This is a genomic window from Diaphorobacter sp. (assembly GCF_050251835.1).
GTDB lineage: Bacteria > Pseudomonadota > Gammaproteobacteria > Burkholderiales > Burkholderiaceae_C > JBFXIE01.
Genome location: NZ_JBFWLZ010000003.1, coordinates 1 through 57,153, shown reverse-complemented (window position 1 = coordinate 57,153; position 57,153 = coordinate 1). Strand labels below are relative to the sequence as shown.

The following is a 57,153-nucleotide window of genomic DNA, read 5'->3' as shown; positions in this document are numbered from 1 at the left end:
GTGCCGGGACAAACCGCTGCATCGCCAGCCCCTGTGCTGGGCGTGACCACCTCTCTTAACGCGCTCGTCACATTCCCCACCTAACATGCACTACTGCACGCAGTAGGCTGCTCAATATCGCCAAGTGGTCTGCTTTTTTTCATTACCAAGAGAAATCGTTTCAACATGTCCAACACGACGATGCCCTCCCGCCGTAAAGCACTTCAATTCCTGGCCGGCATTCCCATGCTCCCCCTCGGCGCCGGCGCCACAGCCTCGTTGCTGTCCGCTTGTGGCGGCAATGACGATGCCAGCTTCGTGTCTGCCAGCTTCACTTCTATGGCGGCCCCCACGCTTGCCAACCCCGCGGCGATGGCAACGACGACCGTAGGCTCCAGCCTCAAGGTCAAGCTGAGCGACAACTCTGAGCAGACTTACCAACTGGCTTACCAGCCTTTCTTCGTGACCGGCGATATGGTCGACGACGGCAAGGGTGGCAAGGTTCTGGCTGGTGGCTATTTCGATATCAACAACAAGCCCATCATCGACAAGACCGTTGCCGGCAAGGAGCGCCAATTCTTCTCTGACTGCCCCGATGGTGCTTCGCTGATCAAGATCGACGGCGCCAAGGTGGCAGGCGTCAAGGGCAACACGCTGTTCGCCGTAGTGCAGTTCGAGTACACCACTTGGGCGCAAGACGGCAAAACCGACATGTACGGCAAGCTGCCTTCGCCCATCGCCGTGCTGACGTTGGATCAAGACCCTGCCACCGGCAAGCTCAGCCTGGTCAAGTACCACAACGTGGACACCAGCAGCGTCAATGGCCTGTGGATCACCTGCGGCGCCAGCCTGTCGCCTTGGGGCACGCACCTGTCGAGCGAAGAGTACGAGCCCGACGCATTCGCCGCCCGCGACAAGAACAACATGGATGCCTACAGCCTGAACCTGTACGGGGACGCTGCCAAGGCCAATCCGTACCTCTACGGCCACCTGCCCGAAGTGACCGTGAATCCCGACGGCACCGGCACCATCAAGAAGCACTACTGCACTGGCCGCATTTCCAAAGAACTCGTGCAAATCATGCCCGACAACCGCACGGCTCTGTGTGGTGACGACTGGACGAACGGTGGCCTGTTCATGTTCGTGGCCGACAAAGAGCGCGACTTGTCCTCTGGTTCGCTGTATGTGGCCCAGTGGGAGCAAACATCGTCGGCTGGTGCTGGCTCGGGCAAGCTGACCTGGATCAAGCTCGGCAGCGCCACTAGCGCCGAGATCGAAACGCTGGCCAAGACGCTGAAGCCGACTGACATCATGGATGTCAAGACAGCCGACCCCCAGGATCCCACCTACACCAAGATCAATTACAGCGGCAAGTTCAACTGGGTCAAGCTCAAGCCCGGTATGGAGAAGGCCGCCGCCTTCCTCGAAACCCACCGTTACGCCGCATTGATGGGCGCCAGCATGGGCTTTACCAAGATGGAAGGCACCGCCGTGAATATCAAGGACAAGGTCGCCTACTCGGCCATGTCGCGCCTGGAATCTTCGATGATCAAGGGCAACGCTGCTGCGCAGGCAGGCGGCATTGCACTCGACAAGCAGATCCGTGCTGGCGCAGTGTACGCGCTGAATCTCAAGGGTGGCATCAAGGACACCAAGGGCGCTGCCATCAACAGTGATTGGGTGGCCGTGGACATGGCGGCTCCCGCAGCCCTGGTCGGCGAAGATCTGGCAACGCCCGACGCCTTGGGCAACACCGCCAACCCCGACAAGATCTCTAACCCTGACAACCTGAAGTTCTCAGAAAAGATGCGTACGCTGTTCATCGGTGAAGACAGCGGCCAGCACGTCAACAACTTCCTGTGGGCCTACAACGTGGACACCAAGACGCTGTCGCGCGTGATGTCGGTTCCCGCAGGCGGCGAATCCACTGGCCTGCAAGCCGTGGACGAGATCAACGGCTGGACCTACATCATGAGCAACTTCCAGCACGCTGGCGACTGGGGCAGCATTCACGATGTGGTCAAGGGCACGCTGGATCCGCTGATCAACGCCAACTACAAGAACAAGTTCGGCGCCGCTGTAGGTTACCTCACCAGCACACCGACACAGCCGAAGCTGGGCTGAGCCCTGTAATGGTGGGATTGAGGTTGGGTAAAAACTGCCTAACCTCGACATACAAGCTACAAGCGGGGCAGATGCCCCGCTTTTTTTATATGCAGCGGTCGCAATGCCGCAGAAGCGCCACTAGAGAGCACGAGGATAAGGGCGTACCCAAGACCCCCATCCCACTCTTTGACGGTGTCAGCGTCTTGACTCGGTAAACATCAATCCATTGATATTTCAACTAATCTTGAAGTGTAAAATCATATCAAGGAGTTGAACATGAACATGGGTATCAACGGCATGGGCCGCATCGGCCGTCTGGCGCTGCGCGCCGCACTGGGTGCAGCCGAGCGCCCCGGCGACGACCCGCGGGCGGGCAATCGGCTGAACGTGGTGCACCTCAACGAGATCAAGGGCGGCCCCGAGGCCACCGCGCACCTGCTGGCCTTTGACAGCGTGCAGGGTCGCTGGCGTGCCGACATCGCCACAGAGGGCGATGCCGCCATTCGTATCGACGACCAGCGCCTGTCCTTCAGCAGCCACGCCACTGCGGCAGAAATTCCCTGGGGCGACCTGGGTGTGGACGTGGTGCTGGAGTGCACCGGCAAGTTTCTGACGCCCGAAACGCTACAAGGCCACCTGGACCGGGGTGCCAAGCGGGTGATCGTGGCGGCGCCGGTCAAGGTAGGCAATGTGCTGAACATCGTGGTCGGCGTCAACCACGCGCAGTACGACCCTGCGCGCGACCGCATCGTGACGGCAGCGTCGTGCACCACCAACTGCCTGGCGCCGGTAGTCAAGGTGATCCACGAAAACCTGGGCATTCGCCACGGCCAGATCACCACTTTGCACGACCCGACCAACACCAATCTGGTGGTGGATGCGCCGCACAAGGATTTGCGCCGCGCCCGCAGCGCCCTATTGAGCCTGGCGCCCACCACCACCGGCAGCGCCACTGCCATTGCGCTGATCTACCCCGAGCTCAAGGGCAAACTCAACGGCCATGCGGTGCGCGTGCCGGTGCTCAATGCTTCGCTGACCGACTGCGTGTTCGAGCTGCAGCGCGCCACCACGGCCGAAGAGGTCAACGCGCTGTTTGCCGCCGCCGCTCAGGGCCTGCTGGCCGGCATCCTGGGTTTTGAGACCCGCCCGCTGGTCAGCGCCGACTACGCCCGCGACACGCGCAGCAGCATCGTCGATGGCCCCTCCACGCTGGTGACCGACGGCACGCTGCTCAAGGTGTATGCCTGGTACGACAACGAGATGGGCTACGCCTGCCGCATGGTCGATCTGGCCTGCCACATGCAAGCTGTCGGAATCTGATCTGCCATGCCGCAATCCGCACCCTCCTCGTCGCCCGGCGCTACCCAGGCCGTGCGCAACTACGCCATCGTCACCGCTGCTTACTGGTGTTTCACGCTGACCGACGGCGCTCTGCGCATGCTGGTGCTGTTGCACTTTTACCGACTGGGCTATTCGCCGTTCACCCTGGCTTTTTTGTTCCTGCTCTACGAGGCTGCGGGCATCGTGGCCAACCTGGTGGGCGGCTGGCTGGCTACGCGCTACGGCATCACGCGCATGCTGGGTGTGGGGCTGGTGACGCAAATCATCGGCTTCACACTGCTGTCCATGCTGCAGCCCGACTGGGGCCCCACGCTGTCGGTGGCCTGGGTGGTGCTGGCGCAGGGCGTGTGCGGGGTCGCCAAGGACTTGACCAAGACTGCCAGCAAGTCAGCCATCAAGGTCACGCAGGCGCAGGCCAAGGACCAGGGCGCAAGCCAATTGTTCAAGTGGGTGGCCTGGTTCACCGGCAGCAAGAACGCGATGAAAGGCGTGGGCTTTTTCCTGGGCGGGCTGCTGCTGCAGACGCTGGGCTTTCAAGCGTCGCTGTGGGCCATGGCCGGTTTGCTGACGCTGGTGCTGCTGGCCGTGGCCACCGCGCTGCCCCGCATGATGGGCAAGAGCAAGGCATCTAAAAGCGCCAAGGAACTGTTTGCCAAGAACGCCGGCATCAACCTGCTGGCAGCTGCACGGGTGGGCCTGTTTGGCGCGCGCGATGTGTGGTTTGTCGTCGGCGTGCCAGTGTTTCTGTACTCGGTGGGCTGGAGCTTCACCATGGTTGGCGGCTTTCTGGCAGCCTGGACCATCGGATACGGCCTGGTGCAAGCTTTGGCGCCGCAGATCGTGCGCCGCAGCGCGGACGGCCTGAGCCGCGAAGTGCCCGCAGCGCGCCACTGGTCCGCAGCGCTGGCCCTGGTGCCGCTGGCCCTGGCACTGGCCGTGGCGCTGCAGGCCCCGGCGCTCGAATGGGTGGTGGTCGGCGGCCTGGCGGTGTTCGGGTTTGCGTTTGCGGTCAACTCTTCGGTGCACTCGTATCTGGTGCTGGCCTATGCCGGGTCGGAAAAAGCCGCCGAGGACGTGGGCTTTTACTACGCAGCCAATGCCCTGGGGCGCTTTCTGGGCACGCTGCTGTCGGGTCTGCTGTACCAATGGGGTGGGCTGCTGGCCGCGCTGCTGGGCTCTGCCGCCATGCTGGCGCTGTGCTGGCTGGTGACCCTGGGGCTGCCCACCACCCGGCCCGTCTCAACGAGAGCCGCATGAGAGCCGCCGACCTGACCGACGCCCAGGCCGTGCAGGCCCTGGCCGCGCTGGCCCAGGAATCACGCCTGCGCGTGTTCCGCCTGCTGGTGGTGGCCGGCCCCGAGGGCGCCACCCCCAGCCAGATCGCCGAACAGCTGGGCCTGTCGCCCACCTCGCTGTCGTTTCATCTCAAAGAGCTGATGCACGCGCGTTTGGTGACGCAACAGCGCCAGGGCCGCAACCTGCGCTACCGCGCCCACATCGCTGCGATGAACGCACTGCTGGACTTTCTGACCGCCAACTGCTGCCAGGGCCAGCCCTGCCTGGATACGCCTGACAGCCGCTGCGCCGCCGATTTCCCCCAACCTGGAGAAACCATGACCACTCCGATCTACAACGTTCTGTTTTTGTGCACCGGCAACTCTGCCCGCAGCATCATGGCCGAGGCCCTGCTCAACCAGCTGGGCCGGGGCAAGTTCCGCGCCTACAGCGCCGGCAGCCACCCCCGGGGCACCGTGCACCCCCAGGCACTGGACGCGCTCACCCGCAACCAGGTCAGCACCGAGGGCCTGCACAGCAAGTCGTGGGACGAGTTCGCCAAGCCAGACGCCCCGGTCATGCACTTTGTGCTGACGGTGTGCGACAAGGCCGCCGGCGAAACCTGCCCCCTGTTGCCGGGCCAGCCCATGTCCGCCCACTGGGGCGTGCCCGACCCGGTGGGAGCCGTCGGCAGCGAAGAAGAAATCCGCAAGGCCTATTCAGACGCCTTTCTGATCCTGCACCGCCGCATCAGCCTGTTTCTGAGCCTGCCCATCGAAAAGCTGGATCACCTGTCGCTGCAAAGCGAAATGAGCCAGATCGGCCGCCAGCCGGCCTGAACGCCTGCCCCGCCTGCAGTACCGCAGCCCATTTTTTGCCGGAGCCCCCAGTATGGGATTGTTTGAACGCTTTTTGACCGTCTGGGTGGCCCTGGGCATTGCCGCAGGCGTGGGCCTGGGCCTGTGGGCGCCTGCGGCCTTCCAGGCGATTGCCGCGCTGGAGATTGCCCATGTGAACCTGGTCGTGGCCGTGTTCATCTGGGTGATGATCTACCCGATGATGATCCAGATCGACTGGGGCGCCGTGAAGGAAGTGGGCCAAAAGCCCCGCGGCCTGCTGCTGACCCTGGCGGTCAACTGGCTGATCAAGCCCTTCACCATGGCAGCCCTGGGCGTGCTGTTCTTCCAGCACCTGTTTGCCCCCTGGGTGGACCCGCAATCGGCCCAGGAATACATCGCCGGCATGATCTTGCTGGGCGTGGCGCCCTGCACGGCGATGGTGTTCGTCTGGAGCCAGCTGGTGAAGGGCGACGCCAGCTACACGCTGGTGCAGGTATCGGTCAACGACCTGATCATGGTGGTGGCCTTTGCGCCGATTGCCGCCTTTTTGCTGGGCGTGACCGACGTGGCCGTGCCCTGGCAAACCCTGGTGCTGTCCACCGTGCTGTACGTGGTGCTGCCGCTGGCGGCAGGCATGGCTACCCGCCATGCGCTGCAGCGGCGATCAAGCCATGCCGTGGCCGACTTCGTCGCCCGGCTCAAGCCCTGGTCGGTGGCCGGGCTGATTGCCACCGTGGTGCTGCTGTTCGGCTTTCAGGCAGAAACCATCGTGGCCCAGCCGGGCGTGATTGGCCTGATTGCAGTGCCGCTGGTGCTGCAAACCTACGGCATCTTCTTTTTGAGCTGGTGGGCCGCCAAATGGCTGCGTCTGCCGCACGACGTCGCCGGGCCTGCCTGTTTGATCGGCACCTCCAACTTTTTTGAGCTGGCAGTGGCCGTGGCGATTTCGCTGTTCGGCCTGAACTCCGGCGCCGCGCTGGCCACCGTGGTGGGCGTGCTGGTCGAGGTGCCGGTGATGCTGTCGCTGGTGGCCATGGTCAACGCCTGGCGCCCGGCGGGCGAAGCTTGAATCTGAAGTTGCCCGGCTCAGCCTCTTAATCCACCACCGTCAGCTTGGCCACGCTCAGCGCCAGCCACTTGGTGCCGTGGCGTGCAAAGCTGACCTGGGCACGCGCATCGTCGCCGGCGCCCTCAATGGCCAGCACCTTGCCTTCGCCAAACTTGGTGTGAAACACGGCAATGCCGGCGCGCAGACCATGCGCCGGGGCGGCTTTCTGGGGCGGCACCGGCGGGCTGGCAAAGGTTTCAGACTTGAAGCCAAATGGGCCTCTGGCGCTTGATCCATAAGCGCCACCAGCTCCTGTATTAGGAGCAAAAGTACCAAACCCCTGCTGCTTTGGCGTGATCCACTTGAGTGCGCCCTCGGGCAGCTCGTCAAAGAAGCGGCTCTTGACGTTGTAGCGCGTCTGGCCATGCAGCATGCGCGTTTGCGAGTGGCTCAGGTACAGGCGCTTGCGCGCGCGCGTGATGGCCACGTACATCAGGCGGCGCTCTTCCTCCAGACCGCCCTGGTCGCTCAGGGCGTTTTCGTGCGGGAACAGGCCTTCCTCGATGCCGCCGATGAACACGGCATCAAACTCCAGCCCCTTGGAGGCGTGCACGGTCATCAATTGCACGGCGTCCTGCCCGGCCTGGGCCTGGTTGTCACCGGCTTCGAGCGCGGCGTGGGTCAAAAAGGCAGCCAGGGGCGAGAGGGTTTCACCAGTGTCGGCATCCACCACGCCGGGCACGGTCGGCCTCAAGGGTTCGCCCAGCAGCGGCGCATTTACATCCAGCCCCTGGCTGGCGGGGCTTTGCGTGAGCGGGCTGCCGTGCTCGTCCAGCGGCAGGGCCACGGCGTCACGGCCAAAGCCTTCTTGCGTGACAAAGCTCTCGGCGGCGTTGACCAGTTCTTCCAGATTCTCGATGCGGTCCGCGCCTTCTTTTTCGCTGCGAAAGTGCTCGATCAGGCCGGTGGCGTCCAGCATGCGCTCGATGATGCTGCGCAGGTTCTGCCCCTGGGTCTGCTCGCGCAGCACATCAATCATGGCCACAAACGCGCCCAGGTTGGCGCCTGCCTTGCCGGGCACGGCGCTCACGGCGTCGTGCAGCGAGCAGCCCGCGCTGCGCGCCGCGTCCTGCAGCACCTCGATGCTGCGCGCGCCAATGCCGCGCGGCGGAAAGTTGACCACGCGCGCAAAGCTGGTGTCGTCATGCGGGTTCTCCAGCAGGCGCAGGTAGGCCAGCGCGTGCTTGATTTCGGCGCGCTCGAAAAAGCGCAGGCCGCCGTACACGCGGTACGGCACGGCAGCATTGAACAGCGCGGTTTCAATCACGCGGCTTTGCGCGTTGCTGCGGTAGAGCACGGCGATCTCGCGGCGCTCAAAGCCGTCGTTCTTCACCAGTTGCTTGATCTCGTCCACCATCCACTGCGCCTCGGCCAGGTCGCTGGTGGCCTCGTACACGCGCACGGGCTCGCCCGCGCCCTGCGTGGTGCGCAGGTTTTTGCCCAGGCGGCGGCTGTTGTGGCTGATCAGCGCATTGGCCGAGTCCAGAATGTTGCTGTAACTGCGGTAGTTCTGCTCCAGCTTGATCTGGTGCCGGACGTTGAACTCCCGCACAAAGTCCTGCATGTTGCCCACACGCGCGCCGCGAAAGGCGTAGATGCTCTGGTCATCGTCGCCCACGGCAATCACGCTGCCGTGGGCCTCGAAGCGGCCGTTCACCTCGTCGCCGGCCAGCTGCTTGAGCCACAGGTACTGCAGGCGGTTGGTGTCCTGAAACTCGTCCACCAGAATGTGCGCAAAACGCCGCTGGTAATGCGCGCGGATGGGGTCGTTGTCGCGCAAAAGCTCGTAACTGCGCAGCATCAGTTCGCCAAAATCGACCACGCCTTCGCGCTGGCATTGGTCCTCGTACAGCTGGTAAAGCTCGACCTTTTTGCGCGTATCCGGGTCAGAGGCGACCACGTCGCGCGGGCGCCGGCCCTCTTCCTTGCAGCCGGCAATGAAGTACTGCAGTTGCTTGGGCGGAAAGCGCTCGTCATCCACGTTGTGCTGCTTGCACAGCCGCTTGATGGCCGAGAGCTGATCCTGCGTGTCCAGGATCTGGAAGGTCTGCGCCAGGCCCGCCGCCTTGTGGTGCGCGCGCAGCAGGCGGTTGCACAGGCCGTGAAAGGTGCCGATCCACATGCCGCGCACGTTCACCGGCAGCATGGCTGTCAGGCGCGCCACCATCTCCTTGGCGGCCTTGTTGGTGAAGGTGACGGCCAGAATGCCGCCGGGCGTGGCCTGGCCGTTTTGCAGCAGCCAGGCAATGCGCGTGGTGAGCACGCGCGTCTTGCCCGAACCTGCGCCCGCCAGAATGAGGGCATGGCCGGCGGGCAGCGTGACGGCAGCAAGCTGCTCGGGGTTGAGGTGGGCCAGCAGGGGCGAAGCGGCGGCGGCACCGGTGTTCGGGGCGCCCAGAAACGGGTCTTGTGGGGACATGGGGCCATTGTAGAAAGCGCCCCGGCCCCGCGACGACCCCAGTGACGAAGGCCGGCCGCCCCCCAGAGCCAGCCAGGTCAAATCCCATCAAAACTGATAGCTGTCAGCGCTTGCCTATAAAGGGCTAAAGGCATTTTTTGCACAAATCGTCGCAAATGAACCGGACTGGCCCCGGCGTTGCCCGCAGTTTTGACAAGCCGCCCGGTGGCGCCGGATACTTGGCGAAGTGCGCCCCTCTCTCACCACCGCCTGACCCGCATCATGGGTGTTTCAGCCGTTACTCCAGCACCAGGCGACTTTGCTGCCCCCCACCTGACAACCCGGGCGGTTCGGCGCGTGCCGGCTGCAGCCGATGCGCCCCAGAACGCTCCTGGCAGCGCCCCCCGGTCCCGGACGGACGACAGCATTGACGCCGCGACCTCACGGAACAACGCCAAGCTCAGAACCCGCGACAGGCAGGTGCGGCAACATGAGGCGGCGCAACAGCCAGCGCAATGCACTCAGCGTGTTTGCGTAAATCATTAGGACACCGGGTAAACACATGGAAATCTTCGACTACGACCACATCCTTTTGCTGCCACGCAAATGCCGCGTGAACAGCCGATCGGAATGCGACACCAGCGTCGAGCTGGGCGGGCGGCGCTTTCGCATCCCGGTAGTGCCCGCCAACATGAAGACGGTGGTGGACGAGAACATCTGCACCTGGCTGGCGCACAACGGCTACTTCTACGTCATGCACCGCTTCGACCTGGACAACCTGCAGTTTGTGCGCAGCATGCGCGCCAAGGGGTGCTACGCCTCGATCTCGCTGGGCGTCAAACAGCCGGACTACGACACCGTGGACCAGTTGGTGGCCGAAGGCCTGTGCCCCGAATACATCACCATCGACATTGCCCACGGCCATGCCGACAGCGTCAAGGCGATGGTCGGCTATCTGAAGGACAAACTGCCCCAGGCCTTCGTGATTGCCGGGAACGTGGCCACGCCCGAGGCCGTGATCGACCTGGAAAACTGGGGGGCAGACGCCACCAAGGTCGGCGTGGGCCCGGGCAAGGTGTGCATCACCAAGCTGAAAACAGGCTTTGGCACGGGCGGCTGGCAACTATCCGCCCTGAAGTGGTGCGCACGCGTGGCCACCAAACCCATCATTGCCGACGGCGGCATCCGCAGCCATGGTGACATTGCCAAGAGCGTGCGCTTTGGCGCCACCATGGTGATGGCAGGCGCCCTGTTCGCAGGCCATGAGGAATCGCCGGGCCGCACCGTGGAGGTGAACGGCGAACTGTTCAAGGAATACTATGGCTCGGCCAGCGACTTCAACAAGGGCGAGTACCGGCATGTTGAAGGCAAGCGCATCCTGGAGCCCCTCAAAGGCCCGCTGGCCGACACACTCATCGAGATGGAGCAGGACGTGCAAAGCTCCATCAGCTATTCGGGCGGCAAGAAGCTGATGGACATCCGCAAGGTGAACTACGTGATCCTGGGCGGCGACAACGCGGGTGAGCATTTGCTGATGTAATTTTTTTGCCAAATTTGCCAAGTGCACAAAAAAGTTGATGCATAATCCTTGGCTGTGCTGCAACGCGGCACCCTAAAAATAGGGCTCTTAGCTCAGTTGGTAGAGCAGCGGACTCTTAATCCGTTGGTCGAAGGTTCGAATCCTTCAGGGCCCACCAAGACCTGCCTCTCGGCACACAAAACCCCGCTGTCACAAACGCAGCGGGGTTTTTTCTTTTCTCTACCGGGGATCGATCGTTGCCACAATTGCAGCCTCCGATGCGCGCCCCTTTTTCGAGAGACTGCAACTGCACCGCCGCCGCCACTGCGGGTTTGGCGAGACCCGCGCCCACGAATACCCCGGCCACCTGCGCGTGGCCATTGAGAACATGCCTTGCGCGCCGGGGGTGTATATCTTTCACGGTGCCGATGGGGACTTGCCGCTGCACATCGGCAAGAGCGTCAATTCGCGCAGCCACCTGCTGGCCCTACCCGGGCGCCACTGGTCTGGTGGAGCGCGATGGCGGCTGGCAGCAGATCCACGTCATCCGCCACTGGCACCACCTGGGCAGCGCCGCTGATGTGCATGCAGCCCGGCGACTGGATACGGTGGCGCCGGGCTTTGATGCGCACGGCTACAAGATCCTGTGCAAGCCCATCCTGAATGGCCGTGCCGAGATCATCCTGCTGTAGCGACTCCCCCGCGCTAAGAGCCAGCAAGCACCCCCGCCAATGCCGCCCTGCCCGGCAGGCGTGGAGTCCGTCTGCCCGTCGATAATGCGTGCACCATGCATGTTCTGCGCAATGCTCCACGCCTGGCGCGCCTGTTGCTGGCGTGCTTTGTCCTGTCGCTGGGTGTGGCGATGGCGTCACCCTGGGTACAGGCAGGGCCGCTGAACGGCGGCTGGGAACGTGTCTGCAGCGCATCGGGCGAGGAGCGCTGGGTGGCGGTCAGCGGCAATACTGCGACGGACACCGACAGCACTGCCCATCGCGCGCACACGCTGGACTGCGCATTGTGTCTGCCATTCCTGCTGCCCCCGCCAGACGGTGCTGCGCTGCACGGCTTAGGGCAGCCGGCTCACATGTTTGCGCGGTCTGCCTTGCGCCAGACGCATGTGCCGGCACTCAGCCGCGCACCTTTGCCTGCGCGCGGGCCGCCCGGCGCCTCTTCGACACCCCCCTTCCTCGGCTGACCGCGGCTCGCAGCGTGCATCTGCGCAGCCCTTGCTGCGGCCTGCCTGGGCGGCGCCATCGCGCCAGCCCGTCGATTTTTGATTCAAGGATTTTTCATGTTCGCAAAACTCTCCGTATTTCGCATTGCAACCGCCGCTGCCTTGTTGTTGGCCGGCGCGGCCCACGCACAGGTCAGCGTGCAAGAGCCCTGGGTGCGCGCCACCGTGCCGCAGCAAAAGGCCACGGGGGCCTTCATGCGGCTGCAGGCTGCGCAGGACGCACGCCTGGTCGGCGCCAGCAGCCCAGTGGCCGGAGTGACCGAGGTGCACGAGATGAAACTGGTGGACGACGTGATGAAGATGCGCCCCATCACCGCCCTGGAGTTGCCCGCGGGCCAGGCCGTGGAGCTCAGGCCCGGCGGCTACCACATCATGCTGATGGATCTGAAGCAGCCTGTGCCCCAGGGCGCCACCGTGCCGCTGACTCTGGTGTTTGAAGACAAGGATGGCCAGCGCACCACGCAGCAGGTACAAGCCAGCGTGCGCGCAGTCAATGCCGCGGCCACACCAGCAATGGGTCATGGCAAACCGCATGGCGGTCATTGAGCAGCTACTTCTCTCTGTAGCCTTTTAAGGCGCCAGCGCTTGCAGGACAAGCGCTGGCAGCTACTAATAAAGTAGCAAATACACCCAATTGCCGACTGCGCTGCTGCGGTGCGTGGCCGATAATGCGCCGCCGCGCGCCGCGCTGGGCAATGCCTTGCAAAGTGCCCTTCTTGACATCCGCATCGGTATGTGCGTTCGTAGCCACTGCGCCGCATCACCTCTTTCACCACCTGCCCCCGCCTCACCCGCCCCATGCATCCTGACGCAGAACACCTATGGCGCGCGCCGCGCTGGGCTCTTGCCATTTTGTTGGCCCTGCTGGGCATGGTGGGGCCTTTTGCCATCGACACCTACCTGCCCGCGTTCTCGGCCATCGCCGGTGCGCTGGGCGCCTCGCCGGTGCAGATGCAGCAGACGCTGTCGGTCTATCTGTTCGCGTTTGCGTTCATGACGCTGTTCCACGGCTCGCTGTCCGACAGCTTTGGGCGCCGGCCCGTGGTGCTGTGGGGCCTGGCGGTGTTCACGCTGGCATCGATGGGCTGCGCGCTGTCGCAGAACATCGGCCAGCTGGTGCTGTTTCGGGCGTTGCAGGGTTTGTCGGCGGGCGCGGGCATCGTGGTGTCGCGCGCAGTGATCCGCGACATGTTCCCGCCCATGCAGGCGCAGCGGGTAATGGCCCAGGTGACCCTCTTTTTTGGCGCGGCGCCCGCCATTGCCCCCATCGTTGGCGGCTGGCTGTCGGTGCACCTGGGCTGGCACAGCGTGTTCTGGTTTCTGACCGGCGTGGGCCTGCTGCTGTGGCTGGCCAACTGGCGGCTGCTGCCCGAATCCCTGCCGCCCAAAGACCGCCAGCCGCTGCACATGGGCCACCTGCTGCGCGGCTACTGGGAGCTGGGCACCAGCCCGCGCTTCATGCTGCTGGCGCTGGCCAGCGGCGTGCCGTTCAACGGCATGTTTTTGTATGTGCTGTCGGCCCCGGCTTTCCTGGGTGAGCTGCTGGAGCTGGGCCCCACGCAGTTCTTCTGGCTGTTTCTGGTCACCATCACCGGCATCATGGGCGGCGCCTGGTGCAGCGGTCGGCTGGCGGGGCGCATACCGCCAAAGCGCCAGATTCGCCACGGCTTCGTGATCATGCTGGCGATGGCGCTGCTCAACCTGGGTGCCAACCTGGTGCTGGCGCCGCACGTGTCCTGGGCGCTGTGGCCCATAGGCATCTTCTCTTTTGGCTGGGCGCTGATGGTGCCCGTGGTCACGCTGCTGGTGCTGGACTTGTTCCCGCAGCGCCGGGGCATGGCGTCATCGCTGCAGGCTTTTGTGGGCGCCACGGCCAACGGGCTGGTGGCTGGCGTGGTGGCGCCGCTGGTGATGCACTCTGGCGTGGCTCTGGCAGCCACGTCGCTGGCGCTGATGCTGGTGGGACTGGTGTCGTGGATCTACCTGCACCACCGCTGGCCGGACATCGGGCGCACCGCATCGCACGCCTGATCGCGCCAGCCAGCCGCCGCGCTGGCGCTATTGCTGCCAGGTGACTACGCCACTCCAGGCGGTGGCCAGCACCACCACCCCGAAGACGATGCGATACCAGGCAAACGGCACGAAGCTGTGCGTGCTGATGTAGCGCAGCAGCCAGCGCACGCACAGCCAGGCGCTGATGAACGAAAACACCAGACCCACGCCAAACATCGGAATGTCTGCCGCCGACAACAGCGCGCGCTCTTTGTACAGGCTGTAGGCACCGGCGCCAATCAGCGTGGGAATGGCAAGAAAGAACGAATAGTCGGTCGCCGCCTTGCGCGACAGGCCCAGCAGCATGCCGCCGATGATGGTGGCGCCGCTGCGGCTGGTGCCGGGCACCATGGCCAGGCACTGCACCAGGCCCACCTTCAGCGCGTCCAGCGGCGTCATGTCATCGACGGACTGGATGCGCACGGCCACCTGCTGTCGGCGCTCGGCCCACAAAATGATCAGCCCGCCCAGAATGAAGGTGCTCGCCACCACCACGGGAGTGAACAGATGCGCCTTGATGGCCTTGCCCAGCAGCAGCCCCAGCAACACGGCGGGGAAAAAGCCGATCAACACATTCAAGGTGAAACGCTGGGCCTGCCGCTGGCTGGGCAGCGCCACCAGGGTGTCGCGGATGCGCTGCCAGTACACCAGAATGACCGCGAAGATGGCGCCCGTCTGGATGGCAATGTCAAACACCTTGGCCTTGGCATCGTCAAACCCCAGCAGGGACCCCGCAAGAATCAGATGGCCGGTGGAAGAAATGGGCAGAAATTCGGTCAGCCCTTCGACCACGCCCATGATGGCGGCCTTGAGCAGCAAGAGGGTATCCACGCAAACGTCCTGACAAAAAACCAAAGCGCAGATTATCGGCCCCGCGCAGACTGCCCCCGCTACTGCGCCGGCAGCTATCAAAAACAAAGCGCCACAGCGCCACCGCCCTCTGCGACCAGGCTTTTCACAGCGAGCTGGCGCTGGAGCCGTCGCCGCGGTACAGCCACGGCACGTCCAGCAGGCGCTCGCCCAGCAGGCGCAAGGCCAGGTCGCGCCCCCAGCGCACGGGGCCAGTGGCGTGGAAGATGCGGCCGTTGCGGCGCGCGCGCTCTTGCACGCGGGCGTTGCGCTGCCAGCGGTTGAGCGCGTAGCGGCGCAGGCGCAGGGTCACCTCCAGGTCGTGCATGGACAGGGCGCGCTGCAGCTCGGCCGCGTCTTCAATGGCCATGCCCGCGCCCTGCGCCAGATAGGGGCGCATGGGGTGGGCCGCGTCGCCCACCAGGGCCACCAGGCCGCGTGCCATCTCGTGCGGACCGGCGACGGGCGGGCGGTCCAGCAGCGGCCACAGGCGCCAGCCGCCGCCGGCCTGGGGCACGGCTTTGATCAAGTCTTGCAGTGGCGCGCAGGTGCGGGCCAGCGCGGCCTCCAGGTCGGCGGCGTTGGCGCTGTGGTCCCAGCCATCCAGATCGGCGGGCGGCTGGCCGTGGCGTATGGCCACCACGTTGAGCAGTTCGCCGCGGCGCAGCGGGTACTGCACGACATGCAGGCGTGGCCCCAGCCAGACGGTCACGTCGCCGCTGCGCAGCGGCTGCGGCAGCGCGTCCTGGCGCACCACGGCGCGGTAGGCCAGATGGCCCGACACGCGCGTGGGCGTCCGGCCCAGCAGGCAGGCGCGGGTGGCGCTGCGCAGACCGTCGGCGCCAATCAGCGCGTCGCCCTCCACATCAATCTGCCGGCCGTCGGCGTAGGCAAGCCGCACGGTGACGGCGCTGCCGTCGTCCACATGCTGCTGCACGGTCAGTCCCAGATTCAGGTGCACCTGGGGCAAGTCGCGCACCGCCTCCAGCAGCAGGGCGTGCAGATCAGCCCGGTGGATGGTGGCGTAGGCCGCGCCGTAGCGCTCTATGGCACGGGCGCCCAGGCGCAGCGCGGCCAGCTGGGCGCCGCTGCGGGCGCTGCGCACCTGCAGCCGATCGGGAAACGACGCCACCGCCTGCAGCGCACCCTGCAGGCCCCACGCCTGCAGCCGCCGCACCACGTTGGGGCCGATCTGCACGCCCGCGCCCACTTCTGAAAAAGCGTCGGCGCGCTCGAACAGGCGCACCTCCCAACCCGCACGGGCGCTGCCCAGTGCCGCAGCCAGCCCGCCGATGCCGCCGCCGGCAATCAAGACTTGTTTTTGCATGCCCCGATTGTCGGCCCGCTTCAGCGCCGGTCAGGCCGTCAGCAACTGGCGCAGCACATAGGGCAGGATGCCGCCGGCGCGATAGTAGTCCACCTCGATGGGGGTGTCGATGCGCAGCGTGACCGTGACCTCCTGGCGCGTGCCATCGGCGCGGTGGATGACCAGGCGGGCATCGCTTTGCGGCGTGAGCGCGGCGTCGGGCAACACGTCGATCACCTCGCTGCCCGTCAGGCCCAGCGACTCCCAGGTGTCGCCTGCCTTGAACTGCAGCGGCAGCACCCCCATGCCCACCAGGTTGGAGCGGTGGATGCGCTCGAAGCTGCGCGCCACCACGGCCTTGATGCCCAGTAGCTGCGTGCCCTTGGCCGCCCAATCGCGGCTGGAGCCTGTGCCGTATTCCTCGCCCGCAAAGACCACGGTCGGCGTTTTGCTGGCGATGTACTGCATGGCGGCATCAAAGATGGGCATCTTCTGGCCCTGCATCGGTCCGTCGCCCTGGAACAGGGTCACGCCGCCCTCCTCGCGCGAGCCGCCGGGCAGCGGCGGGATCATCAGGTTTTTGATGCGCACGTTGGCAAAGGTGCCGCGCATCATGACGTCGTGGTTGCCGCGGCGCGCGCCGTAGCTGTTGAAGTCGGCCTTTTGCACGCCGTGCTGCAGCAGCCACTGGCCTGCGGGCGAGCTTTCTTTGATCGAGCCTGCGGGCGAGATGTGGTCGGTGGTGATGGAGTCGCCAAACAGCGCCATGATGCGTGCGCCCAGTACCGAATCAGCAGAATTTTCGCCTGAAGCACCCGTAGATTCTGCGCCAGCCGCTACGGAATCAAGAGCAAAACCGGCAAAGAACGGCGGTTCTGCGATGTAGGTGCTGGCGGGCCATGAATACACGTCGCCGGTCACGCCGTTGATCTTTTTCCAGAGCGCGCCGGGCTCCTTGTGCACTTTGGCGTAGTTTTCCTTGAAAGCCTTGCGGTTCATCGCGTGCTTCATCAAGGCGTGGATCTCGTCGCTGCTGGGCCACACATCGCCAAGATACACGTCGCGCCCGCCCTTGCCCCGGCCCAGGGGCTCGGTCATCAAGTCCTTGAGCACCGTGCCCGCGATCGCGTAGGCCACCACCAGCGGCGGGCTGGCCAGAAAATTGGCCTTCAGGTTGGGGTGGATGCGCGCCTCGAAGTTGCGATTGCCCGACAGCACGGCGGCGCACACCAGGTCGTTGGCGGTGATGGCCTCGTTGATCTCGGGTGCCAGGTCGCCCGCGTTGCCAATGCAGGTGGTGCAGCCGTAGCCCGCCACGGCAAAGCCGAGCTTTTCGAGGTAGGGCAGCAGCTCGGTCTTTTGCAGGTATTCAGTCACGATGCGCGAGCCGGGCGCGAGCGAAGTCTTGATGTGCGGCGCCACCCGCAGCCCCGCCTTCACGGCCTTCTTGGCCAGCAGGCCCGCGGCCAGCAGCACGCTGGGGTTGCTGGTGTTGGTGCAGCTGGTGATGGCGGCAATCAGCACGTCGCCGTTGCCGATCTTGAGCACCTGGGCCTCATCCTTCGGCAGCTCGCACACCGTGGCCGTGGCGGCGGGTGCGTGCGCGGTTTCCAGCGTCGGGCGGTTGCTCACCATCTCGACCACCGGCCGCGCGGCGCCCGGCCGGGGCTGCGGCGCCTCGGCTGCCGGGCCGCCCTCGCCGCAGCCAACGCGGTGGCGCAGCGTCAGACGCTCGGGTGGCTGGTTGAAGCCGGACTCGGCCACGGGTTTGCTGAACAACGCAGCGAACTGCCGACTCACCTGGCCCAGTTCGATGCGGTCTTGCGGGCGCTTGGGGCCTGCCAGGCTGGGCGTGACATCGCCCAGATCCAGACGCACCACCTGCGAGTAATCGATGTCTCCGGCGCGCGGCACACCGAACAGGCCCTGCGCCTTGAAGTAGGCCTCGAAGGCCTCGATCTCGCCCTTGGTGCGGCCCGTGCCCTTGAAATACTCGATGGTCTTCTCATCCACCGGAAAGAAGCCCATGGTGGCGCCGTATTCGGGCGCCATGTTGCCGATGGTGGCGCGATCAGGCAGCGCCAGAGTGCGCGTGCCCTCGCCAAAGAACTCGACAAACTTGCCCACCACCTTGTGCCGGCGCAGCAACTCAGTCACGGTGAGCACCAGATCGGTGGCGGTGACGCCCTCGCGCAGTCGCCCGGTGAGTTCAAAGCCCACCACGTCGGGCGTCAGCAAGTACACCGGCTGGCCCAGCATGGCGGCCTCGGCCTCGATGCCGCCCACACCCCAGCCCACCACGCCAATGCCATTGATCATGGTGGTGTGGCTGTCGGTGCCCACCAGCGTGTCGGGGTAATAGACCTTGCCCGCCTTGTGCACGCCGCGCGCCAGGTATTCCAGGTTGACCTGGTGCACGATGCCAAAGCCAGGGGGCACCACACCAAAGGTGTCAAAGGCCTGCATGCCCCACTTCATGAACTCGTAGCGCTCGCGGTTGCGCTGAAATTCGAGCTTCATGTTCAAGTCCAGCGCTTTTTTGGTGCCGTAGTGGTCCACCATGATGGAGTGGTCCACCACCAGATCCACGGGCACCAGCGGCTCGATTTTCTGGGGGTTCTTGCCCAGGCGCTGCGCCGCGCTGCGCATGGCGGCCAGGTCGGCCAGCAGGGGCACGCCGGTAAAGTCCTGCAGCACCACGCGCGAGACGACGAACGGGATCTCGTCCTTGCGCGGCGCATCGGGGCCCCAGTTGGCCAGTTGCTCCACATGCGCGGGCGTCACCTTGCGCCCATCGCAATTACGCAGTACCGATTCGAGCACGATGCGAATCGACACCGGCAGGCGGCTCACGCCTGGGAATTTGCGCGCCAGCGCGGGCAGCGAGTAAAACCGGCCCTCTTTGCCCGACGCCGTGGTGAAAGTCTTGAGCGTGCCGGCAAAAGCGTGGTCTGGGGTGTTGGAAGCAGCCATGGGGTACTCCAGTTGTGGGCGAAGAAGACCCATTCTGGCAGCGCACCGCCCCAAAGCCAATGCGGCAATGCAATATCGCCCATCTGGCTGACGGCGGCAAAATCTCCACCGCCAGTCTCCATCAGCCACGTCCGTGAAACAACAGCGTTTTGGATGACCTGCATAACCCTGATGTTTCTGTGGTGATGCAGGTCAGGACGGGGCGCAAGGAGTGGTGCGATTCATCCCCCCGGATTCACTGGTGAGATCTGAGATGACGACCCATTTACAGCAAATGCCAGCAATATGAAGTCTGTGCGCTGTTCATGCACTGACGGCACAAAAGCCTTCTTCATAGCTATTTTGAATGCAAGGAAAGGCTTGATGACCAAGGAGCATAGTGCGGCATAGCACAAGAGGCTTTTCCCTCGCCGGGACTCTTGAAAAAACGCGTTGCACAATACGCAGCAACCGCCCAAGACCAGGGCTGCACGCCACTCCCCGTCACCCTGTACGCTGGCACGACAATGTGCCAAAAGAAAACCCGCCCAAGATTAGCCTGGGCGGGTCTTGTCGGCATTTGCTCATTGAAACATCGGCAATGTCTGCGTGGTTGTCAGCCGCGAGCGGCAGTCCCGCCAGAGCAAATCATCTCAAATGGCGAACTTTTCGCGGTCTTCGTTTTGAATCCACTTGGGCGCCTTGCCGCGCCCGGTCCAGGTCTGGCCGGTAACGGGGTCGCGGTATTTAGGAGCCACCTTGACGCCACCAGCGGCAGCGACACGGCCGGCCCGGCCTGCCGGGAATACATCCTGCTGCGTCAATCCATACTCGGCCACCAAATCGCGTACCTGAGCGATGGCGGATGTCAACTCGCGGCGCCGTGCTTCGTTGATTTGCTGCTCAAGGGCTTCGCGTTGCTTCAACAATTCTTTGTAGCTGGTGGTCATAGCGGTATTTACTGGCGTTAGGAATTAATAACGCGCCAATTATAGAGATGCGAATCTAGCCGTGTTACCGATTCACGAAAATTCCTTAAAAATTCGGGCTGCCTTCAATCAACACGCCAAATCCCACAGCCTGGACCCTCTTCCTTTGGTTCGGCGGACAGCCATTCAAAGAACCTTTAGCAGGTTGCACACCGCCACGAACGTGGCGCCCTGGGGCACCCGATCACCGTCTCTGCGCAGCGGTGCTTTTTGTGTCAGTGGTCGATTCAATCAGTTACTAACGCAATAACCCGCCCTGACACGATTGATCCCGCAGGCAAGCAACGCAAAAAACAGCGCCACAAGTGCTCTCTGCCAATGAAGCAGACGCCACAATAAGCCGCGATTTCCCTTCCGGGCCTGGAATCTCAGCCGGCGCGGTACAGGGCAAGCGTATCCTGAAGCAGGCTCTCATCGTCATGGGATTGCATGATCCGAAGTACACAAATAACCACAAAGGCGCCGCCGTTACCCGGTCGCTTCCCGGAAAGCACCCCGGGGCTGCGCCTGACGAGAAATTCGGCATACGTACTTTCAACAACACTGGCACAAAACCAATATGGCTCTTTATTGCGTAGGCGACATTCAAGGATGTGACGATGCCTTCGAGCGGCTGCTGTCCGCGATCGGTTTTTCTCCCAGCCGCGACACGGTGTATCTGCTGGGCGATCTGGTCAACCGTGGCCCCGGCTCGGCAACCGTGCTGCGCCGCTGCATGCAACTGGGCGACAGCGCGCGCACGGTGCTGGGCAACCATGATCTGCACCTGCTGGCCACGGCCCATGGCGTGCGCAAGCCCTCTCGGCGCGACACGCTGCAAGGCGTTTTGCAGGCCTCCGACCGGGATGCACTGCTGGACTGGGTACGCCATCAACCACTGGCACGGCGCGTGGAGCATGGCGGCCAAAGCCTGCTGATGGTGCATGCCGGCGTGCTGCCGCAATGGTCCGCGGATGACGTGCTGTGCCTGGCTGCCGAGGTGCAATCCATGCTGCAGAGCGCCGGACTGGCAGACTTTCTGCAGCAGATGTACGGCAACAGTCCCAACCATTGGGATGCCAGTCTGCAAGGCGCGGATCGGCTGCGCATCATCGTGAATGCGTTCACGCGCCTGCGGTTTTGCACGCCCGAGGGCCGCATGGATTTTGAAAGCACCGAAAGCGCCAGCCACGCGCCCGAAGGGCTGGTGCCGTGGTTTGACGCACCAGACAGGCGCACACAGGGCACGCTGATTGCGTTCGGCCACTGGTCCACGCTGGGCTGGATGAACCGCCCCGACCTGCTGGCGCTGGATACAGGCTGCGTCTGGGGCGGCTGCCTGAGCGCAGTGCGGTTTGGCACGACGCTGGCCGAGCGCGAACACTGCAAGGTGCAATGCCCGCAAGCGCAGCAGCCCGGGTAGCGATGCCCCTTCACCGCAGCGACAAGACGTTGGCTGGTTGGCCCACCATGCAAGACCGCGGCAACGGTGGCCCTGGGGCAGGATTCAAGACGTCGTCAGCTGATCGACGACTCGGACGCCGCTGACTGGGGTGCCTTGAACAAGGCAGCTACCTTGCGTTTGGGCTTGATGTTGGCAGACACGCCCGGGCGCGCTGGCGAGGCCCTGGGCGTCACCTCCCAGCTGGCCGATGCCCCCGCGGCTGCGCTGGCTTCGTAGGGTTTGTCAAAGAACGGGTCGCGCGAGGCGTGCGGCGCAGGCCGGTAAGCGCTGCGCTCTCGGCCTCGGGGCGCGGCGGTGCCCTCGTCTGCGTCGCTGCCACCCCAGGCGCGGCGCCCATCGCCCAGGCGCCCCTGCTGCCGGGCGCCGGGGCGCTCATGCCGCAGCGGCAGCAGCTCCAGATCGATCTTTTTCTTGATGAGCTTTTCAATGTCCGCCACCAGGCGGGTGTCGCTGCTGGCCACCAGCGTCACGGCCAGCCCCGATGCGCCCGCGCGGCCCGTGCGGCCAATGCGGTGCACGTAATCCTCGGCATTGAAAGGCACGTCAAAGTTGAACACCGCAGGCACGTCCTTGATGTCCAGTCCCCGCGCGGCCACGTCGGTGCAGACCAGCAAGTCCACTTCGCCATTCTTGAAGGCGTCCAGGGCCTTCAGGCGTTCGTCCTGGCTCTTGTCGCCGTGCAGGGCAGCCGTCTTGAGACCATCACGCTCCAGGCTGCGCGCCAGGCGGGCGCAGCCCAGCTTGCTGTTGACAAAGATGAAGGCCTGTTTAAGCCCACGCTCATCGAGCACATGCTGAATGGCGCGGCGCTTGTCGTCGCCATCCACGCTGAAAAAGCGCTGCTCGACGGTGGAGGCGGTCTCGTTGGGGCGGGCGACCTCGATGGTGACCGGGTCTTGCAGATAGCTGCCGGCCAGGCGTTTGATCTCGGGCGAGAACGTGGCAGAGAACAGCAGCGTGGTGCGCTGCTTGGGCAGGTAGCTGAGGATGCGCTGCAGGTCGGGCAGAAAGCCAATGTCCAGCATGCGGTCGGCTTCGTCCAGCACCACGTACTCGACCTGGTTGAGCACCGCGCTCTTGGCCTCGATGTGATCCAGCAGGCGGCCGGGCGTGGCCACCAGCACCTCGACGCCTTTTTTCAGCTCGGCGGTCTGCGGCTTCATGTCCATGCCGCCAAACACCACGGTGCTGCGCAGCTTGGTGTACTTGGCATACATCGCAATCTGCTGCGCCACCTGGTCGGCCAGCTCGCGCGTGGGCAGCAGCACCAGCGCGCGCACGGGGTGGCGGGCCGGAGAGGCAGAGCTGTTTTCGTGCTTGAGCAGGCGCTGCAGCAGCGGCAGCGAGAAAGCCGCGGTCTTGCCGGTGCCCGTTTGGGCAGCGCCCATCACGTCTTTGCCGGTCAGCACGACAGGGATCGCCTGCGCCTGGATCGGGGTCATGTTCTCGTAGCCCATGTCGGCTACGGCGCGCTTGAGCGGTTCGGCCAGCGCAAGAGTGGAGTAGGGTTGTGTCATCAAGGCGCTATTGTCGCATTGCGGCGCCGGCAAGGGTCAGGGCCAGGAAGTGGCTTCAGCCAGGGCAAGCCGCCACGGCCGCGCCAGCATTGCCCCCCAACAGACCGCTGGCTGTGCTGCACGCCTACAGCGCCTGTGCCTTGAAGGTATCGCAGGCCTGCACATTGCCCGTCTTGAAGCCCTGCGTGAACCAGCGCACGCGCTGGGCGCTGGAGCCGTGGGTGAAACTGTCGGGGCGCACCGTGCCTGTGGCTTCGCGCTGTAGCTTGTCGTCGCCAATCTGTTCGGCTGCGTTCACGGCGGATTCGATGTCGCCCCGCTCCAGCCAGTTCTTGGCCTGCTGCGAATGGTGGGCCCAGATGCCTGCGTAGCAATCGGCCTGCAACTCCAGCCGTACCGACAGGGCGTTCTGATCGCGCTGGCTGATGCGCCCGCGCATGCCGTCCACCTTGGCGGTAGTGCCCACCAGCGTCTGTATGTGGTGGCCGACCTCGTGGGCGATCACGTAGGCACGGGCAAATTCGCCGGGGGCGCCCAGTTGGCGGCTCATGGTGTCGAAAAAGTCCAGATCCAGGTACACCTTGTGGTCACCCGGGCAGTAAAACGGACCCATGGCGCTTTGCCCCGTGCCGCAGGCCGTGGGCGTGGCGCCGCGAAACAAAACCAGCTTGGGCATGGGGTACTGCGCGCCACCGCGCTGAAACAAGTCCGCCCATACGTCTTCGGTGGATGCCAGCACGGTGGATACAAAAACGGCCTGGCGATCATCACCGGACGGGCGCTGCGCAGGTGCCTGTTGCGCTGGCGGCGCCGAGCCGTCGGACAGCAAGCCGATGGTGGTGAGCGGGTTGATGCCGAACACGCCCCAGCCAATCAGCGCCACGATGATCGTGCCGATGCCGATGGAACGGCCACCCCTGAAGCCGCCGCCTGCGCTGCGGCGGTCTTCCACGTTGTCTGACTGCCGGTTGCCTTCCCATCTCATAGTGCGCCTCCTGGCGCGCCCAGCCCTGTGGGCGCAAGAAGGCGCAGTTTACGCGCGCCCCTTGCGTCCGCAAGGCTGGCAGGCCAGCGGCATCAGTTCAAATTGAGCTTGCCCAGGTTGAAGAGCCAGGTTTCGCCATTGTTCTCGTCCACGCCGTCGTTGTCGTTGACCAGCAGCGCATCGCCATTGGCCAGCACGGCAAAGCCTTCGATCTTCTCGACCACCAGGCCATTGGTCTTGCGCAGGTCGGGCAGCACGTCGCGCATCAGGGTCTTGGTCAGCGTGGCGCCGTTGGCCACGCCGGTCAGGTCGATGCGGTAGAGCTTCTTGACGCGGGCATCGGGGCCGCCCTGGTTGTCGCGCTCGATCACTACAAAGCGGTTGTTGCCCAGTGCGGTGATTTCCGACAGGCCCACCCAGCCCTTGTTGGGCGAGGTGACGGCGTCGAGCGGATAGAACATGAACTGCCAGGTCTTTGCCGCCAGGTCATAGACGCCGATGCGCGGCTGTGTCTCGCCCGCCCAGGCGCGCTGGAAGGCCACCACCAGCTTGCCGTTAGATTCAGCAATGCCCTCAAAGCCAAAGCGCTGCTGCTTGGCATTGACCTCGGCCGGCAGCTGGATGATTTCTTCGATGACGCCGCTGGCCGAGAGTTTGAACACCAGGTTGGCCGACAGCACCGGACGCGCCGCGTCGCCCACCGTGCCGGCACCTTCGGAGGCAATCCAGAAGCCACCAGCCGAGGCCAGCGAAATGCCTTCGGGGTCGAGGTTGACGCTGCCGTCGGCGTTCACCAGTGCGGCCAGGTCGGTGGCGTCAAAGGCGTTGGCATCCTTGGCAGCGGGCAGCGTGGCGGCCAGGGCGGCAATCTTGCCGTTCGGGTCGGTGATGCGGATTTCGCGCTTGAGGCTGGCAGGCTTGGTGCTGGTGTCGATCTCGAAAATGCGGTTGCCGCGGAAGAAGCTGTCGTCAATGCCATAGACGATAGAACCCGTAGGCGCCGCCGCCAGGCCCGACAGCGCCGACCAGGGGATCGGCGTGCCGTCGGCGGCGCGGTTGACCGACTGGATGGTCGGGTAGGCTGCAGGCGCGCTTTGGTACTGGTAGATGTTGAGGGCGGAGCGCAGCGTCGAGTTGGTGGCGCGGTCGTCGTTCTCGCTGGCGGCAATCAGCAGGTTGCGCGACGGAATCGCCAGCACGCCTTCGGGTGCCAGCGCTGCGGGCAGCACTTGTTTGAAGACCGGCTGGTTTTTCTGGCCCATGTCGTACACGGCCAGCACGCTAGAGCGCTCGGAGGCGACAAACAGGTAGTCGGTGCCATCAAAACGGCCAAAAGCGACGTTTTCGGGCTCGTTGCCCTTGGCGTCAGAGCGCTTGTCATTGGTGTGGCCGATGCGCGCCACCAGGTGCTCCAGGGTGTTGCCGGCGTCGTAAGCCACCGTGCCGTCGGTGTTGAAGATGGTGAAGCCACGGCTGCCGCCGTTCAGGTCACCTTCGTTAGCGGTGGCGAACTGGGCTTTGGAGAGCCAGGTCACGCCATCGGGCTCGCGCAGGCGGTTGGCCTGGGTCTCGGTCAGGTTGACGCTGTTGGGGCGCGGGGCGTCGGTCAAGTCCACCTGGGTCAGGGTGACCGCACCGGCGCTGAAGTGCCTGGTGACCTTGCCCGTGGGCAGATCGACCAGCGCAATGTGGTTGTTCTCTTGCAGCGTGACCACGGCCACGTTGTCGTCGTTGATGGAGACGTACTCGGGCTCGGCGTCCTCGGGGTAGAGCGTGGCCAGGCCCTTGAGCTCGACGTTGCGCGTCTTCCAGGTGGCGGGGGCGCCCACGGTGTCAACAATGGTCAGGTAGCCCGAGGGCGCCTGGGGCAGCGCGCCCTTGTTCACGCTCTCGTCGCGCTCGTTTTCGATCACCACGGCCACGTACTTGCCGTCCTTGCTGCGCGCCACCGAGTCGGGCTGACCGCCGAGCTGGATTTCAGTGACCACCGAGCGCTTGGCGATGTCCACCACCACCAGCTTGCCCGAGGCGTTGATGAAGTTGGCCGACGTGTTCACCGCCACCAGTGCATGGCTACCCAGCACGGTGACCGAGGTGGGCTCGCCACCCATGGCGAGCTTGCCCAGGGCCTTGGGCGCGGCTGGATCCACGATGTCGACGAAGCCGACTTCACCCTTGAGGCTGTTGGTATAGACCAGCGTCATGCCGTCTTCGCTGGCGGCAACGATCTCTGCTGCCGTCGGCGTGCTGTCTTCGCACGAGGAACCCACCTGCGCGCACACCGCAAAGGTGGCGGTGCGGTTGAAGAACTTGTTCGGATTGCTGACCGAGGGCACATCCGCCGGGCCATCGTCACTACCGCCACAGGCCGCCAAAAGCCCCGACAAGGCCACACCCACCGCCAACGCAATCGCTGATTTCTTCATTAAATTCCCCAGTTGAAAGAGGGGCTAATCTATGAAACGATTGTGTCAATCTGTTGACGACGGACGGCGCGCGCCGCCGCACGGTGCGGCTCCCGGGATCATCAGGCGCGCGGCAGCGTCACGCCGTGCTGGCCTTGGTATTTGCCGTTGCGGTCTTTGTAGCTGGTCTCACACTGCTCGTCGCCCTGGAAGAACAGCACCTGGGCGCAGCCCTCGCCAGCGTAGATTTTGGCGGGCAGCGGCGTGGTGTTGGAAAACTCCAGCGTCACATAGCCCTCCCACTCGGGCTCGAACGGGGTGACGTTGACGATGATGCCGCAGCGCGCGTAGGTGCTCTTGCCCAGGCAGATGGTGAGCACGTCGCGCGGGATGCGAAAGTATTCCATCGTGCGCGCCAGCGCAAAACTGTTGGGCGGGATGATGCAGTGGTCGCCCTCAAAATCGACAAAGCTCTTTTCGTCGAAGTTCTTGGGATCCACCACGGTGCTGTGGATGTTGGTGAAAACCTTGAATTCACGGGCGCAGCGGATGTCGTAACCGTAGCTGCTGGTGCCGTAGCTGATGATCTTGTGACCGCCGCTCTCGCGGATCTGGCCGGGCTCGAAGGGCTCGATCATGCCGTGCTGCTCGGCCATGCGGCGGATCCATTTGTCGCTCTTGATGCTCATGGGGTACTCCTGGCGGATATTCTAAGTAATCAGACTTTGCTCTTTAGCTATTTTAATGATAGCTGTCAGCGCTTGAATTACAAAGGCTCAAGGCGTTTTTACACAAAATCAACCCAGCCCACACCCAACCGCTGCCGCACAGCCCCAACCACCATGCCCCAGCACCCCCACGACGCACCCGACCGCACGCCACCTGCCTCAGGCAATACGGCACGCCAGACCGCACGCCCGTCCTGGCTGCCCGCCAGCCTGATGGCGCTGGTGGCCGCCATCGTCGCCGCATGCAAATCCGCCCCCGACGTCCCCCGGCCGCAGGACTCGGCCACACCGGGCGCCGTCGATGAAGCAGCCCGGGGCCAGGTACGCGCGTCGGCCGCCACCACGCCGCGCGCCTACCGCCACGATGCGGCCAGCCACATCTACGGCCTGAACACGCAACGCATCTACAAGGGCAAGCTGCCCCCACTGCTGCATGCCATTGGCGTGCTGGAGGTGGACGTTGACCGGGGCGGCCGCGTGACAGCCCTGCGCTGGATGCGCGCACCGCGCCACGCGCCCGACGTGATCGCCGAGATCGAGCGCACGGTGCGCGCTGCGGCGCCCTTTCCCGTGCCCGCGCGCATGCAGCGCGTGACCTATACCGACACCTGGCTGTGGGACAAGTCGGGGCGTTTTCAGCTCGACACGCTGACCGAAGGCCAGCTCTGACGCTGGCGCTGACTGCGGCGCAACACCAGCCAAAAAAGCCTCCAGCGCTTATTTAACAAGCGTCAATAGCTACAAAATAAGTAGCACCCGAAAGTCGTTCACATTGGTGTGCGTGGGGCCGGTGATGACCAGATCGCCCAGCGCCTCAAAGTAGCCATAGGCGTCGTTGCGATCCAGGTGGTCGCCAATGCGCAGGCCCAGCGCCGCGGCGCGCGCCAGAGTGTCGGGCGCCACGCGCGCGCCGGCGTTGTTCAGCATGCCATCGATGCCATCGGTGTCGGCCGCCAGCGCCCACACCCCCGGTTGCCCCTGAAGCGCCTGCGCCAGTCCCAGGCAGAACTCGCCGGCGCGCCCGCCCCGGCCCGGGGCGCCCCCCGGCTGCTGCTGCGGGCGCACGGTGACCGTGGTCTCGCCGCCCGACAAAATCACGCAGGGCCGCGCAAACGGCTGGCCGTGGCGCGCCACGGCGCGGGCCAGTGCGGCATGCACCTTGCCCACTTCGCGCGACTCGCCCTCGATCTCGTCCGACAGAATGTGCGCCGCCACGCCCGCGGCGCGCGCGGCCTCGGCGGCAGCCTGCAGCGACTGCTGCGGCGTGGCGATCAGGTGCACCTGGTGGCCGGCAAAGCGCGCGTCGCCGGGCTTGGGGGTTTCCAGCGTGCCGGCCTGCAGCGCGGCGCGCACGGTATCGGGGATGTCGATGCGCAGGCGCGCCAGGATGTCCAGCGCGTCGGCGCAGGTGGTTTCGTCGGGCACCGTGGGGCCGCTGGCGATGACGCCGGGGTCGTCGCCCGGCACGTCGCTGATGGCCAGCGTCACCACCCGGGCCGGGTGGCAGGCCGCGGCCAGGCGCCCGCCCTTGATGCGCGACAGGTGCTTGCGCACGCAGTTCATCTCGCCAATGGCGGCGCCGCTGTCCAGCAGCGCGCGGTTGATGCGCTGCTTGTCGGCCAGCGTCAGTCCGGCGGCGGGCAGCGTGAGCAGCGCCGAGCCACCGCCCGAGATGAGGCACAGCACCAGGTCGTCAGCGTCAAGACCTTGTGCCAGTGCCAGCATGCGCTCGGCCGCGTTCAACCCGGCGGCGTCCGGCACGGGGTGCGCCGCCTCCACCACCTCGATACGCTGCGCCAGGCCCGCCGGCCGCGGCGGCACATGGCCGTAGCGCGTGGCCACCAGCCCCGACAGCGGCGCGTGCGGCGGCCATAGCGCCTCCAGCGCCTGGGCCATGGAGCCGGCCGCCTTGCCTGCGCCCAGCACCACGGTGCGGCCCCTGCCCGCCGGCGGCGCCGGCAGGTGCTGCGCCATGCCGTGCAGAGGCTGGGCGCGCCAGACGGCGTGGCGAAACAGCTGCAGCAAAAAATCCGGCGGCGGCAAACCGGCCGGGGTGCCTGGGTGTTGCATGATTTAGGCCTGTCGGTGACTGTCGTGCCCCGGCATTTTGACGAGGCCCGGCCACCGTCTGCGGCATCAGCATGCAGTAAGCTGGCAGGCCTCTTTCCAGATTGTCGCGTCGGCGTGCCCGCTGCGCGCTCTGCGCGTCCACCCATTTTTTGCTCGCTCCTTTCTGCTGTCCACTGCCATGACCCAGCCCCTGTCCGCCGCCGAAGCGGCATTGCGCGAAGCCGCGCTTGAGTACCACCGCAACATGACGCGCGGCAAGATCGCCGTCACGCCCACCAAGCCCCTGTCCAACCAGCGCGACCTGTCGCTGGCCTATTCGCCCGGCGTGGCCTATCCCTGCCTGGACATCCAGGCCGACCCGGCCAAGGCGTTCGACTACACCTCGCGCGGCAATCTGGTGGGCGTGATCACCAACGGCACGGCCGTGCTGGGCCTGGGCGACATCGGCCCGCTGGCCGGCAAGCCGGTGATGGAGGGCAAGGGGTGCCTGTTCAAGAAGTTCGCCGGCGTGGATGTGTTCGACATCGAACTGGACGCGCGCGACCCCGACAAGATCATCGAGATCGTGGCCGCGCTCGAGCCCACGCTGGGCGGCATCAACCTCGAGGACATCAAGGCGCCCGAGTGCTTCTACATCGAGCGTGAGCTGTCCAGGCGCATGAACATCCCGGTGTTCCACGACGACCAGCACGGCACGGCCATCATCAGCAGCGCCGCGCTGCTCAACGGCCTGGAGCTGGTAGGCAAGGACATAGCCGCGGTGAAGGTGGCCGTCTCCGGCGCCGGCGCCGCCGCCATCGCCTGCCTGGACGTGATGGTGGGCCTGGGCGTGAAGCGCGAGAACATCTTCGTGGTGGACTCCAAGGGCGTGATCTACGAAGGCCGCGGCCCGCTGGACGAATCCAAGGCCCGCTACGCTCAAAAGACCGACGCGCGCACCCTGGCCGACGTGGTCAACGGCGCCGACGTGTTCCTGGGCTGCTCGGCACCCGGCGTGCTGACGGCCGAGATGGTCAAGACCATGGCCGGCAAGCCCATCATCCTGGCGCTGGCCAACCCCGAGCCCGAGATCCGCCCCGAGCTGGCCAAGGCCGTGCGCCCGGACTGCATCATCGCCACCGGCCGCTCGGACTACCCCAACCAGGTCAACAACGTTCTGTGCTTTCCCTACATCTTCCGCGGCGCGCTGGACTGCGGCGCCACCAAGATCACCGAGGCCATGAAGCTGGCCTGCGTGCGCCAGATCGCCGCGCTGGCCAAGGAGAACGTCAGCGAGGAAGTGGCCGCCGCCTACGCGGGCAAGGAGCTGACCTTCGGCCCCGACTATCTGATTCCCACCCCGTTTGACTCGCGCCTGATCCTGAAGATTGCGCCCGCCGTGGCGCAGGCGGCCTTTGAATCGGGCGTGGCCACGCGCCCCATCGAAGACATGGAGGCGTACAAGGAAAGCCTGTCGCGCTTCGTCTATCAGACCGGCATGCTGATGCGCCCCGTGATCAATGCGGCCAAGGCTCTGCCCGACGCGCAAAAACGCGTGGCCTATGCCGACGGCGAGGACGAGCGCGCCCTGCGCGCCGCGCAGATCGCCATTGACGACCACATCGCGCGTCCCATCCTCATCGGCCGCCCCGCCGTGATTGCGGCGCGCATCGCCAAGGCGGGGCTGCGCATGCAGCCGGGCAAGGACGTGGAGGTGTGCGACCCGTCCGACGACCCGCGGTTTCGCCAGTACTGGGAGCACTACCACCAGCTGATGCGCCGCGATGGCGCGACGCCCGAAGTGGCCAAGGCGGCGGTGCGCCGCTCCAACACCATCATCGCCTCGCTGATGGTCAAGCTGGGCGACGCCGACGCGATGATCTGCGGCCTGGTGGGCACCTACGAGACGCACCTGGAGCGCATCCACAACATCCTGGGCCACGCCCCGGGCGAGCAGCAGTACGCGGCCCTGAACGCCCTGATGACCGCCAACAACGGCACGCTGTTCATCGCCGACACCTACGTCAACGAAGACCCCACGGCCGAAGAACTGGCCGACATCGCCTGGGCGTCGGTGCAGGAGGTGCGGCGCTTTGGCATTCCGCCCAAGGTGGCGTTTCTGTCGCACTCCAGCTTTGGCTCGTCCAAGCGGGCGTCGGCACGCAAGATGCGTGCCGCACGCGACATCTTCGTGGCCCGCCACCCCGAGATCGAGTGCGACGGCGAACTGCACGGCGACGCGGCCCTGGAGCCCAAGATCCGCAACACCTATCTGCCGGACTCCACGCTGACCGGCTCGGCCAATGTGCTGATCTGCCCGAACATCGACTCGGCCAACATCCTGTACAACGTGCTCAAGACCACCACCAGCGGCGGCGTGACCGTGGGGCCCATTTTGATGGGCACCTCGGCCACGGCCTACATCCTGACGCCCGCGGCCACCATGCGCCGTGTGCTCAACATGACGGCACTGGCCGTGGTCAGCGCCGCCACGCGCCGCGGCTAGGACGGCGGGATCTTGACCGCCGCACGACCATGCATCGCAAGCACCAAACGCCGCCCCCCGCATCGCTGACCCAGTCGCTGCGCCACCTGGCTTCGCCCGCGCGGCTGCGCGAGAGCCTGACCATCCAGCGCCCCCCGTCGGTACGCAACGCCACCATCGCGGGCATCCAGGTGGCGCTGGCTGTGCTTGCGGTGGCGGCGGGTCTGCACTATTCGCCCTGGGAACATTTGGCGGGCTTTGGCGGACTGGGGGCTTTGGCTGCGCTGTTCGGGCGTTTTGCGCCCATCGCCCGCCGTCGCTACGTCGTGCTGACGGCCGGCGCGTTGCTGGTCATGCCCGTAGCGCTGCTGTCGGGGCTGACGCTGGCGGGGCTGCCACCGGTGGTCATGCTGCTGGCGCTGGCCGCCCTGGCGGGGGTGCTGGCATCGCTGGCCCATCGCACACAGGTGGGTGCGCCGGGTGCGGTGATCTTCATCTTTGCTGCCAGCGCCGCCCTGGGCCCCATTGGTGGCCCGCTGGCCCTGGCAGAACGCACGGCAGCCACAGCCTTGGGAGCGGCTGCGGCATGGCTGGTGTGTTTGCTGACCGACCACCTGCGCGACCTGAATGTCATGGTGCCGGCCCCTGCAGCGGCCACTGCTGCAGCACCGACTCCCGTTGCCACTGCTGCGCCAACTGCCCCACCGGCCATCGGCCCGGGTTATGCGACCCTGTATTCCCTTCGCGTGTCGCTGTGTGCCGCGCTGGCGGCCGTTCTGGCGCACATGGCCGGCTGGTCGCATCCCGCGTGGGCCGGGATTGGCGCTGTGGCCGTCCTGCAGGGCGCGCATTTGCCGGGCACCGTGCACCGGGCCTGGCAGCGCACGCTGGGCACCATTGCCGGGGCGGCCATTGCGTGGGCCATCTTGTCGCTGTCGCCTTCGTTCTGGACGCTGTTGCTGGCGGTGGTCGTGCTGCAGGTGCTGACCGAAGTGGTGATCGGCTTCAATTACGCGCTGGGCCAGGTGTTCGTCACCCCGATGGCGCTGCTGATGACGACCCTGGCCAGCCACGGCGAGGCGGCGGAAATGGCCATCTCGCGCATCTATGACACCACGCTGGGCGCCGTCGTCGGCACGGTGCTGGCGTTGGCACTGTCGTCCATGGACGAGCGCATCCATCTGGCCCGTCACCACCGGTCAGGCCGGTGAAGACAAGTGCAGTGGGCGTGCAGTGGGCGCGCAGCGTGATAACAAGTCAAATCGGCAGCAAGGCCATAAGCAACAAGCGCTGATAGCTCATGTATCAATAGCAAACGCCGACCCTCGGGTCGGCGTTTGCTATTTCGTCCCACGAAAGCAGACCGCGGGCACTACAGCGACGCAATTACTGCTTCACAGCCTCGATCTGGGCGACGATGCGAACCTTCTTGGGGAAGCCGTATTCCACGCCGTAGTTCACGCCGAACGCGGTACGGTCAATGGTGGTCTCGAAGTCGCCGCCGCACACTTCGCGCTTGAGCATGGGGTTGTCGTAGCAGGTGAACTGGTTGGCTTTGAGGGTCACGGGCTGCGTCTTGCCCTTGATGGTCAGGCTGCCGGCCACTGCCGTCAGTTTGTCGCCCTTGAAGGTGAACTTGTCGCCCACGAACTTGGCAGTGGGGAACTGGCCTGCGTCAAAAATCTCGGCGCTGGTCAGGTGCTTGTCGAACATCTCCGTGCCGGTGTCGATGGAGTCGATGTGCAGCGTCAGCTCCACCTTGCCGGTCTTGGCGGCCTTGTCGAACTGCACCGTGCCTTCTTTCTTGTTGAAGCGGCCGCGATTGACGCTGGCGCCAAAGTGGTCGATCTCGAACGTGGCAAAGGTATGCGTGGGATCCACGGCATAGGTGGCGGGCTCGGCGTGCACGGCACCGGCGGTCAGGGCAGCTGCGGCGGCAATGGCGAAAAAGGTGGAACGCATGTAGGGATACTCCTAGGGGTTGGATGAAAACAAAAGGGACACGAAAAACAGAGAAAAAACCATCAGAACTTGGGCACGCCGGCCAGGGCCAGCTTGAACTTGACCTGCACGTCGTCAGCCACCATGGAAGTGTCAGCCCACTCGTTCTCGCCAATCTTGAACGCCAGGCGCTTGATGACAAAGCTGCCGGCGGCGACGGTGGTGGCACCGTTCTGCGTGAGAGTGACTGGCACCGTCACATCCTGCGTGGCGCCCTTGATGGCGAGCTTGCCGACCACCTCGTATTTGCCGGCGCCCACCGCCTTGATGGCGCTGGACTGGAAGGTGGCCTGCGCAAACCTGGGAACGTTGAACCACACGGCCTTGGGCAGTTCGGCATCGGTTTCGCGCACACCCAGCGTCGCGCTACCAGTGTCCACCGAGAAGGCCACCTTGCTGGTCGCGGGCTTGGCAGGATCTAACGCCACCTGTGCATCGAACTTCTTGAACCGGCCTTCAACGGGCACACCCATTTGCTTGCTGACGAAGACGATCTCGCTTTGGTCAAGCAGCAGTTTTTGTTGCGCATGCGCCGCGCCACCGGCCAAAAGGAAGGCACCAGCCAGCCACAGGGCCACGCGGCGTCGGAGAGTCAATTGAGTCATCGTGAACGGCTCCAGATAGTTGTTCAGGAAAGGAAAAACCGGCACTGCGGGGCAAGTCGCCCGCTGTGCATGCCGGTCACGCGTCAGGGCCGGGCAGGCAGCATCCGGCCGATCAGGCCGTCGCGGTCCACAAAGTGGTGTTTGAGGGCTGCCGCCACGTGCAAGGCAACCAGACCTGCCAGCGCATAGGCGGTCCACGCATGCCAGGGCTTGAGGGTCTCAGCCAGCGCGGGGCTCGCGGGCACGAAATCGGGCAGCGGGATCAATCCAAGAAACACTATCGGGAACCCCGCCGCCGAGCTGTAGGCCCAGCCCACCAGGGGCACGACGAAAAACAACGCATACAGCAAATGGTGCACTCCATGATGGGCCAGTTGCTGCCAGCGCGGCATGGCGGATTGCACTTCGGCCGGCAAAGCCGGTGGCCGGTTGGCCAGACGCCATGCCAGGCGCATGGCAGACAACCCCAGAATGGCCACACCCGCCCATTTATGCCAGTTGTAGAGCTTCAGACGTTGGGGCGAGAACGGCAGCCCGGTCATGTACCAGCCCACGCCAAAGAGTGCCACGATGGCCAGCCCCAACACCCAGTGCAAGGCAATGGCGGTGGCGCCATAGCGGGCGGTGGCTGGTACGGCGGAAGTGTTCATGGGCGGTGCAGTCAGGTGATTGGTGATTCGCTGCAGAACAGCTCTGCGTGCGCGGTGCAAAGTCCTTTGGCGCCATAGCCGTTAGCCGACGGGGCCAGGGGAATCAAAGAAGTCAACAGTTTAGGCAGCCAATCATGCGCCGGGTTTCAACTGGATTGACGTTTGAATTCAAAATTAATGAACAGCGCAGCAAACGCCTTGATCTTCCAACGGTCGCCCAGGCATGTGCAGATACGCCATGTCATGATGGATGCCAAGAATTGGCAAAGCCCTATCCCCATCTTCTCAACCGACATGACCTCTGCGACCACCACCGCCGTCTATGGCACTGAAGACGTGCTCATCTCTTTGTGTAATTCCGTGACGCGCGTGCTGTCCATGGCAACGCAGGGGCCGGTGCATTACTCAGGGATGGTGCAACGCATCACGAAGACCTGCCTGAAGCCGGACATCGGCTGCTTTGTCTTGTTTGATGGCGGCTTCTGCGGGTTGATGATCCTCAACTTCTCCGCCCCCGCAGCGATGGAAATCTATGAACGCTACATGGTCAGCATGGGCATGTCCGCCGCTGATCTGGCCGGCTCGTTCACGTCTGACGAAGTGAGCAACGTCATGGGGGAACTGATGAACCAGGTGGCGGGCGACTTCACCAGCAAAGTGCGGCGCGAACTGCAAACCCACATCACGCAAAACCAGCCCAAGATGCTGGTGCTGAATCAGCAGGTGATGCTGAGCGTGGACGCCAACCTGGATCAGCCCGAGGCGCGCCGCGTGACTTTCTACACCGGCAACAACAATATTTTTTACCTGGAGCTGGCCATCGACCGTACGCAGTTCATCAAGCTCTACGACTTCGAGCCACAAACAGCGCCCGACCCGGATGCCCTTATGGCTCAGTCCGCAGCCGCGACACCCATGCCAGCTCCAGCACCCACAGCGGACGAAGACACTGAAGCGCTGCTCAAATCCCTTGGTATGTAAGCACGTACCGCGCCGAGTGGGCTGCACTGGCCGGTGCGCGCCTGCTGGCGCAAGCCCGGTACGGCGCCAGCGTGCCCAGCTTACTGGAGTGGTTCTTTGGCCGCCAGTGGCAAGGGCAGCGGCAATACGGCAATGCCTTCGTTGAGCAAGTCGGCCGTTTCTTGCGGCGTGGCCTGGCCGCGTATGCCGCGCGGTTGCGCTTCGCCATGGTGCATGCGCCGCGCCAGCGACGCAAACTGCGAACCGACGTCTTCGGTATTCGCGACAATCTCGCGCGCCAGGGCCAACCATGCGGCCTGAAGCGCCTGCGGGGGTGTATCTGCTGCAAAGCCGGCGGGCTCCGCGCCCTGGCGATCGCCAGCATCAGGAAGAGCGGACCGCAAATTCAGGCGCGGAGCACTCAGCCCCTTGCGCACCTGGGCGCTACCGCACATCGGGCATTGGATCAGGCCGCGCGCGAGCTGGTCGTGGAAGTCCTCTTCACTCGCAAACCAGCCCTCGAATGCGTGATCCAAGGGGCACAGAAGATCAAGAACCTTCAATGCAAAAACCCCGTCAATCCTGCGCGTCGGTAGGCGCGCCGCGGCGCATCAGGTAGCGATAGACAAAGCCGGGAAAAGCCAACGTCACAAACAAGGCACCCGTGACGGCATAAAACTCCCAACCCTGGGGCGCTATCTGCCCAGCGCGCTTTTCAAGCGCCAGGGCAAATGTGCCCACGACAAAGTACAACGCCAGCAACTCCAAGGCACGCGCAAAGAGCGGCTTGCGCCCCTGCGCACTCGCACCCACAAGCAACCAGCGGTCATTGACAAAGGGCAGATTGGCGGCGACCAGCGCCAGCACAATCACAAGCCAGATGGACCCGGTCTGGGTCATGACAATCGCCCTTTCGTCAGGTGGCCAGAGCGCGCACTATGGCGTCCGCGCACAACGCCATCAAGCCACCGGGCAGCAGGCCCAGAATCAAGACCAGCGCACCATTGATGGTCAGCACGACACGCACATCCAGCGGCGCGGACACGCTGGTGGCCGTCAACGGCGCGTCAAAGTACATGACTTTCACCACGCGCAGGTAATAGAACGCCCCGATGAGCGACATGATCACGGCAAACACCGCCAGCGCAATGTGCAACGCCTGGCCAGACGCGACCAGCGCCTGCAGCACCGACATCTTGGCGTAGAAACCCACCAGCGGAGGAATGCCGGCCATGGAGAACAGGCACACCGCCATCACGCCCGCGTAGAGCGGACTGCGCTGATTCAGGCCGGACAGGTCGGAAATTTCTTCACTTTCGAAACCCTCGCGAGCCAGTAGCAGGATCACGCCAAAGGCCGCCAATGTGGTCAGCACATAGGTCACCATGTAGAACATGGCTGAGCTGTAGGCGTTTTCCACCGCGGTGGCGTCCACGTTGCCATGCACGACACCCGACATCAGGCCCAGCAGCACGAAGCCCATCTGCGAGATGGTGGAGTACGCCAGCATGCGCTTGAGGTTGGCCTGCATGATCGCAGCCAGGTTGCCCACCAGCAGCGACCCGATGGCCAGCACTGCGAGCATCTGCTGCCAGTCAATCGCCAGCGGCAGCAGCCCATCCACCAGCAGGCGCATCACCATGGCAAAGGCTGCCAGCTTGGGTGCGCTGCCGATGAAAAGCGTCACGGCAGTGGGAGCGCCTTGGTAAACGTCAGGCACCCACATGTGGAAAGGAACGGCCCCCAGCTTGAATGCCAGGCCGGCCACGACGAAAACCAGCCCGAAAACCAGTACCTGATGGCGAATCTGACCGGCGTTGATGGCCTTGAAAACCTGGCCGATGTCCAGGGAACCGGTGGCGCCATAAAGCATCGACAAACCGTACAGCAGGAAGCCGCTGGCCATCGCACCCAGCACGAAGTACTTCATTGCGGCTTCAGTCGCCGTGGCGTTGTCGCGACGCATGGCCACCAGCGCGTAGCTGGAAAGCGTCATCAACTCCAGTCCCAGATAAATCAACAGGAAGTTGTTGGCCGAAATCAGCACGAACATCCCCAGCAGGGCAAGCATGGTCAACGTGAACAGTTCACCGCCGCGCAGCATGTCGCGATCGGCCGCGTAGGGGCGCCCATAGACAAGCACGACCATCACAGCCACGGTGGCAAAGCACTTGAGCCAGTTGCCCATGGCGTCGCTGACCACCATGTTGCCCCAAGCGTAGAAGGTGTTGCCGCTGGTCGCGTACATGGCCTGCAACGCAGCCACCACCGCGAGGGTCAGCATGGTGAGCACGTAAGTTCCGGTGCGGCGGGTGCTGGTTACGCCAAGGTCCACCAGTGCGATCACGCAAGCCATGACCAGCAGCACGATCTCGGGGTAAATCGCCAGCCAGCTGATGTTGTCAATCATCTCGTTTCTCTCAGTTCAGTCTGGTCAGTTGAGCTTGGATTGCGCCACATGCCTGAGCAGGTCGGCCACGGAGGCGTCCATCACATCCGTGAAGGGCTTGGGATAGATGCCCATGTACAGCACGGCAATAGCCAGCAGCGCCAGGACGAGGAACTCGCGCCCGTTGATGTCCACGAGGCCGCGCACGTTGTCATTGGTCACTGGCCCCAGGTACACGCGCTTGTACATCCACAAGGTGTAGCTTGCGCCCAGGATCAGGCTGGAGGCTGCGCCCAGGCCCACCCAGAAGTCAAACTTCACGGCGCCGATGATCACCATCCACTCCCCGACAAAGCCAGCCGTGGCGGGCAAGCCGCAGTTGGCCATCGAAAACAGCAAGGCAAAAGCTGCAAACTTGGGCATGGTGTTGACCACACCTCCGTAAGCCGCGATTTCGCGCGAGTGCACGCGGTCATACAAAACGCCGATGCACAGGAACATGGCGCCGGACACGAAACCGTGGGCAATCATCTGCACCAGTCCGCCGGAGACCCCGACGTCATTGAAGATGAAGAAACCCAGGGTGACCAGCCCCATGTGGGCAACGGACGAATAAGCCACCAGCTTCTTCATATCCTTTTGCACCATCGCCACCAAGCCCACGTAAATGACAGCCACCAGCGACAAGGCGATCATCAGCCAGGCCCACTCGTGAGATGCATCTGGCGCGATCGGCAAGGAAAAGCGCAGGAAACCATACGCGCCCAGCTTCAGCATGATGGCAGCCAGAACGGCGGAGCCGCCTGTCGGCGCCTCGACGTGCACATCAGGCAGCCAGGTGTGCACCGGCCACATGGGCACCTTCACGGCGAAAGCGGCAAAGAAGGCGAAGAACAGCAAGGTCTGCGCAGTGGCGGACAGGGGCAGTTTGTGCCATGCCGCAATATCGAAGCTGCCGCCCGACTGGTTGTACAGATAGATGAAGGCCACCAGCATCAGCAGGGAACCCAGCAGCGTGTACAGGAAAAACTTGAAGGCCGCGTAAATCTTGTTCGGCCCACCCCAGATACCGATGATCAGGTACATGGGGATGAGCGTGGCCTCGAAGAACACATAGAACAGCATCCCGTCGAGCGCGCTGAACACACCAATCATCAGGCCCGAGAGAATCAGGAACGCGCCCATGTACTGGTTGACGCGCTCGGTGATCGCCTCCCAGGAGGCGATCACCACAATCACCGTGATGAAAGCGGTGAGCGGGACAAACCAGAAGGCGATTCCATCAACCCCCAGGTGGTAGTGGACGTTGAAACGTTCGATCCACATGGTCTTCTCGACAAACTGCGCCACAGCGCTGCCGTTGTCAAAACCAGAGATCAGAGGAACGGTGACGGCAAGACCAAGCAAGGCACCCACCAGCGCCAGCCAGCGCACCGCCCGCGCATGCTCATCACGCCCCAGGGCCAGCAATACGGCACCGAATGCGATGGGCACCCAGATGGCAAGACTCAACAAACCCATTTTTCTTTTCCCTCTACTTGTTGAGCCAGACGAAGTACGTCATGAGTGCGAACACACCCAGGATCATGACCAGCGCATAGTGGTAGATGTAACCCGACTGGAACCAGCGCACCAGCCCAGCGATGCGACCCACAAGCTTCCAGGAGCCATTGACGATGACACCGTCGATGATGCCCTGGTCGCCGCCCTTCCAGAGGCCAACACCCAGCGCCCGTGCGCCGCGGGCGAGGACTGCCTCGTTGAACCAGTCCAGGTAGTACTTGTTTTCGAGCAAGGTATGCACTGGCTGGAAAGTGCGCTTGATAGCGGCAGGCAGCGCCGGGTTGACCATGTACATGTAGTAGGACAGAGCAACCCCGGCCAGACCCAGCCAGAAAGGCGCCGTCTGCAGACCGTGGATGGCCATCGCCAAGGGGCCGTGGAAAATTTCGTCCAACTTGGTCATCGCCGAATGCTTCGCCGCATCCACGAAGATCACACCTTCGAAGAAGTTGCCAAACAACATCGGCTGGATGGTCATGAATCCGATCACCACCGAGGGTATCGCCAGCAACACCAACGGCAAGGTCACCACCCACGGCGACTCCTTTGGATGGTCCTGGTCGTCATGGCCATGATGGTCGTGGTGGTGAGCATCCGGGTTCTGGTCATAGCGTTCCTTGCCGTGGAACACCAGGAAGTACATGCGGAACGAGTAGAAAGCCGTCACGAACACGCCCGCCAGCACGGCAAAGTGTGCAAAGCCTGCAGCAGGCAACGTGCTGGCATGCACCGCCTCGATGATGCTGTCCTTGGAATAAAAGCCCGAAAACAGCGGCGTGCCAATCAGGGCCAGCGAACCGAGCAAAGACGTGATCCAGGTGATGGGCATGTACTTGCGCACACCACCCATCCAGCGGATATCCTGGTTGTGGTGCATTCCCATGATGACCGAGCCAGCACCAAGGAACAGCAGCGCCTTGAAGAACGCGTGTGTCATCAGGTGGAACACAGCCACGGAATAAGCCGATGCACCCAAAGCCACCGTCATGTAGCCCAGCTGGGATAGTGTGGAGTACGCTACAACGCGCTTGATGTCGTTCTGGATGATGCCGAGAAAGCCCATGAACAGCGCAGTGATGGCGCCAATCACCAGGATGAAGTTCAGGGCCGCATCGGACAACTCAAACAGCGGCGACATGCGCGACACCATGAAGATACCGGCCGTCACCATCGTGGCGGCATGGATCAGGGCCGAGATCGGCGTGGGGCCTTCCATCGAGTCCGGCAACCAGACATGCAAAGGAAACTGGGCCGACTTGCCCATGGCGCCGATAAACAAGCAAATACAGATCACCGTGACCAGCATCCAGTCGGTACCCGGGAAGAGCATGGCTTCGATGTCAGGCGCCTTGCTGAAAATCTCGGCGTAATTGAAGGTGCCTGTGTAAGCAGCAATCAGCCCGATCCCCAGGATGAAGCCGAAGTCACCCACCCGGTTGACCAGGAAGGCCTTCATGTTCGCGAAGATGGCGGTTTCCTTCTTGAACCAGAAGCCGATCAGCAGGTACGACACCAGTCCCACCGCCTCCCAGCCGAAGAACAACTGCAGCAGGTTGTTGCTCATCACCAGCATGAGCATGGAGAAGGTGAACAGCGAGATGTACGAGAAGAAGCGGTTGTAGCCTTCATCTTCCTCCATGTAGCCAATGGTGTAGATGTGCACCATCAACGACACGAACGTCACCACGCACATCATCATGGCTGTCAGGCTGTCGATGAGAAAGCCCACCTCCATCCTCAGACCGCCCACCACCATCCAGGTATAGATGGTTTGGTCGAAGCGTGCCCCGTCCGATACAACACTCGTAAGCGTCATCGCCGAAAGCACGAAGGCGATCAACACGCCCAGGATGGTCAGGGAGTGCGAGAGACCGCGACCAATCCGGTTACCACCAAACGCCGTACCAAAGATACCGGCAAGCGCGGAGCCGACCAGAGGCGCCAGAGGCACCGCCAGCAGCATCGAAGCAGAAAGGGTTTGACTCATTCTTGAGAACCTTGCAAGTACTGGTGACCCGTCAACCCTTGAGGGTGTTGAGGTCTTCCGCGTCAATGCTGGACTTGTTACGGAACAGAAGCACCAGGATGGCCAGACCGATGGCAGACTCGGCCGCCGCCACCGTGAGGATGAAGAACACGAACACTTGACCGTGCATGTCGCCCAGGTAGTGCGAGAACGCCACGAAGTTGAAATTCACCGCCAGCAGCATCAGCTCTATAGCCATCAGCAAAACGATGAGATTCTTTCGGTTCAGAAAGATACCGATGACCGCCATGGCGAACAGCATGGCGCCCAGCGACAGGAAATGGCCCAACGTCAATGTCATTGCTTTTTCTCCTCAGCCGCGGGGGCGGATACAGCCTCGCTGGATGCCTGTTGGGTCACGGGCATTTTCATCATGACAACGCGATCCGCGGCACGCACCCGAATTTGTTCGGCTGGGTCGATCGCCTTGGAGTCTTTGCGCTGACGCAATGTCAAGGCGATGGCTGCGATCATGGCAACGAGAAGAATCACCGCCGCCACTTCAACCGGATACAGATATTCGGAGTAAAGCAGCTTGCCCAAGGCTTTGGTGTTGGAATAAGGCAGTACCTGACCCGCTGCATCAACCAGGCCGGCAATGGCCTTGGGCTCTTCCATGCCGCGGAAGCCTGTCATCAGCACCGCTGCCATTTCAAAGGTCACGATGGCACCGATAAGCGCCGCCAGGGGAAAGTGCCGCCAAAAACCCCTGCGCACCGCGTCAATGCGTATGTCCAGCATCATCACGACAAACAGGAACAGCACCATCACAGCACCCAGGTACACCAGGATCAGCGTGATGGCCAGAAACTCGGCCTTCAAAAGCAGCCAGATACCAGCTGCTTGCGAAAAGGCAAGAATCAGATGCAGCACGGCATGCACGGGATTGCGCGCCGTTATGACCCGGAAGGCGGCATAAAGCAGCACAGCCGAGAATAAATAGAAGAAACCGGTCTTGGCGTCCATGAATCGGGTCTTTTCAATAGTTCAGACGTTTTACTGGTACCCGATCAACGGTACTTGGCATCCGCTGCCTTGGCGGCAGCGATCTCGGGCTCGTAGCGGTCACCAACGGCCAGCAGCATGTCTTTGGTGAAATACAGATCACCGCGCTTCTCGCCGTGGTATTCGAAAATCTGCGTTTCGACGATGGAGTCCACCGGACAGCTTTCTTCGCAGAAACCGCAAAAAATGCATTTCGTCAAATCAATGTCGTAGCGTGTCGTCCGGCGGGAACCGTCTTCACGTACGTCGGATTCGATGGTGATCGCCAGCGCCGGGCACACGGCCTCGCACAACTTGCAGGCAATGCAACGTTCTTCGCCGTTCTCGTATCGGCGCAGAGCGTGCAGGCCGCGAAAACGTGGCGACAACGGAGTCTTCTCTTCAGGGAACTGCACCGTCACCTTGCGACTAAAGGCGTAGCGACCGGTCAGAGCCATGCCCTTGACAAGTTCCCAGAGCATGAAGCTCTTGATGAAATCCTTGATGGAGAAAGATGCAGAAGCAGCAACAGCAGCCATGGATGTCCCCGCTTATTTCCAGATGTTCCAGGGCGACAGCAACCAGCCGCCCACGATCACCAGCCACACCAGCGTGACCGGAATGAAGATCTTCCAACCCAGACGCATGATCTGGTCGTAACGGAAGCGCGGGAATGTGGCACGGATCCAGATGAACATGGACACCACCAGGAAGGTCTTGAGCCCCAGCCAAATCCACCCCGGGATGAAGCCCAGCGCGTCAACAGGTGGCAACCAGCCTCCCAGAAACATCACAACCGCCAGAATGGACACCAGCCACATGCTGGCGTACTCCGCCAGGAAGAAGATGGCAAAGCCCATGCCCGAGTACTCGACCATGTGGCCGGCCACGATTTCCGCCTCACCTTCCACCACGTCAAACGGGTGGCGGTTCACCTCCGCCACGCCTGAAATCAGATAAACCAGAAAAATGGGGAACAGCGGCAGCCAGTTCCAGGACAGGAAGTCCAAGCCCGCGTCCACCATGGTGCCTCGGCCCTGGCTCAACACGATCTCGGTCAGGTTCATGCTGCCCGACACCATGATGACGACCAAGAAGCAAAAGCCCATGGCGATCTCGTAGCTCACCATCTGCGCCGAGGCGCGCAAGGCGCCCAGAAAAGCGTACTTTGAGTTGGATGCCCAGCCGGCAATGATCACGCCATACACCTCGATGGAGGTGATCGCCATGACCAGCAGCAAGCCTGCATTGACGTTGGCCAGAGCCACATCCGGGCCGAAGGGAATCACCACCCAGGCAGCCAGCGCCGGCATGATCGCCATGACCGGGCCGAGATAGAACAAACCCTTCGCAGCCGCCGTAGGCTGAATCAGCTCTTTGGTCAGCAGCTTGAGCGCGTCAGCAATCGGCTGGAGCAAACCGAAAGGCCCCACGCGATTGGGGCCGAGCCGCACCTGCATGAAGCCCAGCAACTTGCGTTCCCATAGCGTCAGGTAGGCCACCGCGCCCATCAGCGGTGCAACGATGCAGACGATCTTGATGAGGTTCCAGAGAACGGGCCAGGCCACCCCCGTCCACCATGCTGCGGCGACCAGATTCAGGCCGCCGTTGTAGATTGCGTCGATCATGCAGCGACTCCTTCACATGCCGCACGCGCGTCGGCTGTCAGTTGCAGTGACGGCGCACGCCGCACCAGGCTGTCAAGCTGGTAGATCGAAGCCACAACGGGGTGGCCACATTCACCTGCAAACAACCCGGCATCGGCCGTAGTGGCGTTGCTCAGGCGGTCAGCAGGCAACAATCCGGATTCGACGGCAGACTTACCCACCGCCCTATCCAGCACATCCTGCGAGCTCTCGTATTCCATGCCCGATAGGCCCAGCATGTTGCCCAGTACGCGCAACACCTTCCACGCGGGACGCGCGTCACCCGCAGGCTTAACCACAGCATGGAAGCTCTGCAGGCGGCCTTCGGCGTTCACAAAACTGCCGGACGTTTCGGAGAACGGTGCAATGGGCAGTAACACATCGCTGAACTCGAGATTAGTCTTGAACGGGCTCAATGTGACAACCATTTCGGTCTTGGACAAAGCTTGTGCCGCAGCAGCCCCCAAAGCCGAATCGTGCTCAGGCTCTACATTAAGCAGCAACGCGGCCCGGAGCTGGCCACCCAGCATCTGGGCTGCATTCAGACCGTCTGTTTGCGGCTGCGCGCCCACAAACTGCGCACCCACCGTGTTGGCCGCTTCGGTCAGGTAACCGACGGTGGCGCCCGTCTGCGTGCCGATCCACTGCGCAAGTGCCAAGAGCCCTGAAGCACCAGCATGGTGAGCGGCGCCGTTACCCAGCAAGATGGCCTTGCGTTCACCCGCCAGCAAGGACGCAGCAATGGCGCGGGCGTCCGAACCGACATCGGGCATCTGCACCGGCGCAGCCACGCCTTTGTGCTCGGCCACTGCAGCGGCCACTTGCGCAAGCGCTGCCGACCAGGCTTTTGCCGGCGCCATCACCGTGTGAGCCACAGGCATGGCCCAGTCGTTGGCCTGCGAATTGATGGCGCTCACAACGCAGCCATGGCGGGCAGCCTGCCTGATTCGCTGTGCAAACAAGGGGTGATCCTTGCGCAGATTGGAGCCCACAATCAACGCTGACTGCAGCTTGCTCAAAGAGGCGATGGAGGTGCCAAGCCACCGAACACCCTCGGGTGTGCCAAATTCGGCGTGACGCAGACGGTGGTCGATGTTGTCGCTGCCCAGGCCGCGCACCAGCGCAGCGGCAAGGAATAGTTCTTCGACCGTGCTGTGGGGGCTGACCAGTGCGCCAATGCTGCGCACGCCGTGCTCAGCCTGGATGCCCCGCAGGCCATTGGCAACGTATTCAAGCGCGGTCTGCCAATCGGTTTCTTTCCACTGCCCGCCCTGTTTGAGCATGGGTCGGTTCAGCCGGTCAGGAGAATTCAGGGCTTCATAGGAGAAGCGATCACGGTCAGCCAGCCAGCACTCGTTGACGTCTTCATTTTCAAGCGGAACCACCCGCATCACTTTGTGGTTCTTGACCTGGACGATCAGATTGGCGCCGGTGGAGTCGTGCGGACTGACGGACTTGCGGCGCGACAGCTCCCAGGTTCGGGCGCTGTAACGGAAGGGCTTGCTGGTCAACGCGCCCACCGGGCACAGGTCGATCATGTTGCCCGACAACTCGGAGTCCACCGTATCGCCGATCACGGTGGTGATCTCGGAGTGCTCGCCACGGTTGACCATGCCAAGCTCCATCACGCCAGCGATTTCCTGGCCGAACCGCACGCAGCGTGTGCAGTGGATGCAGCGGCTCATCTCCTCCATGGAGATCAGCGGGCCTACGCTCTTGTGGGCCACGACGCGCTTTTCTTCGGCATAGCGAGACGAATCACCGCCATAGCCTACGGCCAGATCCTGTAGCTGGCACTCGCCGCCCTGGTCGCAAATCGGACAATCCAGCGGGTGGTTGATAAGCAGGAATTCCATCACCGACTTCTGGGCCTTGATGGCCTTGTCGCTCTTGGTGCGCACGATCATGCCTTGCGTGACCGGCGTTGCGCAGGCCGGCATGGGCTTGGGTGCCTTCTCCACATCCACCAAGCACATGCGGCAGTTGGCCGCAATAGACAGCTTTTTGTGGTAGCAGAAGTGAGGAATGTAGGTGCCCGCCTTCTCGGCTGCATGCATCACCATGCAGCCTTCGGCGACTTCCACCTTTTGTCCGTCGAGTTCAATTTCAACCATATTGTCTTCTCTCGATCAGGCAGCAGCCTTGTGGGAAGCGGCTTGGATCTTCGCTTCGAACTCGTGCCGGAAGTGCTTGATCATGGCGCGCACCGGCATGGCTGCAGCATCGCCTAACGCGCAAATAGTGCGTCCCATGATGTTCACAGACACGTCATCCAGCAAGGCAATGTCATTTGCACGGCCTTCGCCATGCTGAATACGGTTCACCACGCGCCACAGCCAGCCCGTGCCCTCACGGCAGGGGGTGCACTGCCCGCAGGATTCGTGCTGGTAGAAGTACGACAAACGCAGCAGGCTCTCGACCATGCAACGCGAGTCGTCCATCACAATGACCGCGCCGGAACCGAGCATGGAACCCGCTTTGGCGATGGAGTCATAGTCCATCGTGCAATCCATGATGATGGATGCAGGCAACACCGGAGAGGACGAACCGCCCGGAATCACTGCCTTGAGCTGACGGCCCTTGCGCACACCTCCCGCCAATTCCAGCAATTGGGCGAAAGGCGTTCCCATTGGCACTTCGTAATTGCCGGGCTTTTCCACATCGCCCGACACCGAGAAGATTTTGGTGCCGCCGTTGTTGGGTTTACCGCATTCGAGATAGGCCTGCCCACCATTGCGGATGATCCAGGGCACGGCCGCGAATGTCTCGGTGTTGTTGATCGTCGTCGGCTTTCCGTACAGGCCGAAGCTGGCCGGAAACGGAGGCTTGAAACGCGGCTGGCCTTTTTTGCCCTCCAGGGATTCCAGCAGCGCCGTCTCTTCGCCGCAAATGTAGGCGCCAAAGCCGTGGTGGGCGTGCAGTTGGAAGCTGAAGCTGCTGCCCAAAATGTTGTCGCCCAGATAGCCTGCAGCTCGCGCCTCTTCCAGCGCGGCTTCGAAGCGTTCGTACACCTGGAAAATCTCGCCGTGGATGTAGTTGTACCCCACCGAAATACCCATCGCATACGCCGCGATGATCATGCCCTCGATCACGATGTGCGGGTTGTGCATGAGGATGTCGCGATCCTTGCACGTACCCGGCTCGCCCTCGTCAGAGTTGCACACCAGGTACTTCTGGCCAGGGAACTGTCGCGGCATGAAGCTCCACTTCAATCCCGTCGGAAAACCTGCGCCACCGCGGCCGCGCAGGCCGGATTCCTTCACCGTCGCAATGACCTGATCCTGTGTCAGACCCTCTCCACCATCCTTGCCCAGCAGTTTGCGCAAAGCCTGGTAGCCGCCGCGGACTTCATAGTCCTTGATGCTCCAGTTGGTGCCGTTCAAGCCCGCGTAGATCTGCGGGTTGATGTGACGGTCGTGAAAGCAGGTCTGAACGCCCGTTGCCTGAAACTGTGACAGAACTTGCGCCGCAGTGCTCATTGCGCACCCCCTGCAGCACGCAGACCGTCCACCAGCTGATCCAGCTTGTCGTCTTCCATGAAACTGCACATATCGCGATCGTTGACCAGCATCACCGGCGCATCTGCACAGGCACCGAGACACTCGCACTGTTGCAGCGTGAAAAGACCATCGGGCGTGGTTTCACCCATCGAAATGCCCAGCTTTTTCTCAAGGTGATGCAGCGCGTCCTGTCCGCGGCGCAACTGGCAGGGCAAGTTGGTGCAGACGGCGAGCTTGTACTTGCCCACTGGCTGCTGGTTGTACATGTTGTAGAAGGTTGTCACCTCGTGCACTGCGATCTGGGGCATGCCGAGATACTCGGCAATCACGGCCTCGCTCTCCGCGCTGACCCAGCCCTGCTCTTGCTGCACGATGGACAGGCAGGCCATCACCGCGGATTGCTTCTGGTCGTCGGGGTACTTGGCCACTTCGCGGGCAAACCGCTGCTTGGTCGCTTCGGTAATCATCGGTCAATCTCTCCGAACACGATATCCATGGTGCCAATGATGGCCACTGCGTCTGCCAGCATGTGGCCGCGCGCCATTTCGTCGAGGGTGGCAAGGTGCACAAATCCGGGCGCACGGATCTTCAGGCGATACGGCTTGTTGGCACCGTCGCTCACCATGTAGATACCGAATTCCCCCTTGGGATGCTCCACCGCGGCATAGGCCTCTCCCGCGGGCACATGGAAGCCCTCGGTGAAGAGCTTGAAATGGTGAATCAGCTCTTCCATGTTGGACTTCATGGACTCACGCGACGGGGGCGCAATCTTGTGGTTGTCGGTAATCACCGGTCCAGGGTTAGCCTTGAGCCAGTCCACGCATTGCTTGATGATGCGATTGGACTCCCGCATCTCCTTGACGCGCACCAGGTAGCGGTCGTAGCTGTCACCCGTCACACCGACCGGAACATCGAACTCAACCCGGTCATAGGCGTCGTAGGGCTGCGTCTTGCGTAAATCCCAGGCGATACCCGAACCGCGCAGCATCGGGCCGGTCATGCCAAGGTTCAGGGCGCGCTCGGGCGAGACCACACCAATACCCACGGTACGTTGCTTCCAGATGCGGTTGTCGGTCAGCAGGGTTTCGTACTCATCCACGCATTTGGGGAAACGCTGCGTGAAGTCGTCGATGAAGTCCAGCAGCGAACCCTGGCGATTGCGGTTCAACTCCTCAATGGCCTTGGCGTTCTTGATCTTGCTGACCTTGTACTGCGCCATGCTGTCGGGCAGATCGCGGTACACCCCACCCGGACGGAAGTAGGCCGCATGCATGCGCGCGCCGGAAACGGCTTCGTACATGTCAAACAGGTCTTCGCGTTCGCGGAAGGTGTAGATCAGGATGGTCGAGCTGCCGCAGTCGTTGCCGTGCGATCCCAGCCACATCAGGTGGTTGAGCAAGCGAGTAATTTCGCCAAACATCGTGCGGATGTATTTGGCACGCAGCGGTACTTCGATTCCCAGCAGCTTTTCGATGGCCAGGCAATAGGCCTGCTCGTTGCACATCATGGACACGTAATCGAGCCGATCCATGTAAGGCAGCGCCTGCACGTAAGTCTTGTGCTCGGCCAGCTTTTCAGTGGCGCGGTGCAGCAGGCCAATGTGCGGGTCGGCGCGCTGCACGACCTCGCCATCGAGCTCGAGCACCAACCGCAACACACCGTGCGCCGCAGGGTGCTGCGGCCCGAAGTTCAGGGAGTAGTTCTTGATTTCAGCCATGGTAGGTCACCAAGCGGCAAGCCGCCTCAGTGCAGGCCTCCGTACTTGTCTTCGCGAATGATGCGCGGCGTGACTTCACGCGGCTCGATGGTCACCGGTTCGTAGATCACGCGGCGCTGATCAGCGTCGTAGCGCATCTCCACGTACCCAGACAGCGGGAAGTCCTTGCGGAAAGGATGACCAATGAAGCCGTAGTCGGTCAGGATGCGGCGCAGGTCGTTGTGGCCTTCAAACACGATACCGAACAGATCGAAGGCCTCGCGCTCAAACCAGTTGGCGGAATTCCAGATCTCGGACACCGACGCCACGACCGGGAAGTCATCGTCCACACAAAAAACTTTGACGCGCAAGCGCTGGTTCAAAGACACCGAAAGGAGATGGGACACCACGCAATAGCGCGCCCCCTCAGAATCTGCCGAACCATAAGCGGAATAGTCCACACCGCACAAATCGATGAGCTGCTCAAAGCAGCATTTCGGCGCAGAGCGTAAAACCCGCATGGCTTCGAGGTACTGATCCGCAGACACCACCACGGTAACCTCACCCAGCGCCACAGTGATTTCGCGCGCTTTGTTGCCCAAGGCAGCCGCCACAGCGTCTCGCAACGCCTCAGGATGAATCGCAATAGCTGTCATCTTCACCCCTTCAGACACGCGCAATGGTGTTGGTACGACGGATTTTTTGCTGCAGCTGGATGATCCCGTAGATCAGCGCTTCTGCCGTGGGGGGGCAGCCAGGCACATAGACATCGACCGGAACAATGCGGTCGCAACCACGCACAACGGAGTAGCTGTAGTGGTAATACCCGCCCCCGTTGGCGCAAGACCCCATGGACAACACCCAGCGGGGCTCAGCCATCTGGTCGTACACCTTGCGCAGCGCGGGCGCCATCTTGTTGCAAAGCGTGCCCGCCACGATCATGAGATCAGACTGACGCGGGCTGGCACGAAACACCTCGGCACCAAAACGCCCCAGGTCATAACGCGCGGCCGCCGCATGCATCATCTCCACAGCGCAACAGGCCAAACCAAAGGTCATAGGCCAGAGGGATCCAGTCTTGGCCCAGTTCACCACAGAGTCGTAGCTCGTGGTGACGAAGCCTTCCTTCATCACACCTTCAATCATCGCGTCATTCCTTTGTGCGGCGGCTCATTCCCAGTTCAGGGCGCCTTTTTTCCATTCGTAGGCAAAACCAACCACGAGGATGGCCAGAAAAACCAACACCGCCACGAAGCCAGCAGCGCCAACCTCATGCAGGGACACCGCCCACGGCAACAGGAAGGCGATTTCCAGATCAAACAAAATGAACAAAATGGCAACGAGGTAGTAACGCACATCAAACTTCATGCGCGCGTCTTCGAATGCCTCGAAACCACACTCGTAGGGGGAATTCTTCGCTGCATCAGGGCGGTTGGGCCCAAGGACATAACCCAGAACCAGAGGAACGATGCCGACAGCGATGCCGACCAAGATGAACAGCAGAACTGGGAGGTATTGATCGAGGCTCATCGGACGGATGCTCTCATCGCTGAAAAAACGCCCACCTGACTTCGCATGACAAGCCAGAGAGGCGGATTTTTTTGATTGGTGCCGTCGGCGAGACTCGAACTCGCACAGCTTTCGCCACTACCCCCTCAAGATAGCGTGTCTACCAATTTCACCACGACGGCTGCTTGTGCACCTGGATCGCATGAGGCCCTGAAACAGGTTTTTAGCTTTCCAGGCAGTCCAGCATTCTACCCGGGAAAAACCCTGTTACCAGGCAAAGAGGCGTTTTTTTGCGTCCGCCCCGCCCCATCTAGCGACGCTTATTTGGTGGGGATTTGGGCTGCTCCGGAAGCGGGCAATGCAGCCGGCTCAGGCGCCGAATCCGGCGCCTGAGCGGGCACGCCGGACGCCGCGTTGGCGGGCACCACGGCGGCAGGGGTTTCAAGCACGCTGCCGGTGCTGACGGGGCGCTGGTTGCCAAAATAAGCCAGCGCCAGTGTGGTGACAAAGAACACCGTTGCCAAGACAGCCGTGGTGCGCGACAAGAAGTTGGCACTGCCACTGGCGCCAAACAAACTACCCGAGCTGCCGCTGCCAAAAGCCGCGCCCATGTCGGCTCCCTTGCCGTGCTGGATCAGGATCAGCCCGATCATGGCCAGCGCGGTCAGCATCTGCACCGCCAAAATCACATTCACGATCGTACCCATGATAATTGCTCCTTATTTCGTAGCTGCCGACGCTTGATTGGCGGACGCTGCAGCAATAATTTGACTGAAATCTGCGGCCTTCAGCGAGGCGCCGCCCACCAAGCCGCCATCGATATCCTGTTGGGTCAGCAACTGCGCCGCATTGGCGGCGTTCATGCTGCCGCCGTACAGCAGCGGCACGCGATCCGCGTGCTCGGTGGCCGCCGCCAGTTGGGCTCGCAGCACGGCGTGCACCTCTTGGGCCTGCTCGGGCGTCGCAGTGCGGCCCGTGCCTATGGCCCACACCGGCTCGTAGGCGACCACGATCTCGCTGATGCAGTGACCGTTGGCGTGAATCACGGCAGCCAGCTGGCGCTTGACCACGGCCTGCGTCTGCCCCGCTTCGCGTTCGGCCAGTGTCTCGCCCACGCACACGATGGGCGTGATGCCCGCGGCCAGCGCGCGTTGCGCCTTGGCAGCCACCCCGGCATCGGTTTCGCCGTGGTATTGCCTGCGCTCGGAATGTCCGACGAGCACATAGCGGGTGCCAAAGTCGCGCAGCATGCCTGCGGAAACTTCGCCAGTGAACGCACCTGCCTCGTGCTGGGACACATCCTGCGCGGCCAGCGCTATCGCGCCACCCGCAACAAGCGACTGAACCTGCGCCAGATAAGGTGCAGGCACCGCCACCGCCACGGCGCAGTCAGGCTGGCCCATGCCATCGCACAGCGCCTGCAGCAACTGCGCGTTGAACTGCAGGCTGCCGTTCATCTTCCAGTTGCCAACAATGAGTTTCTTTTTCTGTGTCATGTTGTCCAAGTCAAAACAATCTTGCCCACATGCTGGTTGGACTCCATCAGCGCATGCGCACTGGCCGCATCGGCCGCGGCAAACGTACTGTGGATGACCGGCTTGACAGCCCCCGACGCCAGCAGCGGCCACACATGTTCGCGCAGCGACCTGGCGATGGCCCCCTTGAAAGCCACGGGGCGCGGGCGCAGCGTGGAGCCGGTGATGGTCAGCCGCCAGCGCAGCACCAGCGCAGCATTGAATTCGGCCTGCACTCCGCCCTGCACGGCAATGATGACGATGCGACCATCCTCAGCCAGGCATTGCACCTCTCGCGCCACATAGGGGCCCGCCACCATGTCGAGCACCACATCCACGCCACGCCCCTGGGTGATGCGCTGCGCCTCCGCAACAAAGTCTTGCGTTTTGTAGTTGATGGCATGGTGCGCGCCCAGGGCCAGGCAAGCAGCGCATTTTTCGTCGCTACCCGCGGTGACGACAACCGTCGCGCCGCGCGCACGCGCCAGTTGGATTGCAGTAACGCCGATCCCGCTGCTGCCGCCCTGTACCAGCAAAACCTCGCCCGGCTGCAGGTGAGCCCGGTCGAACACATTGCTCCAGACGGTGAAGAATGTCTCGGGCAGCGAGGCGGCCTCCACGTCAGTCAAGCCCTCAGGCACGGGCAGGCACTGCGCCACGGGCGCCACACACCACTGCGCATATCCGCCACCAGCCACCAGCGCACAGACACGGTCGCCTACACGGATGCCCGCCTGCTCCATGGCTGCCGTGTCTCCGGCCTCCACCACACCCGCCACCTCCAGGCCGGGCAGATCGGACACGCCGGCGGGGGGCGCATAGTTGCCCTTGCGCTGCAGCACATCGGGGCGGTTCACGCCGCTTGCCGATACACGGATCAGCAGTTCACCCACGCTAGGCTGTGGCAGCGGACGCTCAACCAGACGCAGCCCTTCCGGCGGGCCAAACGCCGTAATCGCCACAGCTTGCATCACATTGTTCATTGCAGAATTTTTAAGCTTTTCAGACGTTCAACGCCCGTCGATCAGGCGCTGAAGACTTTCATTTCAAAGGCAATCTGGGTTCGCCAGCACGCGCCACGCTGTGCTGGCGTACCGGTTATTGCTGCTCGGGCGCACCGCCGTCGCGGCGCTCGCGGCGCTCGCCACGGGGTTCGCGCGGCTCACGCTCGGGCAGCAAGCCCGCAGGACGCTCGGCAAGTGCCTTCATGGACAGCTTGATGCGGCCCTTGTCATCGGTCTCGAGCACCTTGACCTTGACTACCTGCCCCTCGGACAGGTAGTCACCAACCTTCTCCACGCGCTCATGGGCGATCTGGCTGATGTGCAACAGACCATCCTTGCCAGGCAACAGGTTGATCAGCGCGCCAAAGTCGAGCACCTTGGTAACAGGGCCTTCGTACACCTTGCCGATTTCCACTTCGGCGGTGATTTCTTCGATGCGGCGCTTGGCTTCGTCAGCCTTGGCTGACTCGGTCGCGGCAATGGTGATGGTGCCGTCTTCCTCGATATTGATCTGGCACCCTGTCTCGTCGGTCAGCGCACGGATTGTGGCGCCTCCCTTGCCGATCACGTCGCGGATCTTCTCGGGGTTGATCTTCATCGTATAGAGCTTGGGCGCGAAGGACGAAATTTCGGCCTTGGCCTCGCCCATCGCTTCCTGCATCTTGCCAAGGATGTGCATACGGGCCTCTTTGGCCTGGGCCAGAGCGACCTGCATGATTTCCTTGGTAATGCCCTGGATCTTGATGTCCATCTGCAGCGCGGTGATGCCGGCGGTAGTGCCAGCCACCTTGAAGTCCATGTCGCCCAGGTGATCCTCATCGCCCAGGATGTCGGTCAGCACGGCGAAGCGGTTGTCCTCCTTGATCAGGCCCATGGCAATACCGGCCACGTGCGCCTTCATGGGCACGCCTGCATCCATCATCGACAAGCAGCCGCCGCAGACGGAGGCCATGGACGAGGAACCGTTGGACTCGGTGATCTCGGACACCACGCGGATGGTGTAGGGAAACTCCTCCTTGCTCGGCAGGCAGGCCACCAGGGCGCGCTTGGCCAGGCGGCCGTGGCCCACTTCGCGGCGCTTGGTCGAACCCATGCGACCCACTTCGCCAGTGGCAAAGGGAGGCATGTTGTAGTGGAACAAGAAACGGTCTTCAAACTCGCCCGCCAGCGCGTCGATGCGCTGTGCGTCGCGCTCGGTGCCCAGGGTGGAGATCACCAAGGCCTGGGTTTCGCCACGCGTGAACAGAGCCGATCCGTGAGTGCGCGGCAGCACGCTGCTGCGGATCTCGATCGGGCGCACGGTGCGGGTATCGCGACCGTCGATGCGCGGCTCGCCGGCAAGGATCTGGCCGCGCACGATGCGAGCCTCGATGTCAAACAGCATGTTGTCCACCTTGACGGCGTCGAATGCCACGCCCTGCTCCGTCAGGCCTGCCTTCACTGCAGCGTAGGCTTCGCGACAGGCTTGCGTGCGCAGCTGCTTGTTACGGTTTTGGTAGGCCGCGCGCAGCGAGCCTTCGGCCAGAGCTGTCACTTTGGCAATCAGTACCTCGTCCTTGGGCTCGGGATGCCAATCCCACACGGGCTTGCCAGCATCGCGCACCAGCTCATGAATGGCGTTGATAGCAATCTTGCCTTGCTCGTGGCCGAACACCACGGCGCCCAGCATCACTTCTTCGGGTAGTTGTAGCGCTTCGGACTCGACCATCAGCACGGCCGCCTCGGTGCCAGCGACAACCAGATCCATCTGGCTGTTCTTGCGTTCCGTCTGGCCGGGGTTCAGCACATATTCGCCGTTGATGTAACCCACGCGCGCAGCGCCAATAGGACCATTGAACGGAATGCCCGACACCGACAGCGCAGCGCTGGTGGCGATCATGGCGGCAATGTCGGCATCCACCTCTGGGTTCAACGAGATGGTGTGGATGACCACATGCACCTCGTTGTAAAAGCCCTCAGGAAACAGCGGGCGGATCGGGCGGTCGATCAGGCGGCTGGTCAGCGTCTCCAGTTCGCTGGGCTTGGCTTCACGCTTGAAAAAGCTACCGGGAATCTTGCCTGCGGCGTAGGTCTTCTCGATGTAATCCACCGTCAGCGGAAAGAAGTCCTGGCCAGGCTTTGCCGACTTGGACGCCACCACGGTGGCGAGCACCACGGTGTCGTCAATGTTGACCAAGACCGCGCCGCTGGCTTGGCGGGCGATTTCGCCGGTTTCCATGGTGACCTGGTGCTGGCCCCACTGGAAGGTTTTGGTGACTTTATTGAACATCGTCATAGAGTTTGCTCCTAAAAAATGAGCTGCTAGCGCTCTAGCAGCAGGGGTTTGGAGTCCAAACAGATCGCGATGCCATTCCAAACGAACGCTAGTTAGCGACAGTCTCTACAGCAATTACTGACGCTCGCATGGAATGACACAGCTTCGCTCTGCCCGGGTAGTGCTCCGTGAAAGTAAAAAACGCCTGAGCTAGCGTACTAACTCAGGCGTTGCGTGCATGCGCTCGGCTTACTTGCGCAGGCCCAGCTTGGCGATCAACGCGGTGTAGCGATCTGCGTCTTTGGCTTTCAGGTAGTCCAGCAGCTTGCGGCGGCGGCTCACCATGCGCAGCAGGCCGCGGCGACCGTGGTGGTCTTTCGCATGTTGCTTGAAATGAGGCGTCAGTTCATTGATGCGGGCTGTCAGAAGAGCCACTTGAACTTCCGGGCTGCCAGTGTCGTTGGCGGAACGTGCGTTGGCCTTGACGACTTCGGCTTTGATGGTGGATGCGATCATGTTTTTCCTTGATTGAAGAACCTGCAAGAACCTCCGCATCGCTGCAGATGGCCTCAGATCCTGGTTTTACTTGCGCCGGAGGCTGGAACGGCCGCTGGCGTGCGTCTTGCACCATGCAAAACCCAACGATTATATCGCCCGCCGTTTTTTTGAACCAGGCAAAGGGTCACAAGATGCGATGCGGCTAGCATAGTCGGCGAACAAGGAGCGCATCACAATTGTTGCCACACGCCAGCACAGAGGGAGGTTTGTCGTGCAGATGTCGAGAGTCCGCGGGCTCGTAGCAGCCAGCACCGTTGTCCTGAGTGCATTCACTTTTCAACTTCTCATTGCGGGCATCAGTCACGCAGCCTCCGCCCGACAGGCCCAGAACGCGGGTGGCCCGACTGTCAACACAGGCAAGAAGTCCAAGTCGGCCAAAGTCAAACCGCAACAGAACAACTCTGCCGAAAGCACCTCAGAGCGCGACCGGCGCCTGTATCGGGAATGCCGGGGCATGCCAAATGCAGGCGCGTGCCTGGGGTACACGCGTCGCTGAACTCGGGCACCCAACTGGGGCGAAGTTTTTTTGAGGAGCAAAACTCAGCATATAATTGCGCTCGAGTTGTTGCCGAGCTGATCGAAAAGAGAAAAGTAAGGCGCACAATTTTTTGAAAAATTCGCGTTTATCGTGCTATAATTCAAAGCTTAGCGGCTGTAGCTCAGCTGGATAGAGTACTTGGCTACGAACCAAGGGGTCGTGGGTTCGATTCCTGCCAGCCGCACCAAACGGTAAG

At 62.9% G+C, this 57,153-nt stretch carries 49 protein-coding genes, 3 tRNA genes and 1 pseudogene; 18 read left to right on the top strand and 35 right to left on the bottom strand.

From position 1 onward, the window contains the following. Positions 1–165 precede the first annotated feature (165 nt). From AB7E35_RS01945 to arsB, 6 genes and pseudogenes are all read left to right on the top strand, one after another. On the top strand, positions 166–2,103 hold the full coding sequence (locus AB7E35_RS01945; protein WP_428166975.1) for a PhoX family protein: 1,938 nt from the start codon (positions 166–168) through the stop codon (positions 2,101–2,103). 258 nt (positions 2,104–2,361) lie between these two features. Then, positions 2,362–3,405 carry an ArsJ-associated glyceraldehyde-3-phosphate dehydrogenase gene (locus AB7E35_RS01940; protein WP_428166974.1) on the top strand — a complete coding sequence of 348 codons (1,044 nt, stop codon included), beginning with the start codon at positions 2,362–2,364 and terminating at the stop codon, positions 3,403–3,405. A 6-nt stretch (positions 3,406–3,411) separates the two neighbouring features. Next, complete coding sequence (gene arsJ / locus AB7E35_RS01935) at positions 3,412–4,683, top strand: organoarsenical effux MFS transporter ArsJ (protein ID WP_428162908.1); 1,272 nt, start codon at positions 3,412–3,414, stop codon at positions 4,681–4,683. Beyond that, positions 4,572–4,931, top strand: a pseudogene (locus AB7E35_RS01930) (ArsR/SmtB family transcription factor); the annotation flags it as partial. The gene arsJ and the pseudogene AB7E35_RS01930, both read left to right, overlap by 112 nt. Positions 4,932–5,039: 108 nt before the next feature. After that, on the top strand, positions 5,040–5,540 hold the full coding sequence (locus AB7E35_RS01925) for an arsenate reductase ArsC (RefSeq protein ID WP_428162926.1): 501 nt from the start codon (positions 5,040–5,042) through the stop codon (positions 5,538–5,540). Positions 5,541–5,592: 52 nt separating this feature from the next. Beyond that, positions 5,593–6,609 (top strand): ACR3 family arsenite efflux transporter, encoded by a 1,017-nt coding sequence (gene arsB, locus AB7E35_RS01920; RefSeq protein ID WP_428166973.1) that lies wholly within the window; start codon positions 5,593–5,595, stop codon positions 6,607–6,609. Between the two features lie 25 nt (positions 6,610–6,634). On the opposite strand, the gene AB7E35_RS01915 is transcribed toward arsB, so the two are convergent. Further along, positions 6,635–9,067 (bottom strand): UvrD-helicase domain-containing protein, encoded by a 2,433-nt coding sequence (locus AB7E35_RS01915; protein ID WP_428166972.1) that lies wholly within the window; start codon positions 9,065–9,067, stop codon positions 6,635–6,637. 541 nt (positions 9,068–9,608) lie between these two features. On the opposite strand from AB7E35_RS01915, the gene AB7E35_RS01910 reads away from it, so the two are divergent. The 6 genes from AB7E35_RS01910 to AB7E35_RS01885 all read left to right on the top strand — a co-directional run bounded on the left by AB7E35_RS01910 (position 9,609) and on the right by AB7E35_RS01885 (position 13,830). Continuing rightward, positions 9,609–10,586 (top strand): GMP reductase, encoded by a 978-nt coding sequence (locus AB7E35_RS01910; RefSeq protein ID WP_428162905.1) that lies wholly within the window; start codon positions 9,609–9,611, stop codon positions 10,584–10,586. A gap of 81 nt (positions 10,587–10,667) precedes the next feature. Beyond that, positions 10,668–10,743: transfer RNA gene (locus AB7E35_RS01905), tRNA-Lys, on the top strand. A 331-nt stretch (positions 10,744–11,074) separates the two neighbouring features. Beyond that, a complete protein-coding gene (locus AB7E35_RS01900; protein ID WP_428162904.1) occupies positions 11,075–11,257 on the top strand; it encodes a hypothetical protein in 183 nt (60 codons plus the stop codon). A gap of 95 nt (positions 11,258–11,352) precedes the next feature. Next, entirely contained in the window at positions 11,353–11,760 is a 408-nt protein-coding gene (locus tag AB7E35_RS01895; RefSeq protein WP_428162903.1) for a DUF2946 family protein, read from the top strand. Between the two features lie 96 nt (positions 11,761–11,856). Further along, positions 11,857–12,345 (top strand): copper chaperone PCu(A)C, encoded by a 489-nt coding sequence (locus AB7E35_RS01890; protein WP_428162902.1) that lies wholly within the window; start codon positions 11,857–11,859, stop codon positions 12,343–12,345. 252 nt (positions 12,346–12,597) lie between these two features. Further along, on the top strand, positions 12,598–13,830 hold the full coding sequence (locus AB7E35_RS01885; RefSeq protein ID WP_428162901.1) for a multidrug effflux MFS transporter: 1,233 nt from the start codon (positions 12,598–12,600) through the stop codon (positions 13,828–13,830). A 27-nt stretch (positions 13,831–13,857) separates the two neighbouring features. On the opposite strand, the gene AB7E35_RS01880 is transcribed toward AB7E35_RS01885, so the two are convergent. From AB7E35_RS01880 to AB7E35_RS01865, 4 genes are all read right to left on the bottom strand, one after another. Next, positions 13,858–14,682, bottom strand: coding sequence for an undecaprenyl-diphosphate phosphatase (locus tag AB7E35_RS01880; RefSeq protein ID WP_428162900.1), 825 nt, complete (start codon positions 14,680–14,682; stop codon positions 13,858–13,860). Between the two features lie 124 nt (positions 14,683–14,806). After that, the gene (locus tag AB7E35_RS01875; RefSeq protein ID WP_428166971.1) at positions 14,807–16,027 is read right to left on the bottom strand and encodes an FAD-dependent monooxygenase; all 1,221 of its coding nucleotides are present in this window, start codon (positions 16,025–16,027) and stop codon (positions 14,807–14,809) included. 30 nt (positions 16,028–16,057) lie between these two features. Next, positions 16,058–18,979, bottom strand: coding sequence for an aconitate hydratase (locus AB7E35_RS01870; protein WP_428166970.1), 2,922 nt, complete (start codon positions 18,977–18,979; stop codon positions 16,058–16,060). A gap of 632 nt (positions 18,980–19,611) precedes the next feature. Beyond that, positions 19,612–19,908 (bottom strand): H-NS histone family protein, encoded by a 297-nt coding sequence (locus AB7E35_RS01865; RefSeq protein WP_428162897.1) that lies wholly within the window; start codon positions 19,906–19,908, stop codon positions 19,612–19,614. A gap of 598 nt (positions 19,909–20,506) precedes the next feature. Between AB7E35_RS01865 and AB7E35_RS01860 the strand changes: the two genes are divergently transcribed. Beyond that, positions 20,507–21,349 carry a symmetrical bis(5'-nucleosyl)-tetraphosphatase gene (locus AB7E35_RS01860; protein ID WP_428166969.1) on the top strand — a complete coding sequence of 281 codons (843 nt, stop codon included), beginning with the start codon at positions 20,507–20,509 and terminating at the stop codon, positions 21,347–21,349. 95 nt (positions 21,350–21,444) lie between these two features. Here AB7E35_RS01860 and AB7E35_RS01855 read toward each other — a convergent pair whose 3' ends face one another. The 4 genes from AB7E35_RS01855 to dcd all read right to left on the bottom strand — a co-directional run bounded on the left by AB7E35_RS01855 (position 21,445) and on the right by dcd (position 26,987). Next, positions 21,445–22,908: a DEAD/DEAH box helicase gene (locus tag AB7E35_RS01855; RefSeq protein ID WP_428166968.1), complete on the bottom strand. Its 1,464-nt coding sequence runs from the start codon at positions 22,906–22,908 to the stop codon at positions 21,445–21,447. A gap of 124 nt (positions 22,909–23,032) precedes the next feature. Further along, entirely contained in the window at positions 23,033–23,893 is an 861-nt protein-coding gene (gene ypfJ, locus AB7E35_RS01850; protein ID WP_428162895.1) for a KPN_02809 family neutral zinc metallopeptidase, read from the bottom strand. Positions 23,894–23,985: 92 nt separating this feature from the next. After that, positions 23,986–26,319 carry an esterase-like activity of phytase family protein gene (locus AB7E35_RS01845; protein WP_428166967.1) on the bottom strand — a complete coding sequence of 778 codons (2,334 nt, stop codon included), beginning with the start codon at positions 26,317–26,319 and terminating at the stop codon, positions 23,986–23,988. A 101-nt stretch (positions 26,320–26,420) separates the two neighbouring features. Continuing rightward, entirely contained in the window at positions 26,421–26,987 is a 567-nt protein-coding gene (dcd, locus tag AB7E35_RS01840) for a dCTP deaminase (protein ID WP_428162893.1), read from the bottom strand. Positions 26,988–27,239: 252 nt separating this feature from the next. On the opposite strand from dcd, the gene AB7E35_RS01835 reads away from it, so the two are divergent. Continuing rightward, entirely contained in the window at positions 27,240–27,695 is a 456-nt protein-coding gene (locus AB7E35_RS01835) for a hypothetical protein (RefSeq protein ID WP_428166999.1), read from the top strand. A gap of 69 nt (positions 27,696–27,764) precedes the next feature. Here AB7E35_RS01835 and AB7E35_RS01830 read toward each other — a convergent pair whose 3' ends face one another. Continuing rightward, positions 27,765–29,096: a glycerate kinase type-2 family protein gene (locus tag AB7E35_RS01830; RefSeq protein WP_428166966.1), complete on the bottom strand. Its 1,332-nt coding sequence runs from the start codon at positions 29,094–29,096 to the stop codon at positions 27,765–27,767. A gap of 178 nt (positions 29,097–29,274) precedes the next feature. On the opposite strand from AB7E35_RS01830, the gene AB7E35_RS01825 reads away from it, so the two are divergent. After that, a complete protein-coding gene (locus tag AB7E35_RS01825; RefSeq protein ID WP_428162891.1) occupies positions 29,275–31,581 on the top strand; it encodes an NADP-dependent malic enzyme in 2,307 nt (768 codons plus the stop codon). Positions 31,582–31,610: 29 nt separating this feature from the next. Further along, entirely contained in the window at positions 31,611–32,771 is a 1,161-nt protein-coding gene (locus AB7E35_RS01820; protein ID WP_428166965.1) for an FUSC family protein, read from the top strand. A 175-nt stretch (positions 32,772–32,946) separates the two neighbouring features. Here AB7E35_RS01820 and AB7E35_RS01815 read toward each other — a convergent pair whose 3' ends face one another. From AB7E35_RS01815 to AB7E35_RS01805, 3 genes are all read right to left on the bottom strand, one after another. Continuing rightward, entirely contained in the window at positions 32,947–33,522 is a 576-nt protein-coding gene (locus AB7E35_RS01815) for a YceI family protein (RefSeq protein WP_428162889.1), read from the bottom strand. A 62-nt stretch (positions 33,523–33,584) separates the two neighbouring features. Further along, positions 33,585–34,166: a YceI family protein gene (locus AB7E35_RS01810; protein WP_428166964.1), complete on the bottom strand. Its 582-nt coding sequence runs from the start codon at positions 34,164–34,166 to the stop codon at positions 33,585–33,587. An 83-nt stretch (positions 34,167–34,249) separates the two neighbouring features. Continuing rightward, positions 34,250–34,816 (bottom strand): cytochrome b, encoded by a 567-nt coding sequence (locus AB7E35_RS01805; RefSeq protein WP_428166963.1) that lies wholly within the window; start codon positions 34,814–34,816, stop codon positions 34,250–34,252. Positions 34,817–35,110: 294 nt separating this feature from the next. Here AB7E35_RS01805 and AB7E35_RS01800 point away from each other — a divergent pair, with 294 nt between their 5' ends. Next, the gene (locus AB7E35_RS01800; protein ID WP_428162923.1) at positions 35,111–35,797 is read left to right on the top strand and encodes a DUF3334 family protein; all 687 of its coding nucleotides are present in this window, start codon (positions 35,111–35,113) and stop codon (positions 35,795–35,797) included. A gap of 80 nt (positions 35,798–35,877) precedes the next feature. Here AB7E35_RS01800 and AB7E35_RS01795 read toward each other — a convergent pair whose 3' ends face one another. From AB7E35_RS01795 to rpsO, 22 genes are all read right to left on the bottom strand, one after another. After that, the gene (locus tag AB7E35_RS01795) at positions 35,878–36,339 is read right to left on the bottom strand and encodes a DUF1178 family protein (protein WP_428166962.1); all 462 of its coding nucleotides are present in this window, start codon (positions 36,337–36,339) and stop codon (positions 35,878–35,880) included. A gap of 13 nt (positions 36,340–36,352) precedes the next feature. Further along, on the bottom strand, positions 36,353–36,676 hold the full coding sequence (locus AB7E35_RS01790) for a DUF2818 family protein (RefSeq protein WP_428166961.1): 324 nt from the start codon (positions 36,674–36,676) through the stop codon (positions 36,353–36,355). A 16-nt stretch (positions 36,677–36,692) separates the two neighbouring features. Then, entirely contained in the window at positions 36,693–38,186 is a 1,494-nt protein-coding gene (gene nuoN, locus AB7E35_RS01785; RefSeq protein ID WP_428162884.1) for an NADH-quinone oxidoreductase subunit NuoN, read from the bottom strand. 24 nt (positions 38,187–38,210) lie between these two features. Further along, a complete protein-coding gene (locus tag AB7E35_RS01780) occupies positions 38,211–39,686 on the bottom strand; it encodes an NADH-quinone oxidoreductase subunit M (protein ID WP_428162883.1) in 1,476 nt (491 codons plus the stop codon). Between the two features lie 13 nt (positions 39,687–39,699). Further along, positions 39,700–41,715: an NADH-quinone oxidoreductase subunit L gene (gene nuoL / locus AB7E35_RS01775; protein ID WP_428166960.1), complete on the bottom strand. Its 2,016-nt coding sequence runs from the start codon at positions 41,713–41,715 to the stop codon at positions 39,700–39,702. A gap of 31 nt (positions 41,716–41,746) precedes the next feature. Beyond that, complete coding sequence (nuoK, locus tag AB7E35_RS01770; RefSeq protein WP_011804408.1) at positions 41,747–42,055, bottom strand: NADH-quinone oxidoreductase subunit NuoK; 309 nt, start codon at positions 42,053–42,055, stop codon at positions 41,747–41,749. Further along, positions 42,052–42,720: an NADH-quinone oxidoreductase subunit J gene (locus tag AB7E35_RS01765; RefSeq protein WP_428162881.1), complete on the bottom strand. Its 669-nt coding sequence runs from the start codon at positions 42,718–42,720 to the stop codon at positions 42,052–42,054. The genes nuoK and AB7E35_RS01765 overlap by 4 nt, the downstream gene beginning before the upstream one ends. Positions 42,721–42,764: 44 nt before the next feature. After that, complete coding sequence (gene nuoI / locus AB7E35_RS01760) at positions 42,765–43,277, bottom strand: NADH-quinone oxidoreductase subunit NuoI (RefSeq protein ID WP_428162880.1); 513 nt, start codon at positions 43,275–43,277, stop codon at positions 42,765–42,767. A 12-nt stretch (positions 43,278–43,289) separates the two neighbouring features. Beyond that, positions 43,290–44,366 (bottom strand): NADH-quinone oxidoreductase subunit NuoH, encoded by a 1,077-nt coding sequence (gene nuoH / locus AB7E35_RS01755; protein WP_428162879.1) that lies wholly within the window; start codon positions 44,364–44,366, stop codon positions 43,290–43,292. Then, positions 44,363–46,498, bottom strand: coding sequence for an NADH-quinone oxidoreductase subunit NuoG (gene nuoG, locus AB7E35_RS01750; RefSeq protein ID WP_428166959.1), 2,136 nt, complete (start codon positions 46,496–46,498; stop codon positions 44,363–44,365). Before nuoG ends, nuoH begins: the two co-directional genes overlap by 4 nt. 15 nt (positions 46,499–46,513) lie before the next feature. Next, positions 46,514–47,863 (bottom strand): NADH-quinone oxidoreductase subunit NuoF, encoded by a 1,350-nt coding sequence (gene nuoF / locus AB7E35_RS01745; RefSeq protein ID WP_428166958.1) that lies wholly within the window; start codon positions 47,861–47,863, stop codon positions 46,514–46,516. Then, positions 47,860–48,351 carry an NADH-quinone oxidoreductase subunit NuoE gene (gene nuoE / locus AB7E35_RS01740; RefSeq protein WP_428166957.1) on the bottom strand — a complete coding sequence of 164 codons (492 nt, stop codon included), beginning with the start codon at positions 48,349–48,351 and terminating at the stop codon, positions 47,860–47,862. Before nuoE ends, nuoF begins: the two co-directional genes overlap by 4 nt. Continuing rightward, positions 48,348–49,601, bottom strand: a complete 1,254-nt coding sequence (locus AB7E35_RS01735; RefSeq protein WP_428162875.1) for an NADH-quinone oxidoreductase subunit D — start codon at positions 49,599–49,601, stop codon at positions 48,348–48,350. Before AB7E35_RS01735 ends, nuoE begins: the two co-directional genes overlap by 4 nt. 26 nt (positions 49,602–49,627) lie before the next feature. Further along, a complete protein-coding gene (locus AB7E35_RS01730) occupies positions 49,628–50,236 on the bottom strand; it encodes an NADH-quinone oxidoreductase subunit C (RefSeq protein ID WP_428162874.1) in 609 nt (202 codons plus the stop codon). 10 nt (positions 50,237–50,246) lie between these two features. Then, positions 50,247–50,726: a NuoB/complex I 20 kDa subunit family protein gene (locus AB7E35_RS01725; protein ID WP_428162873.1), complete on the bottom strand. Its 480-nt coding sequence runs from the start codon at positions 50,724–50,726 to the stop codon at positions 50,247–50,249. Between the two features lie 24 nt (positions 50,727–50,750). Further along, entirely contained in the window at positions 50,751–51,110 is a 360-nt protein-coding gene (locus AB7E35_RS01720) for an NADH-quinone oxidoreductase subunit A (protein WP_428166956.1), read from the bottom strand. A 76-nt stretch (positions 51,111–51,186) separates the two neighbouring features. Next, positions 51,187–51,271: transfer RNA gene (locus tag AB7E35_RS01715), tRNA-Leu, on the bottom strand. A 138-nt stretch (positions 51,272–51,409) separates the two neighbouring features. Further along, entirely contained in the window at positions 51,410–51,796 is a 387-nt protein-coding gene (gene secG, locus AB7E35_RS01710) for a preprotein translocase subunit SecG (protein ID WP_428166955.1), read from the bottom strand. Positions 51,797–51,808: 12 nt separating this feature from the next. After that, positions 51,809–52,585, bottom strand: coding sequence for a triose-phosphate isomerase (tpiA, locus tag AB7E35_RS01705; protein ID WP_428166954.1), 777 nt, complete (start codon positions 52,583–52,585; stop codon positions 51,809–51,811). Further along, positions 52,582–53,586, bottom strand: coding sequence for an NAD(P)H-quinone oxidoreductase (locus AB7E35_RS01700; RefSeq protein ID WP_428166953.1), 1,005 nt, complete (start codon positions 53,584–53,586; stop codon positions 52,582–52,584). Before AB7E35_RS01700 ends, tpiA begins: the two co-directional genes overlap by 4 nt. A 115-nt stretch (positions 53,587–53,701) precedes the next feature. Then, a complete protein-coding gene (gene pnp, locus AB7E35_RS01695; RefSeq protein WP_428162868.1) occupies positions 53,702–55,882 on the bottom strand; it encodes a polyribonucleotide nucleotidyltransferase in 2,181 nt (726 codons plus the stop codon). A 228-nt stretch (positions 55,883–56,110) separates the two neighbouring features. Then, entirely contained in the window at positions 56,111–56,377 is a 267-nt protein-coding gene (gene rpsO, locus AB7E35_RS01690) for a 30S ribosomal protein S15 (protein ID WP_428162867.1), read from the bottom strand. A 690-nt stretch (positions 56,378–57,067) separates the two neighbouring features. Between rpsO and AB7E35_RS01685 the strand changes: the two genes are divergently transcribed. After that, a tRNA-Arg gene (locus tag AB7E35_RS01685) sits at positions 57,068–57,144 on the top strand. The last annotated feature ends 9 nt before the right edge of the window (positions 57,145–57,153 follow it).

Coding starts and splice junctions, on each gene's coding strand:
- AB7E35_RS01860 (WP_428166969.1), top strand. CDS start 20,507: ATGGCTCTTTATTGCGTAGGCGACATTCAAGGATGTGACGATGCCTTC.
- AB7E35_RS01945 (WP_428166975.1), top strand. CDS start 166: ATGTCCAACACGACGATGCCCTCCCGCCGTAAAGCACTTCAATTCCTG.
- AB7E35_RS01720 (WP_428166956.1), bottom strand. CDS start 51,110: ATGAGCCTCGATCAATACCTCCCAGTTCTGCTGTTCATCTTGGTCGGC.
- arsB (WP_428166973.1), top strand. CDS start 5,593: ATGGGATTGTTTGAACGCTTTTTGACCGTCTGGGTGGCCCTGGGCATT.
- tpiA (WP_428166954.1), bottom strand. CDS start 52,585: ATGACACAGAAAAAGAAACTCATTGTTGGCAACTGGAAGATGAACGGC.
- AB7E35_RS01700 (WP_428166953.1), bottom strand. CDS start 53,586: ATGAACAATGTGATGCAAGCTGTGGCGATTACGGCGTTTGGCCCGCCG.
- nuoK (WP_011804408.1), bottom strand. CDS start 42,055: ATGACATTGACGTTGGGCCATTTCCTGTCGCTGGGCGCCATGCTGTTC.
- nuoI (WP_428162880.1), bottom strand. CDS start 43,277: ATGGCTGCTGTTGCTGCTTCTGCATCTTTCTCCATCAAGGATTTCATC.
- AB7E35_RS01940 (WP_428166974.1), top strand. CDS start 2,362: ATGAACATGGGTATCAACGGCATGGGCCGCATCGGCCGTCTGGCGCTG.
- nuoG (WP_428166959.1), bottom strand. CDS start 46,498: ATGGTTGAAATTGAACTCGACGGACAAAAGGTGGAAGTCGCCGAAGGC.
- AB7E35_RS01865 (WP_428162897.1), bottom strand. CDS start 19,908: ATGACCACCAGCTACAAAGAATTGTTGAAGCAACGCGAAGCCCTTGAG.
- AB7E35_RS01800 (WP_428162923.1), top strand. CDS start 35,111: ATGACCTCTGCGACCACCACCGCCGTCTATGGCACTGAAGACGTGCTC.
- AB7E35_RS01725 (WP_428162873.1), bottom strand. CDS start 50,726: ATGATTGAAGGTGTGATGAAGGAAGGCTTCGTCACCACGAGCTACGAC.
- arsJ (WP_428162908.1), top strand. CDS start 3,412: ATGCCGCAATCCGCACCCTCCTCGTCGCCCGGCGCTACCCAGGCCGTG.
- nuoF (WP_428166958.1), bottom strand. CDS start 47,863: ATGAGCACTGCGGCGCAAGTTCTGTCACAGTTTCAGGCAACGGGCGTT.
- AB7E35_RS01910 (WP_428162905.1), top strand. CDS start 9,609: ATGGAAATCTTCGACTACGACCACATCCTTTTGCTGCCACGCAAATGC.
- AB7E35_RS01855 (WP_428166968.1), bottom strand. CDS start 22,908: ATGACACAACCCTACTCCACTCTTGCGCTGGCCGAACCGCTCAAGCGC.
- AB7E35_RS01835 (WP_428166999.1), top strand. CDS start 27,240: ATGGCGCTGGTGGCCGCCATCGTCGCCGCATGCAAATCCGCCCCCGAC.
- AB7E35_RS01790 (WP_428166961.1), bottom strand. CDS start 36,676: ATGACCCAGACCGGGTCCATCTGGCTTGTGATTGTGCTGGCGCTGGTC.
- secG (WP_428166955.1), bottom strand. CDS start 51,796: ATGGGTACGATCGTGAATGTGATTTTGGCGGTGCAGATGCTGACCGCG.
- nuoH (WP_428162879.1), bottom strand. CDS start 44,366: ATGATCGACGCAATCTACAACGGCGGCCTGAATCTGGTCGCCGCAGCA.
- nuoE (WP_428166957.1), bottom strand. CDS start 48,351: ATGATTACCGAAGCGACCAAGCAGCGGTTTGCCCGCGAAGTGGCCAAG.
- AB7E35_RS01895 (WP_428162903.1), top strand. CDS start 11,353: ATGCATGTTCTGCGCAATGCTCCACGCCTGGCGCGCCTGTTGCTGGCG.
- AB7E35_RS01810 (WP_428166964.1), bottom strand. CDS start 34,166: ATGACTCAATTGACTCTCCGACGCCGCGTGGCCCTGTGGCTGGCTGGT.
- dcd (WP_428162893.1), bottom strand. CDS start 26,987: ATGAGCATCAAGAGCGACAAATGGATCCGCCGCATGGCCGAGCAGCAC.
- ypfJ (WP_428162895.1), bottom strand. CDS start 23,893: ATGAGATGGGAAGGCAACCGGCAGTCAGACAACGTGGAAGACCGCCGC.
- AB7E35_RS01765 (WP_428162881.1), bottom strand. CDS start 42,720: ATGGACGCCAAGACCGGTTTCTTCTATTTATTCTCGGCTGTGCTGCTT.
- AB7E35_RS01890 (WP_428162902.1), top strand. CDS start 11,857: ATGTTCGCAAAACTCTCCGTATTTCGCATTGCAACCGCCGCTGCCTTG.
- AB7E35_RS01805 (WP_428166963.1), bottom strand. CDS start 34,816: ATGAACACTTCCGCCGTACCAGCCACCGCCCGCTATGGCGCCACCGCC.
- AB7E35_RS01730 (WP_428162874.1), bottom strand. CDS start 50,236: ATGACAGCTATTGCGATTCATCCTGAGGCGTTGCGAGACGCTGTGGCG.
- AB7E35_RS01825 (WP_428162891.1), top strand. CDS start 29,275: ATGACCCAGCCCCTGTCCGCCGCCGAAGCGGCATTGCGCGAAGCCGCG.
- rpsO (WP_428162867.1), bottom strand. CDS start 56,377: ATGATCGCATCCACCATCAAAGCCGAAGTCGTCAAGGCCAACGCACGT.
- nuoL (WP_428166960.1), bottom strand. CDS start 41,715: ATGAGTCAAACCCTTTCTGCTTCGATGCTGCTGGCGGTGCCTCTGGCG.
- AB7E35_RS01830 (WP_428166966.1), bottom strand. CDS start 29,096: ATGCAACACCCAGGCACCCCGGCCGGTTTGCCGCCGCCGGATTTTTTG.
- nuoN (WP_428162884.1), bottom strand. CDS start 38,186: ATGATTGACAACATCAGCTGGCTGGCGATTTACCCCGAGATCGTGCTG.
- AB7E35_RS01820 (WP_428166965.1), top strand. CDS start 31,611: ATGCATCGCAAGCACCAAACGCCGCCCCCCGCATCGCTGACCCAGTCG.
- AB7E35_RS01780 (WP_428162883.1), bottom strand. CDS start 39,686: ATGGGTTTGTTGAGTCTTGCCATCTGGGTGCCCATCGCATTCGGTGCC.
- AB7E35_RS01870 (WP_428166970.1), bottom strand. CDS start 18,979: ATGGCTGCTTCCAACACCCCAGACCACGCTTTTGCCGGCACGCTCAAG.
- AB7E35_RS01885 (WP_428162901.1), top strand. CDS start 12,598: ATGCATCCTGACGCAGAACACCTATGGCGCGCGCCGCGCTGGGCTCTT.
- AB7E35_RS01735 (WP_428162875.1), bottom strand. CDS start 49,601: ATGGCTGAAATCAAGAACTACTCCCTGAACTTCGGGCCGCAGCACCCT.
- AB7E35_RS01815 (WP_428162889.1), bottom strand. CDS start 33,522: ATGCGTTCCACCTTTTTCGCCATTGCCGCCGCAGCTGCCCTGACCGCC.
- AB7E35_RS01845 (WP_428166967.1), bottom strand. CDS start 26,319: ATGAAGAAATCAGCGATTGCGTTGGCGGTGGGTGTGGCCTTGTCGGGG.
- pnp (WP_428162868.1), bottom strand. CDS start 55,882: ATGACGATGTTCAATAAAGTCACCAAAACCTTCCAGTGGGGCCAGCAC.
- AB7E35_RS01925 (WP_428162926.1), top strand. CDS start 5,040: ATGACCACTCCGATCTACAACGTTCTGTTTTTGTGCACCGGCAACTCT.
- AB7E35_RS01915 (WP_428166972.1), bottom strand. CDS start 9,067: ATGTCCCCACAAGACCCGTTTCTGGGCGCCCCGAACACCGGTGCCGCC.
- AB7E35_RS01875 (WP_428166971.1), bottom strand. CDS start 16,027: ATGCAAAAACAAGTCTTGATTGCCGGCGGCGGCATCGGCGGGCTGGCT.